Annotated in this window: 54 protein-coding genes and 5 tRNA genes (2 of these 59 only partly in view); 38 read left to right on the forward strand and 21 right to left on the reverse strand. The window is 71.7% G+C overall.

Annotated features, from left to right (window positions below; genetic code table 11):
- Together ABZ192_RS18825 and ABZ192_RS18830 are read right to left on the reverse strand one after the other, a co-directional pair.
- On the reverse strand, positions 1 to 145 hold the 5' portion of the coding sequence (locus tag ABZ192_RS18825; RefSeq protein WP_010045250.1) for a hypothetical protein. The gene continues 113 nt to the left of window position 1, outside the view; 145 of the gene's 258 nt are visible here — the first part of the coding sequence; its start codon is at positions 143 to 145; its stop codon lies off the left edge, out of view.
- A gap of 217 nt (positions 146 to 362) precedes the next feature.
- The gene (locus ABZ192_RS18830; protein WP_150479869.1) at positions 363 to 1,238 is read right to left on the reverse strand and encodes a 3-hydroxybutyryl-CoA dehydrogenase; all 876 of its coding nucleotides are present in this window, start codon (positions 1,236 to 1,238) and stop codon (positions 363 to 365) included.
- A gap of 180 nt (positions 1,239 to 1,418) precedes the next feature.
- On the opposite strand from ABZ192_RS18830, the gene ABZ192_RS18835 reads away from it, so the two are divergent.
- On the forward strand, positions 1,419 to 2,669 hold the full coding sequence (locus ABZ192_RS18835) for a family 10 glycosylhydrolase (protein WP_356925584.1): 1,251 nt from the start codon (positions 1,419 to 1,421) through the stop codon (positions 2,667 to 2,669).
- Position 2,670: 1 nt separating this feature from the next.
- Here ABZ192_RS18835 and ABZ192_RS18840 read toward each other — a convergent pair whose 3' ends face one another.
- Both ABZ192_RS18840 and ABZ192_RS18845 read right to left on the reverse strand, forming a co-directional pair.
- Positions 2,671 to 2,871 (reverse strand): DUF1918 domain-containing protein, encoded by a 201-nt coding sequence (locus ABZ192_RS18840; protein WP_010045242.1) that lies wholly within the window; start codon positions 2,869 to 2,871, stop codon positions 2,671 to 2,673.
- Positions 2,872 to 2,963: 92 nt separating this feature from the next.
- Positions 2,964 to 3,884: a DMT family transporter gene (locus ABZ192_RS18845; protein WP_356925585.1), complete on the reverse strand. Its 921-nt coding sequence runs from the start codon at positions 3,882 to 3,884 to the stop codon at positions 2,964 to 2,966.
- Here ABZ192_RS18845 and ABZ192_RS18850 point away from each other — a divergent pair.
- The 3 genes from ABZ192_RS18850 (at position 3,883) to ABZ192_RS18860 (ending at position 6,465) form a co-directional block, all read left to right on the forward strand.
- On the forward strand, positions 3,883 to 5,319 hold the full coding sequence (locus ABZ192_RS18850; protein ID WP_356925586.1) for a PLP-dependent aminotransferase family protein: 1,437 nt from the start codon (positions 3,883 to 3,885) through the stop codon (positions 5,317 to 5,319). The two genes, ABZ192_RS18845 and ABZ192_RS18850, sit on opposite strands and share 2 nt — an antisense overlap.
- A 39-nt stretch (positions 5,320 to 5,358) precedes the next feature.
- Complete coding sequence (locus ABZ192_RS18855; protein WP_356925587.1) at positions 5,359 to 5,799, forward strand: GNAT family N-acetyltransferase; 441 nt, start codon at positions 5,359 to 5,361, stop codon at positions 5,797 to 5,799.
- A 72-nt stretch (positions 5,800 to 5,871) separates the two neighbouring features.
- Entirely contained in the window at positions 5,872 to 6,465 is a 594-nt protein-coding gene (locus tag ABZ192_RS18860; RefSeq protein ID WP_020272334.1) for a histidine phosphatase family protein, read from the forward strand.
- On the opposite strand, the gene ABZ192_RS18865 is transcribed toward ABZ192_RS18860, so the two are convergent.
- Positions 6,447 to 6,887 (reverse strand): DUF6314 family protein, encoded by a 441-nt coding sequence (locus ABZ192_RS18865; RefSeq protein WP_356925648.1) that lies wholly within the window; start codon positions 6,885 to 6,887, stop codon positions 6,447 to 6,449. The genes ABZ192_RS18860 and ABZ192_RS18865 overlap by 19 nt on opposite strands.
- Before the next feature lie 137 nt (positions 6,888 to 7,024).
- Between ABZ192_RS18865 and ABZ192_RS18870 the strand changes: the two genes are divergently transcribed.
- Entirely contained in the window at positions 7,025 to 9,508 is a 2,484-nt protein-coding gene (locus ABZ192_RS18870) for an alpha-L-arabinofuranosidase C-terminal domain-containing protein (protein ID WP_356925588.1), read from the forward strand.
- Positions 9,509 to 9,583: 75 nt separating this feature from the next.
- Here ABZ192_RS18870 and ABZ192_RS18875 read toward each other — a convergent pair whose 3' ends face one another.
- A complete protein-coding gene (locus ABZ192_RS18875) occupies positions 9,584 to 10,327 on the reverse strand; it encodes a VOC family protein (protein ID WP_356925589.1) in 744 nt (247 codons plus the stop codon).
- A gap of 111 nt (positions 10,328 to 10,438) precedes the next feature.
- Between ABZ192_RS18875 and ABZ192_RS18880 the strand changes: the two genes are divergently transcribed.
- The 8 genes from ABZ192_RS18880 (at position 10,439) to ABZ192_RS18915 (ending at position 17,827) form a co-directional block, all read left to right on the forward strand.
- Entirely contained in the window at positions 10,439 to 11,125 is a 687-nt protein-coding gene (locus tag ABZ192_RS18880; protein WP_356925590.1) for a VanZ family protein, read from the forward strand.
- A gap of 9 nt (positions 11,126 to 11,134) precedes the next feature.
- Positions 11,135 to 11,812 carry a response regulator transcription factor gene (locus ABZ192_RS18885; RefSeq protein ID WP_356925591.1) on the forward strand — a complete coding sequence of 226 codons (678 nt, stop codon included), beginning with the start codon at positions 11,135 to 11,137 and terminating at the stop codon, positions 11,810 to 11,812.
- Entirely contained in the window at positions 11,805 to 12,884 is a 1,080-nt protein-coding gene (locus ABZ192_RS18890; RefSeq protein ID WP_356925592.1) for a HAMP domain-containing sensor histidine kinase, read from the forward strand. Before ABZ192_RS18885 ends, ABZ192_RS18890 begins: the two co-directional genes overlap by 8 nt.
- A 79-nt stretch (positions 12,885 to 12,963) precedes the next feature.
- Complete coding sequence (argC, locus tag ABZ192_RS18895; RefSeq protein ID WP_356925593.1) at positions 12,964 to 13,992, forward strand: N-acetyl-gamma-glutamyl-phosphate reductase; 1,029 nt, start codon at positions 12,964 to 12,966, stop codon at positions 13,990 to 13,992.
- Positions 13,989 to 15,140, forward strand: a complete 1,152-nt coding sequence (gene argJ / locus ABZ192_RS18900) for a bifunctional glutamate N-acetyltransferase/amino-acid acetyltransferase ArgJ (protein WP_356925594.1) — start codon at positions 13,989 to 13,991, stop codon at positions 15,138 to 15,140. The genes argC and argJ overlap by 4 nt, the downstream gene beginning before the upstream one ends.
- Positions 15,137 to 16,063: an acetylglutamate kinase gene (argB, locus tag ABZ192_RS18905; protein ID WP_356925595.1), complete on the forward strand. Its 927-nt coding sequence runs from the start codon at positions 15,137 to 15,139 to the stop codon at positions 16,061 to 16,063. The genes argJ and argB overlap by 4 nt, the downstream gene beginning before the upstream one ends.
- On the forward strand, positions 16,060 to 17,274 hold the full coding sequence (locus ABZ192_RS18910) for an acetylornithine transaminase (protein ID WP_356925596.1): 1,215 nt from the start codon (positions 16,060 to 16,062) through the stop codon (positions 17,272 to 17,274). Before argB ends, ABZ192_RS18910 begins: the two co-directional genes overlap by 4 nt.
- Before the next feature lie 7 nt (positions 17,275 to 17,281).
- Positions 17,282 to 17,827 carry an arginine repressor gene (locus ABZ192_RS18915; protein ID WP_086561825.1) on the forward strand — a complete coding sequence of 182 codons (546 nt, stop codon included), beginning with the start codon at positions 17,282 to 17,284 and terminating at the stop codon, positions 17,825 to 17,827.
- Between the two features lie 167 nt (positions 17,828 to 17,994).
- Here ABZ192_RS18915 and ABZ192_RS18920 read toward each other — a convergent pair whose 3' ends face one another.
- From ABZ192_RS18920 to ABZ192_RS18945, 6 genes are all read right to left on the reverse strand, one after another.
- Entirely contained in the window at positions 17,995 to 18,798 is an 804-nt protein-coding gene (locus tag ABZ192_RS18920) for an FAD:protein FMN transferase (protein WP_356925597.1), read from the reverse strand.
- The gene (locus tag ABZ192_RS18925) at positions 18,791 to 19,879 is read right to left on the reverse strand and encodes an FMN-binding protein (protein WP_356925598.1); all 1,089 of its coding nucleotides are present in this window, start codon (positions 19,877 to 19,879) and stop codon (positions 18,791 to 18,793) included. Before ABZ192_RS18925 ends, ABZ192_RS18920 begins: the two co-directional genes overlap by 8 nt.
- Positions 19,880 to 19,919: 40 nt before the next feature.
- Positions 19,920 to 21,302 (reverse strand): ferredoxin reductase family protein, encoded by a 1,383-nt coding sequence (locus tag ABZ192_RS18930; RefSeq protein WP_356925599.1) that lies wholly within the window; start codon positions 21,300 to 21,302, stop codon positions 19,920 to 19,922.
- Positions 21,303 to 21,463: 161 nt separating this feature from the next.
- A complete protein-coding gene (locus tag ABZ192_RS18935) occupies positions 21,464 to 22,168 on the reverse strand; it encodes a L,D-transpeptidase family protein (RefSeq protein WP_356925600.1) in 705 nt (234 codons plus the stop codon).
- A gap of 3 nt (positions 22,169 to 22,171) precedes the next feature.
- Positions 22,172 to 22,759, reverse strand: coding sequence for a pyridoxamine 5'-phosphate oxidase family protein (locus ABZ192_RS18940; RefSeq protein ID WP_020272320.1), 588 nt, complete (start codon positions 22,757 to 22,759; stop codon positions 22,172 to 22,174).
- A 117-nt stretch (positions 22,760 to 22,876) separates the two neighbouring features.
- Positions 22,877 to 23,773, reverse strand: coding sequence for a hypothetical protein (locus tag ABZ192_RS18945; protein ID WP_356925601.1), 897 nt, complete (start codon positions 23,771 to 23,773; stop codon positions 22,877 to 22,879).
- A gap of 232 nt (positions 23,774 to 24,005) precedes the next feature.
- On the opposite strand from ABZ192_RS18945, the gene ABZ192_RS18950 reads away from it, so the two are divergent.
- The 5 genes from ABZ192_RS18950 (at position 24,006) to ABZ192_RS18970 (ending at position 30,011) form a co-directional block, all read left to right on the forward strand.
- Positions 24,006 to 25,202 carry an argininosuccinate synthase gene (locus ABZ192_RS18950; RefSeq protein WP_356925602.1) on the forward strand — a complete coding sequence of 399 codons (1,197 nt, stop codon included), beginning with the start codon at positions 24,006 to 24,008 and terminating at the stop codon, positions 25,200 to 25,202.
- 70 nt (positions 25,203 to 25,272) lie between these two features.
- Positions 25,273 to 26,706, forward strand: coding sequence for an argininosuccinate lyase (argH, locus tag ABZ192_RS18955; protein WP_356925603.1), 1,434 nt, complete (start codon positions 25,273 to 25,275; stop codon positions 26,704 to 26,706).
- A gap of 177 nt (positions 26,707 to 26,883) precedes the next feature.
- Positions 26,884 to 27,855: an aldo/keto reductase gene (locus tag ABZ192_RS18960; protein WP_356925604.1), complete on the forward strand. Its 972-nt coding sequence runs from the start codon at positions 26,884 to 26,886 to the stop codon at positions 27,853 to 27,855.
- Between the two features lie 84 nt (positions 27,856 to 27,939).
- The gene (locus tag ABZ192_RS18965; protein ID WP_356925605.1) at positions 27,940 to 28,491 is read left to right on the forward strand and encodes a helix-turn-helix domain-containing protein; all 552 of its coding nucleotides are present in this window, start codon (positions 27,940 to 27,942) and stop codon (positions 28,489 to 28,491) included.
- Entirely contained in the window at positions 28,488 to 30,011 is a 1,524-nt protein-coding gene (locus tag ABZ192_RS18970; RefSeq protein ID WP_356925606.1) for an MFS transporter, read from the forward strand. The genes ABZ192_RS18965 and ABZ192_RS18970 overlap by 4 nt, the downstream gene beginning before the upstream one ends.
- A gap of 58 nt (positions 30,012 to 30,069) precedes the next feature.
- Here ABZ192_RS18970 and ABZ192_RS18975 read toward each other — a convergent pair whose 3' ends face one another.
- Positions 30,070 to 30,744, reverse strand: a complete 675-nt coding sequence (locus ABZ192_RS18975; RefSeq protein WP_020269491.1) for a lysophospholipid acyltransferase family protein — start codon at positions 30,742 to 30,744, stop codon at positions 30,070 to 30,072.
- Positions 30,745 to 31,157: 413 nt separating this feature from the next.
- Between ABZ192_RS18975 and ABZ192_RS18980 the strand changes: the two genes are divergently transcribed.
- The 3 genes from ABZ192_RS18980 to ABZ192_RS18990 all read left to right on the forward strand — a co-directional run bounded on the left by ABZ192_RS18980 (position 31,158) and on the right by ABZ192_RS18990 (position 33,477).
- Entirely contained in the window at positions 31,158 to 32,339 is a 1,182-nt protein-coding gene (locus tag ABZ192_RS18980; RefSeq protein ID WP_356925607.1) for a glycerophosphodiester phosphodiesterase, read from the forward strand.
- A gap of 88 nt (positions 32,340 to 32,427) precedes the next feature.
- Positions 32,428 to 32,922: a sigma-70 family RNA polymerase sigma factor gene (locus ABZ192_RS18985; RefSeq protein WP_356925608.1), complete on the forward strand. Its 495-nt coding sequence runs from the start codon at positions 32,428 to 32,430 to the stop codon at positions 32,920 to 32,922.
- 57 nt (positions 32,923 to 32,979) lie between these two features.
- Complete coding sequence (locus ABZ192_RS18990) at positions 32,980 to 33,477, forward strand: GNAT family N-acetyltransferase (protein ID WP_356925649.1); 498 nt, start codon at positions 32,980 to 32,982, stop codon at positions 33,475 to 33,477.
- A gap of 93 nt (positions 33,478 to 33,570) precedes the next feature.
- Here the strand turns inward: ABZ192_RS18990 and ABZ192_RS18995 are convergent, their stop codons facing one another.
- Both ABZ192_RS18995 and ABZ192_RS19000 read right to left on the reverse strand, forming a co-directional pair.
- Positions 33,571 to 34,002: a hypothetical protein gene (locus ABZ192_RS18995; RefSeq protein ID WP_356925609.1), complete on the reverse strand. Its 432-nt coding sequence runs from the start codon at positions 34,000 to 34,002 to the stop codon at positions 33,571 to 33,573.
- The gene (locus ABZ192_RS19000) at positions 33,983 to 34,342 is read right to left on the reverse strand and encodes a hypothetical protein (protein ID WP_356925610.1); all 360 of its coding nucleotides are present in this window, start codon (positions 34,340 to 34,342) and stop codon (positions 33,983 to 33,985) included. The genes ABZ192_RS18995 and ABZ192_RS19000 overlap by 20 nt, the downstream gene beginning before the upstream one ends.
- A gap of 69 nt (positions 34,343 to 34,411) precedes the next feature.
- Here ABZ192_RS19000 and ABZ192_RS19005 point away from each other — a divergent pair, with 69 nt between their 5' ends.
- The 10 genes from ABZ192_RS19005 (at position 34,412) to ABZ192_RS19050 (ending at position 47,491) form a co-directional block, all read left to right on the forward strand.
- On the forward strand, positions 34,412 to 35,062 hold the full coding sequence (locus tag ABZ192_RS19005; protein WP_356925611.1) for an HAD family hydrolase: 651 nt from the start codon (positions 34,412 to 34,414) through the stop codon (positions 35,060 to 35,062).
- A gap of 387 nt (positions 35,063 to 35,449) precedes the next feature.
- The gene (locus tag ABZ192_RS19010) at positions 35,450 to 36,484 is read left to right on the forward strand and encodes an ATP-binding cassette domain-containing protein (protein WP_356925612.1); all 1,035 of its coding nucleotides are present in this window, start codon (positions 35,450 to 35,452) and stop codon (positions 36,482 to 36,484) included.
- A complete protein-coding gene (locus tag ABZ192_RS19015) occupies positions 36,481 to 37,188 on the forward strand; it encodes a methionine ABC transporter permease (RefSeq protein ID WP_356925613.1) in 708 nt (235 codons plus the stop codon). Before ABZ192_RS19010 ends, ABZ192_RS19015 begins: the two co-directional genes overlap by 4 nt.
- 61 nt (positions 37,189 to 37,249) lie before the next feature.
- The gene (locus ABZ192_RS19020) at positions 37,250 to 38,077 is read left to right on the forward strand and encodes a MetQ/NlpA family ABC transporter substrate-binding protein (RefSeq protein ID WP_356925614.1); all 828 of its coding nucleotides are present in this window, start codon (positions 37,250 to 37,252) and stop codon (positions 38,075 to 38,077) included.
- 141 nt (positions 38,078 to 38,218) lie between these two features.
- On the forward strand, positions 38,219 to 38,851 hold the full coding sequence (locus ABZ192_RS19025) for a GNAT family N-acetyltransferase (RefSeq protein ID WP_356925615.1): 633 nt from the start codon (positions 38,219 to 38,221) through the stop codon (positions 38,849 to 38,851).
- A 178-nt stretch (positions 38,852 to 39,029) separates the two neighbouring features.
- A complete protein-coding gene (gene cbiE, locus ABZ192_RS19030) occupies positions 39,030 to 40,250 on the forward strand; it encodes a precorrin-6y C5,15-methyltransferase (decarboxylating) subunit CbiE (RefSeq protein ID WP_356925616.1) in 1,221 nt (406 codons plus the stop codon).
- Positions 40,251 to 40,617: 367 nt separating this feature from the next.
- On the forward strand, positions 40,618 to 44,826 hold the full coding sequence (gene cobT / locus ABZ192_RS19035) for a nicotinate-nucleotide--dimethylbenzimidazole phosphoribosyltransferase (RefSeq protein WP_356925617.1): 4,209 nt from the start codon (positions 40,618 to 40,620) through the stop codon (positions 44,824 to 44,826).
- Positions 44,827 to 44,958: 132 nt separating this feature from the next.
- Entirely contained in the window at positions 44,959 to 46,200 is a 1,242-nt protein-coding gene (cobA, locus tag ABZ192_RS19040; protein ID WP_356925618.1) for a uroporphyrinogen-III C-methyltransferase, read from the forward strand.
- 63 nt (positions 46,201 to 46,263) lie between these two features.
- The gene (locus ABZ192_RS19045) at positions 46,264 to 47,082 is read left to right on the forward strand and encodes an RNA methyltransferase (protein ID WP_307174128.1); all 819 of its coding nucleotides are present in this window, start codon (positions 46,264 to 46,266) and stop codon (positions 47,080 to 47,082) included.
- 16 nt (positions 47,083 to 47,098) lie between these two features.
- Entirely contained in the window at positions 47,099 to 47,491 is a 393-nt protein-coding gene (locus ABZ192_RS19050) for an NUDIX domain-containing protein (protein ID WP_356925619.1), read from the forward strand.
- Between the two features lie 54 nt (positions 47,492 to 47,545).
- On the opposite strand, the gene ABZ192_RS19055 is transcribed toward ABZ192_RS19050, so the two are convergent.
- Positions 47,546 to 48,988 (reverse strand): protein kinase, encoded by a 1,443-nt coding sequence (locus ABZ192_RS19055; RefSeq protein ID WP_356925620.1) that lies wholly within the window; start codon positions 48,986 to 48,988, stop codon positions 47,546 to 47,548.
- A 195-nt stretch (positions 48,989 to 49,183) separates the two neighbouring features.
- On the opposite strand from ABZ192_RS19055, the gene ABZ192_RS19060 reads away from it, so the two are divergent.
- The 4 genes from ABZ192_RS19060 to ABZ192_RS19075 all read left to right on the forward strand — a co-directional run bounded on the left by ABZ192_RS19060 (position 49,184) and on the right by ABZ192_RS19075 (position 51,522).
- Complete coding sequence (locus tag ABZ192_RS19060) at positions 49,184 to 49,423, forward strand: hypothetical protein (RefSeq protein WP_184981801.1); 240 nt, start codon at positions 49,184 to 49,186, stop codon at positions 49,421 to 49,423.
- Positions 49,424 to 49,657: 234 nt separating this feature from the next.
- Complete coding sequence (locus ABZ192_RS19065; RefSeq protein WP_356925621.1) at positions 49,658 to 49,867, forward strand: hypothetical protein; 210 nt, start codon at positions 49,658 to 49,660, stop codon at positions 49,865 to 49,867.
- A gap of 343 nt (positions 49,868 to 50,210) precedes the next feature.
- Positions 50,211 to 51,152: an aminoglycoside phosphotransferase family protein gene (locus ABZ192_RS19070; protein ID WP_356925622.1), complete on the forward strand. Its 942-nt coding sequence runs from the start codon at positions 50,211 to 50,213 to the stop codon at positions 51,150 to 51,152.
- A 79-nt stretch (positions 51,153 to 51,231) separates the two neighbouring features.
- The gene (locus ABZ192_RS19075) at positions 51,232 to 51,522 is read left to right on the forward strand and encodes a zf-TFIIB domain-containing protein (protein ID WP_351416600.1); all 291 of its coding nucleotides are present in this window, start codon (positions 51,232 to 51,234) and stop codon (positions 51,520 to 51,522) included.
- Between the two features lie 64 nt (positions 51,523 to 51,586).
- Here the strand turns inward: ABZ192_RS19075 and ABZ192_RS19080 are convergent.
- The 5 genes from ABZ192_RS19080 to ABZ192_RS19100 all read right to left on the reverse strand — a co-directional run bounded on the left by ABZ192_RS19080 (position 51,587) and on the right by ABZ192_RS19100 (position 52,054).
- Positions 51,587 to 51,658, reverse strand: a tRNA-Val gene (locus ABZ192_RS19080).
- A 43-nt stretch (positions 51,659 to 51,701) separates the two neighbouring features.
- Positions 51,702 to 51,773 (reverse strand) — tRNA-Val (locus tag ABZ192_RS19085).
- Positions 51,774 to 51,797: 24 nt separating this feature from the next.
- Positions 51,798 to 51,869 (reverse strand) — tRNA-Val (locus ABZ192_RS19090).
- 1 nt (position 51,870) lies between these two features.
- A tRNA-Cys gene (locus ABZ192_RS19095) sits at positions 51,871 to 51,944 on the reverse strand.
- 37 nt (positions 51,945 to 51,981) lie between these two features.
- Positions 51,982 to 52,054: transfer RNA gene (locus tag ABZ192_RS19100), tRNA-Gly, on the reverse strand.
- A gap of 178 nt (positions 52,055 to 52,232) precedes the next feature.
- Between ABZ192_RS19100 and ABZ192_RS19105 the strand changes: the two genes are divergently transcribed.
- The 3 genes in view from ABZ192_RS19105 to ABZ192_RS19115 are tightly spaced (at most 54 nt apart) and all read left to right on the forward strand, a layout consistent with a single transcriptional unit that may run on beyond the window.
- The gene (locus ABZ192_RS19105) at positions 52,233 to 53,276 is read left to right on the forward strand and encodes a chorismate-binding protein (protein WP_356925623.1); all 1,044 of its coding nucleotides are present in this window, start codon (positions 52,233 to 52,235) and stop codon (positions 53,274 to 53,276) included.
- Entirely contained in the window at positions 53,273 to 54,094 is an 822-nt protein-coding gene (locus ABZ192_RS19110; protein WP_356925624.1) for an aminodeoxychorismate lyase, read from the forward strand. Before ABZ192_RS19105 ends, ABZ192_RS19110 begins: the two co-directional genes overlap by 4 nt.
- Positions 54,095 to 54,148: 54 nt before the next feature.
- Positions 54,149 to 54,834 carry the 5' portion of a GNAT family N-acetyltransferase gene (locus ABZ192_RS19115; protein WP_356925625.1) on the forward strand. 139 nt of this gene lie beyond the right edge of the window, so only the first 686 of its 825 coding nucleotides appear in the window; it begins with the start codon at positions 54,149 to 54,151; its stop codon lies off the right edge, out of view.

The following is a 54,834-nucleotide window of genomic DNA, read 5'->3' on the forward strand; positions in this document are numbered from 1 at the left end:
GCTCGTCGAGTTCCTTGGCGGTCTCCTCGGTGCGGTGGCTGAGCAGAGCCAGCCCGCCCTCGACACGGGCGTACGCCACGTCGAGGCGGCGTCGTAACTCTGCGAGTTCTCCATGGACGACCGGATGCTCGGGATCGACGGTCACGAGTCCGCTCCTTTCCGTAGTCGTTGCACATCCCTTGCATGCGCACTGGGAGTCAACTCGCCTGGTGGACGCCTGGGGAGAGTGTGCGACGGGCATATGCGAGCCCGGGGCGCACACGGTGTGTGAATGCAGCGGACCCGGCACCAATTCCGGTGCCGGGCCCGTGGGTTGGCCGAATTCTGACCGTCAGTAATCAGCCTCGGGGGGCGTGTACGGGTCAGTCGTACGTGTAGAAGCCCGACCCCGTCTTGCGGCCCAACCGGCCCGCGTCGACCATGCGCTGCAGGAGCGGGGGAGCGGCGTACAGGGGCTCCTTGTACTCCTCGTACATCGACTGGGCCACCGAGGCGACCGTGTCGAGGCCGATGAGGTCGGAGAGCTTCAGCGGGCCCATCGGGTGGGCGCAGCCCATCTCCATGCCGTTGTCGATGTCCTCGCGGCTGGCGATGCCCGTCTCGAACATCCGGATGGCGGAGAGCAGGTACGGGATCAGCAGCGCGTTCACCACGAAGCCGGAGCGGTCCTGGGCGCGGATCGCGTGCTTGCCCAGCATCTTCTCGGTGAACAACTGCGCCCGGCTCAGCGTGCCCTCGGACGTGGTGAGGGCCGGGATCAGCTCGACGAGCTTCTGCACCGGGGCCGGGTTGAAGAAGTGGATGCCGATGACCTGGTCGGGCCGCGAGGTCGCCACCGCCAGCTTCACCAGCGGGATGGAGGAGGTGTTGGAGGCCAGGATGGCGTCGGGCCGGGTCACGACCTGGTCGAGCACCTGGAAGATCTCGGTCTTGACCTGCTCGTTCTCGACGACGGCCTCGATCACCAGGTCGCGGTCGGCGAACTCGCCGAGGTCCGTGGTGAAGCTCAGACGGGCCTGCGTGGCCTCCAGCTCCTCCTCGGTGATCTTGCCGCGCTCGGCTGCCTTGGCCAGGGAGTTGAACAGCCGGGTCCGGCCGATCTCCAGGGCCTCGCCGGTGGTCTCGGCGACCATGACGTCCAGACCGGACCGGGCGCACACCTCGGCGATCCCCGCGCCCATCTGACCGCAGCCCACGACTCCGACGCGTGCAATGTCTCCCGCTGGGGTGTCCGTCACATCGTCCCTTTCGCTGCTGATCCACTTCCGGGCAGGTGCTCCGGGTCCCGGTGCCTGCTCCGTTCGTGCACGTTACTCCCAAGTATCGATGATCGATCGCTGGGGTCGCGTCCGCTTCGGGCATGCTGGGCGCGGAGCGATCCGCGACCGGGCGGATCCGCGGCTTTTTGGGGCATGCGGATGGGACGAGTGTCACGCAGGGCGTTCGCGGTGGCGGCGCTGTCGGCTTTCACGATGACGCCTCCGGCGTCGGCCGCGCCCAAGCCGGCCGGCGGGGGTGACGGCCGGGGCGACGACAGGGCGGCCGCCGAGATGCGGGGCGTGTGGCTGGCCACGGTGGCCAACCGCGACTGGCCGTCGAAGCCGGGCCTGACCGCCACGCAGCAGCGGGCCGAGCTGATCACCCACCTCGACAGGGCGGTCCGCAACCGGCTCAACACGGTGATCTTCCAGGTCCGGCCCACGGCGGACGCCCTGTGGCCCTCGCCGTTCGAGCCGTGGGCGCAGTACCTCACCGGCACCCAGGGCAAGGACCCCGGCTGGGATCCGCTGGGCACGGCCGTGGAGGAGGCCCACGCCCGCGGCCTGAAGCTGCACGCCTGGTTCAACCCGTACCGGGTCGCCGCCCACGCCGACCCGACCCGGCTCGCCCCCGGCCATCCCGCCCGCAGGAACCCGGACTGGGTGGTGACCTACGGCGGGAAGCTCTTCTACAACCCCGGGCTGCCCGAGGTGCGGGGCTTCGTGCAGGACGCGATGCTCGACGCGGTGGAGAAGTACCCCGTGGACGGCGTCCACTTCGACGACTACTTCTACCCGTACCCGGTGGCGGGCCAGAGCTTCGACGACGACGAGGCCTACGAGGAGTACGGCGGCGGCTTCCCGGACCGGGCGGCGTGGCGGCGGGACAACATCGACAAGCTGGTGCGCGAGACGGCGGAGCGCGTCAGGCAGGTCCGGCCCGGCACCCCCTTCGGCGTCAGCCCCTTCGGCGTGTGGCGCAACGCCGCCACCGACCCGTCCGGCTCGGACAGCCGGGCGGGCGTGCAGACCTACGACGACCTGCACGCGGACACCCGCAAGTGGGTGCGCGAGAGCTGGATCGACTACATCGTCCCGCAGCTGTACTGGAACATCGGCTTCGCCGCCGCCGACTACGCGAAACTGCTGCCCTGGTGGGCGGAGGTCGCGCGCGGCAGCTCGACGCAGCTGTATGCGGGGGAGGCGCTGTACAAGGCCGGTGACCCGGCGCAGCCCGCGGCCTGGCAGGACCCGGCCGAGCTGTCCCGGCACCTGACGCTGGCCAGGGAGCACGCGCAGGTGCGCGGGCACGTCTTCTTCGCCGCCAAGGACGTGGCGGCCGATCGGATCGGGGCGATGGCGAGAGTGGTCGCCGACCACTACGGGCAGCCGGCGACGCCGCCGCGCTGAATCACGGCCCGGTGGTGGTCTCCCGGTGCCGGATCTCGGTGTCGGGTCCCGGCGAGCACACGCCCTCGTGCCCGTCCTCGAACCGGACGCGGTACGGGGGGTTGCCCTCCTGGCCCAGCACTTCGACGATCTCGCCGACTTTGTCGTGCTGACCGACCACCCTGCCGTGCTGGACAAGCTGGTCGCCCACGGTTGCGCGCATCTGGGGCCTCCTCACGAGGTGTGGAGCAGCGGTCCGTGGCTTTTGAGTCTACGGCCGGGGGCGCGACTCGGCAGGGGCCGTGCGGGCCCCGCTCAGCCGCGCGCCCGTTGTGTGACGGCGATGCAGACCAGCACCGCCACGGCTGTCAGCGGGGCGGCCACCGGCAGGTGCTCGCCCAGCAGCAGCACCGACCACACCAGTGTGAGCAGGGGCTGGGCGAGCTGCAACTGGCTGGCCTTCGGGATGCCGACGGCCGCCATGCCCCGGTACCAGACGACCAGCCCGAGGAACTGCGAGCCCGCCGCGACCCACAGCAGCCCGGCGACGCTGTGCGCGGTCAGGTGTACGGGCTCCTGCGCCAGGGCGAACGCGGCGACGGGCACGGTCAGCGGCAGGCACAGCACCAGCGCCCAGCCGATGACGTGCCAGCCCGGCATGACCCGGGCGAGCCGGCCGCCCTCGGTGTAGCCGGCCGCGCACACCAGCAGCGCCGCGAAGAGATACACGTCGGCCCTGCTCAGGGCACCGCCGCTCTGCTGCACGGTGAAGGCCAGCACCGCCGCCGCACCGGCGAGGGCCGCCGCCCAGAAGGTGCGCGAGGGGCGGGTGCCGACACGCAGGGCGGAGAAGAGAGCCGTGGTCAGGGGGAGCAGTCCGACCACGACGGCGGCGTGCGCGGTGGTCGAGGTCTCCAGCGCGAGCGTGGTCAGCAGCGGGAAACCGAGCACGACACCGGCCGCGACGACCGCGAGGCCGGACCAGTGGCGGCGGGCGGGCAGCGGGACACGCAGGACGAGCAGAGCACCGCCCGCGATCACCGCTGCCAGGACGCTGCGGACGGCGACCAGCGACCAGGGGCCGAAGCCCTCCAGACCCCAGGCAGTGGCGGGGAAGGTGAGGGAGAAGGCGATGACGCCCAGGGTGGCCTGGAGGGTGCCGAGGCCGGGCCGCTGCTCCCGTTCCTCGGTGACCGCTATCCGGGAAGCGGTGGTAGCGCTACTCTGTACTCTCATGCAAGAGCGTAGCAGCGTCGGTGAACTGGCGGAACAGCTACGGCGGGAGCTCGACCGCTACTCGCCGGATGGAAAGCTGCCGTCGAGCCGGGCCCTGGTCGAGCGGTTCCGGGTGAGCCCCGTGACCGTGTCCCGGGCGCTGGCGCAGCTCGCCGCCGAGGGACTGGTCGTCACCCGGCCCGGCGCGGGCGCGTTCCGCGCGCAGGCCCGGACGGCACCGGCCCCCGCCGGGGACACCTCCTGGCAGGAGGTCGCGCTCAGCGCGGACGGTGCCGCCGACCTCGTGCCGCGCTCGGTGGACGCCTCCGGGGTCCTCGTCACGCTGGCCGCCCCGCCGCCCGGCGTGATCGAGTTCAACGGCGGCTATCTGCACCCTTCGTTGCAGCCGGAGCGCGCGATGGCCGCCGCCCTGTCGCGAGCCGGACGCCGCCCCGGCGCCTGGGGACGCCCACCCGTGGAGGGGCTGCCGGAGCTGCGCGAGTGGTTCGCGCGCGGCATCGGCGGATCCTTCACGGCCGCCGAGGTGCTGGTCACCGCGGGCGGACAGTCCGCGCTCACCACCGCCCTGCGCGCCCTCGCCCCGCCCGGCGCCCCCGTCCTCGTCGAATCCCCGACCTACCCCGGCATGCTCGCCATCGCCCGTGCCGCGGGCCTGCGCCCGGTGCCTGTCCCGGTGGACGCGGACGGCGTGAAACCGGCGCTGCTCGCCGACGCCTTCCGGGCCACCGGTGCCCCGGCCTTCGTCTGCCAGCCGCTCTTCCAGAACCCCACCGGTGCCGTGCTCGCCCCCGAGCGGCGCGGCGAGGTGCTGCGCATCGCCCGGGCAGCGGGCGCGTTCGTCGTCGAGGACGACTTCGTGCGGCGGCTCGTGCACGAGGATGCGGGGCCGCTGCCGCGCCCGCTGGCCGCCGACGACCCCGACGGTGTCGTCGTCCACGTCTGCTCGCTGACCAAGGCGACCTCGCCGAGCTTCCGGGTGAGCGCCCTGGCCGCGCGCGGTCCGGTCCTGGAGCGGCTGCGCGCGATTCAGGTCGTCGACACCTTCTTCGTGCCCCGGCCCCTTCAGGAGGCGGCACTGGAACTCGTCGGCTCGCCCGCCTGGCCGCGCCATCTGCGAGCGGTGTCCGCCGAGTTGAAGGCGCGCCGGGACGCGATGACCGCCGCGCTCGCTCAGCACCTGCCGGAACTGGTCCTGCCGCATGTGCCGTCCGGCGGCTACCACCTGTGGCCGCGTCTGCCGGACGGGACGGACGAGCCGGCCCTCGTGGCGGCCGCCTTGCGCGCGGGCGTCGCGATCACACCCGGCCGCCCCTACTTCAGCGCCGAGCCGCCGGCCGCGCACATCCGGCTGAGCTTCGCGGCGGTCGCGGGGACCGGGGAGATCGCGGAGGGCGTACGGCGGCTGCGCGCGGCCTGCGACGAGGTGCTGGGATAACAGGTCGACGCCCGGCCGCCGACCTGCCAGCATCCCGTCATGACCGACATACCGAGCCTGCCCGAGGGCTACGAGATCTCCACCGACCCCGCCCGCGTCGACGCCGAGCGCGTCCACCACTGGCTGTCCACCGACGCGTACTGGGCGCTGGGCCGCCCTCGCGAGAAGCAGGACCGGGCGATCGAGGGGTCGCTCAACTTCGGCGTGTACGACACGGTGTCGGGGGAGCAGGTGGCGTACGCCCGGGTCATCACGGACCGGGCGACCTTCGGGTGGCTGTGTGACGTGTACGTCGACCCGTCGGTGCGCGGCAAGGGTGTCGGCACCGCGCTCGTGGCGGGCGTACGGGACGAGCTGCGGCAGTACGGGGTGCGCCGGGTCCTGCTCGCCACGCACGACGCGCACGGCGTCTACGAGAAGCTCGGGTTCGCCCCGCTGGAGCGGCCCGAGCACTGGATGGCTCTCCTCTTCGGCCAGTGAGGGTCGGTGCACCCTGGGTAACTCCTGGGTAACCCTCTTGACCTGCGCACTTGCGGCGCTCACCATCACCGCATGCCACTTCGGGTCACGTTCGTCGCCGCCGCGCGCAGCTCCCCGCTGCTCGCCGAGCGCTTCGAGGACGACCGGCCGCTGGACCAGGCCGGCTGGGGTGAGGTGGAGCGCGTCGCACACGAGCTGCTGCCGCTCGCCGCGGCCGAGTTGCGCTACTGCTCGCCGACTCCGCGCAGCCGTGCGACGGGGGAGGGGCTCGGCTACGCGCCGCTGGTGCAACTCGGTCTGCGGGACTGCGACATGGGCCGGTGGCGCGGGCTGACCCTGGGCGAGGCGATGGCCCGGGAGCCGGAGGCGGTGGACGCCTGGCTCGCCGACCCCCGCGCCACACCGCACGGCGGTGAGTCGCTGGTGGACTTCATCACCCGCGTCGGCGGCTGGCTCGACACCCGGCCCGTCGAGGACGGCTGCCGGGTCGTGGCCGTCGCCGAGCCGTCCGTGATCCGCGCCGCTCTGGTGTACGCCCTGAAGGCACCGCCCTCGACGTACTGGAACATCGACGTCCGCCCGCTGTCGACGACCGCCGTGACGGGCCGGGCGGGGCGCTGGAACCTGCGCTTCGACGGGGTGCCGGCTCAGACGTCCCGTGCGTAGTCGGTGCGCAGCACGAGGTCCTTGGCCGGGCCGCGTACGTGCCACACCGTCCGCCAGTGGTCCGCGTCCCGGACGGTGAACTCGCCCCGGTAGAGGTCCGCCGCACAGGGGTGGTCGGTGACGTGCCGCCCGGATGTCAGGTCCAGGTCGTGGAACGGCCGCCCGTCCGCGAACCGCACGTCCGCCGTGCCGCCGGGGACCGGCAGGAACCGCAGCGTCCGTTCCGCGGGCCGGGCGACTCCCTGCCAGACGAACGTGCCGGACTCGTGGTGCAGCAGCCCGCCGTTCTCCTCCTCGGTGAACAGGGTCGTGCCGGAGAACTCCCCCTGCTCGCCGCTCGCGAGATCCCGCACCGACCGGGCCACGCGCCAGCGCCCGGTCAGATACGCCAGTACGTCCGGCACTGGCCAGAACTCGCCCATCCCGTACCGCTCTCCGTCCCGGCCGTTGCTGCGCGACCCATTGACGCGCATCCGCCCCCTCCCTATCTTGCCGTTCGAAGTGCTGATCAATGTCTGATATTTCGAACACTCCTCTACCAGAGAGCCGCGGAGTATCCATGCCACGCACCGCCCGCACCCGATGGAGAGTCGGTCTCACGACCACCGCCCTCCTGACGGCAGCAGCCCTCGTACCGGCCCCCGCGCACGCCGAGGACGTCACCGACTACGCGATCACCGTCGACCCGTCCGCCAAGGGCGCGGCGATCGACGACACGATGTACGGCGTCTTCTTCGAGGACATCAACCGGGCCGCCGACGGCGGTCTGTACGCCGAGCTCGTGCAGAACCGCTCCTTCGAGTACTCCACCGCCGACAACGGCTCCTACACGCCCCTGACCTCGTGGACGGCCGGCGGCACGGCCGAGGTCGTGAACGACTCGGGCCGCCTCAACGAGCGCAACCGCAACTACCTCTCCCTGGGCGCCGGTTCCTCCGTGACGAACGCCGGCTACAACACCGGCATCCGGGTCGAGCAGGGCAAGAAGTACGACTTCTCCGTGTGGGCCCGCGCGGAGAGCGGCAGCACGCTGACCGTCTCCCTCAAGGACGCGGCGGGCACGCTGGCCACCGCCCGGCAGGTGGCCGTCAAGGGCGGCTGGGCCAAGTACAAGGCCACCTTCACCGCGAGCCGCACCAGCAACCGCGGCCGCCTCGCCGTGGTCTCGACGAACGCCGCCGCGCTCGATGAGATATCGCTGTTCCCGCGCGACACCTACAAGAACCAGCCGAACGGCCTGCGCAAGGACCTCGCCGAGAAGATCGCCGCCCTGAAGCCCGGCTTCGTGCGCTTCCCCGGCGGCTGCCTGGTCAACACCGGCTCCATGGAGGACTACAGCGAGGCCTCGAACTGGCAGCGCAAGCGCAGCTACCAGTGGAAGGACACCATCGGCCCCGTAGAGCAGCGCGCGACCAACGCCAACTTCTGGGGCTACAACCAGAGCTACGGCCTCGGCTACTACGAGTACTTCCGCTTCTCCGAGGACATCGGCGCCATGCCGCTGCCCGTCGTCCCCGCCCTGGTGACCGGCTGCGGCCAGAACAAGGCCACCGACGACGACGCCCTGCTCAAGCGGCACATCCAGGACACCCTCGACCTCATCGAGTTCGCCAACGGCCCGGCGACCTCCAAGTGGGGCAAGGTCCGCGCGCAGATGGGCCACCCCAAGCCCTTCCACCTGACCCACGTCGGGGTCGGCAACGAGGAGAACCTCCCGAAGGAGTTCTTCGCCCGCTTCGAGCAGTTCCGGGCCGCCATCAAGGCGAAGTACCCGGACATCACCGTCATCTCCAACTCGGGCCCGGACGACGCCGGCACGACCTTCGACACCGCCTGGCAGCTCAACCGCGAGGGCAAGGTCGACATGGTCGACGAGCACTACTACAACAGCCCGACCTGGTTCCTCCAGAACAACGACCGCTACGACTCCTACGACCGCAAGGGCCCCAAGGTCTTCCTCGGCGAGTACGCCTCCCAGGGCAACGCCTGGAAGAACGGCCTGTCCGAAGCCGCCTACATGACCGGCCTGGAGCGCAACGCGGACATCGTCAAGCTCGCCTCGTACGCCCCGCTGCTCGCCAACGAGGACTACGTGCAGTGGCGGCCGGACATGATCTGGTTCAACAACCACGCCTCCTGGAACTCGGCCAACTACGAGGTCCAGAAGCTGTTCATGACCAACGTCGGCGACCACGTCGTCCCGTCGAAGGCCACGACCACGCCGAACGTCAGCGGCCCGATCACCGGCGCCGTCGGCCTGTCCACATGGGCGACCAGCGCCGCGTACGACGACGTGAAGGTCACCTCGGCGGACGGCTCGACGCTGCTCAGCGACGACTTCTCCGGCGACGCCTCGAAGTGGACCACCAGTGGCCGGGGCAGCTGGAGCATCCAGGACGGGCAGTACGTCCAGACCGACACCGCCGCCGAGAACACCATGGTCACGGCGGGCGACCCGGCCTGGAAGGACTACGACCTGCATGTGAAGGCCACCAAGAAGTCCGGCAAGGAGGGCTTCCTCGTCGCCTTCGGCGTCAAGGACACCGGCAACTACTACTGGTGGAACCTGGGCGGCTGGAACAACACCCAGTCCGCGATCGAGCAGGCCGTCGACGGCGGCAAGGGCACGCTGATGACGAAGGCCGGGTCGATCGAGACGGGCCGCGCCTACGACATCGACATCAAGGTGCGCGGCCGTCAGGTCACCCTGTTCCTGGACGGCAAGGAGTGGGGCAGCTTCAAGGACGACAAGCCGGCCGAGCCGTTCCGCCAGGTCGTCACCAAGGACGCCAGGACCGGTGACCTGATCGTCAAGGTCGTCAACGCCCAGTCCGCCGAGGCCCGTACGGCCGTCGACCTGGGTGGCGCGAAGGTCGCCTCCACGGCCCGCGTGACCACGCTGGCCGCCGACGAGGACGCGGTGAACACCGAGACGGACACGCCGGTGACGCCGGTGACGTCCACGTTCCGGGGGGTGGACCGGAAGTTCACCTACACCTTCCCGGCGAACTCCGTCACCTTCCTGCGGATCAACCAGAGGTAGCAGGCACCTCGCGTGGGCCGCTGCCCCCTGGGGTGGCGGCCCACGCCCGTGCCCGGGTGCCGTCGGGGATCCGCGTCAGCGCGGGCCGAGGACGCAGAACTCATGGCCCTCCGGGTCCGACAGGCACGTCCACGGGACGTCGCCCTGGCCGAGGTCGAGGTCGGTGGCACCGAGGGTTTTCAACCGGGCCACCTCCGCCGCCTTGTCGTCACCGGCGTACGGCAGCAGGTCGACATGGACGCGGTCCGGCACGGTCTTCGCCTCGGACGAGCGGCGGAACTCCAGGTACGGGCCGACGCCCTGGGCGGAGCGCAGCACCGCGTGATCGTCCGTCACCTCGTGCAGCGTCCAGTCCGTCGCCTCGCCCCAGAACCGGGCCATGGCCCGCGGATCGACGCAGTCGACCACCACCCGGGCGATCGGCCCGGTGTCCCGGTAGATCTCCCGGGGCTCCAGCACACAGAACTCGTTGCCCTCCGGGTCGGCGAGGACCGTCCACGGCACGTCGCCCTGGCCCACGTCGGCGGGCTTCGCACCGAGAGCCTTCAGCCGCGCGACCCACTCCGCCTGATGGGCCGCGGAGGTGGTGGCGAGATCGAGGTGCACACGGTTCTTCGTCGCTGTCTTGGGTTCCGGGACGGCGACGACGTCGATGCAGACAGCGGCCGGGTCCGGCCAGACGAAGCCGTCGCCGGGTTCCACGTTGGTCACGCCGGGCCCCTCGCTGGAGACACCCCAGCCGAGCGCCTCCGCCCAGAACCGGCCGACCGCCGCGTCATCGAGGGCCTTGACGTTCACCTGAACAGGTCGCAGTGCCATGCCGGTGATCTTATGTATTCGCTCGGCGACGGCATCCGGATTTTCGCCTGTCGCGGGCGTATCGAAAATCGCATACGCCGTCGCAACGGCCCTTCGCCTCTCCTGGAGGGCATGAACTCCCACACCTCCCTGTCAGCACCGCCTCGCCGTGCGCGCGGGATCGTGCTCCTCGCTCTGGCCGTCCTCGGCCTGGCGAGCGCCGTGTTCGTCGTGCGGCGGCCGCTCATGATGTCCGCTCCGGTGTGCATGGCCGGGCGGTGGCACGGCTGCTTCGACACGTTCAACGGCGTGGTGCTCATGACCTTGGTCGCGCTGCCGCTCGCCGCGCTGGTGGTGTGGGCCCTGGCGTGCCGTCGGCGCGCCGCGGGCGTCACGCCGGCCTGGCGGACGTCGCTGGCCGAGGTGGGCATGGTCCACGGGACGGTGCCGTTCCTGTGGCTGACCATGATGCCGGGCGCCGGTGCCGGCGTCGTCCCCGGCCGGCTGAGCCTGGTGCCGCTGCGGGACCTGGCCACGATGGGGCCGCTCGGGATCGCCGGGAACCTGCTCGTCTTCGCGTCGCTGGGCTGCTTCGCCCCGATGCGGTTCGCGGCGCTTGCGTCCCTGCCGCGGATCCTGGCGCTCGCGGCGGGCTGCTCGGTCCTGGTCGAAACCGCCCAGTACGTGCTGCGGCTGGACCGGGTCTCCTCCGTCGACGACGTCCTGGTCAACACCGCCGGCGCCGTGCTGGCCGCGCTGGCGTCGCGCCGCTGGTGGCACACGTCGTCGCATACGTCCGCGATATGCCGTGCTGCCTAGGCTTCGGGCATGCGCGTACTGATCGTGGAGGACGAGCCCTACCTGGCCGAAGCCGTCCGGGACGGTCTGCGGCTGGAGGCGATCGCCGCCGACATCGCCGGCGACGGCGAGACCGCCCTGGAACTGCTCAGCGTCCACTCCTACGACCTCGCGGTCCTCGACCGCGACATCCCCGGCCCCTCCGGCGACGAGGTCGCCCGGCGCATCGTCGCCTCCGGCAGCGGCATCCCGATCCTCATGCTCACCGCCGCCGACCGGATCGACGACAAGGCTTCCGGGTTCGAGCTCGGCGCCGACGACTACCTCACCAAACCGTTCGAGCTGCGGGAGCTCGTCCTGCGGCTGAGGGCGCTCGACCGCCGGCGCGCCCACGCCCGGCCCCCGGTCCGCGAGATCGCGGGCCTGCGGCTGGACCCCTTCCGCCGGGAGGTCTTCCGCGACGGACGCTACGTCCCGCTCACCCGCAAGCAGTTCGCCGTGCTGGAAGTCCTCGTCGCCGCCGAGGGCGGTGTCGTCAGCGCCGAAGAGCTGCTGGAACGGGCCTGGGACGAGAACGCCGACCCCCTCACCAACGCCGTGCGCATCACCGTCTCCGCACTGCGCAAACGGCTCGGCGAGCCAGGGATCATCGCCACGGTGCCGGGTGTCGGCTACCGCATCGACGCCGGACACCGTGGCGATGAGTAGACGCCCAGGGCTCAGCGCTCGCCTGAAACTCACCCTCAGCTATGCCGGACTCGTCCTCGTCACCGGCGCTGTCCTGCTGGCCGTGGTGTGGGTGTTCCTGCTGCGCTACGTACCCGACAACTCCCAGGGTCTGCTCGGCATCTCACCCAACCGGTACCTCCTCTCGCGCATCTTCGGTCGCGCCGCGGCCGTGGCACTGGCCTTCCTGCTCGTGTTCGGCCTCGTCGGGGGATGGATCCTCGCCGGCCGGATGCTCGCACCGCTCGACCGGATCACGGCCGCGGCACGGCTGGCCGGGACCGGATCGCTGTCCCACCGCGTCCGCATGGAGGGCCGCCGGGACGAATTCCGCGAACTCGCCGACACCTTCGACACCATGCTCGAACAACTCGAGTCGCACGTCGCCGAGCAGCAGAGGTTCGCCGCGAACGCCTCCCACGAACTGCGCACCCCGCTGGCGATCTCGCAGACGCTGCTCGACGTCGCCCGCAAGGACCCCACGCGGGACCGAGACGAACTCATCGAACGCCTGCACGCCGTCAACACGCGCGCGATCGGCCTCACCGAGGCCCTCCTGCTGCTCAGCCGCAGCGACCGCGGCACCTTCACCCGCGAGAGCGTCGACCTCTCCCTCATCGCGGAAGAGGCCGCCGAAACCCTGCTCCCCCTCGCCGAACAGCGCGGGATCACGCTCGACGTCACCGGCGGGGCGGCCCGGGCCGTCGGCTCGGCGGAACTCCTGCTGCGGATGGTGACGAACCTCGTCCAGAACGCCCTCGTCCACAACCTCCCCGCCGGTGGCACCGTGACGGTCCACACCGAGGCGCGCGGCGGCACGAGCGTGCTGCGGGTCGAGAACACGGGCGGCCGGCTCCCGCCGGACCTGGTACCGACCCTCACCGAGCCCTTCCAGCGCGGAACGGAACGCGCACGCACCGACGAGCACGCCGGTGCCGGCCTCGGCCTGGCCATCGTGGACAGCGTCGTCCGCGCCCACGCCGGCACCCTCCACCTCACCCCCCGGCCCGCCGGCGGCCTCCTCGTCACGGTCCGGCTTCCGGGCACGCCGTAGGCAGCCGTTCCCGAGCCGAGCGGGCGATTGCATAAAACTGCAGAGAAACGTATAGTCATGCCCTCTAGGAGGAGGTTCCATGGCGGTACGTGCGGCAGTGGCCGGAGCGAGTGGATACGCGGGCGGGGAACTGCTGCGTCTGCTCCTGGCGCACCCCGAGGTCGAGATCGGCGCCCTGACCGGCAACTCCAACGCGGGGCAGACGCTCGGTGCGCTCCAGCCGCACCTGCTGCCCCTGGCCGGCCGAGTACTCCAGGAGACCACGCCGGAGGTGCTCGACGGCCACGACGTCGTGTTCCTCGCGCTGCCCCACGGGCAGTCCGCCGCCGTCGCCGAGAAGCTCGGGCCGGACGTGCTGGTGATCGACATGGGCGCCGACTTCCGGCTGACGGACGCCACCGCCTGGGAGCGCTTCTACGGCTCGTCGCACGCCGGAACCTGGCCCTACGGCCTTCCCGAACTGCCGGGCGCCCGCGCCGCGCTGGAGGGGTCCAAGCGCGTCGCGGTGCCCGGCTGCTACCCCACGGCCGTGTCGCTGGCGCTCTTCCCGGCGTACGCCGCCGGGCTCGCCGAGGCCGAGGCCGTGATCGTCGCCGCGTCCGGCACCTCCGGCGCGGGCAAGGCACCCAAGCCGCACCTGCTGGGCAGCGAGGTCATGGGCTCGATGTCCCCGTACGGCGTCGGCGGCGGGCACCGGCACACCCCAGAGATCACCCAGAACCTCAGCGCGGCCGCCGGTGAGCCGGTCTCCGTCTCCTTCACACCGACCCTCGCGCCGATGCCCCGCGGCATCCTCGCCACGTGCAGCGCGAAGGCGAAGGACGGGGTCACCGCGGAGTCCCTGCGCGCGGCCTACGAGAAGGCGTTCGCCGACGAGCCCTTCGTGCACCTGCTGCCCGAGGGCCAGTGGCCCGCCACGGCGTCCGTCTACGGTTCGAACGCCGTTCAGGTGCAGGTCGCGCACGACACGGCCGCCGGACGGATCATCGTGATCAGCGCCATCGACAACCTCACCAAGGGCACCGCCGGCGGTGCCGTCCAGAGCATGAACATCGCCTTGGGGCTCGACGAGACCACCGGACTGACGACGATCGGAGTTGCGCCGTGAGTGTGACGGCAGCGAAGGGATTCACGGCGGCGGGCATCGCCGCCGGGATCAAGGAAAACGGCAACCCCGACCTGGCCCTCGTGGTCAACACCGGGCCCCGCCGCGCCGCCGCCGGCGTCTTCACCTCCAACCGCGTGAAGGCCGCCCCGGTGCTGTGGTCCGAGCAGGTCATGAAGAGCGGCCAGGTCTCCGCCGTCGTCCTCAACTCCGGCGGCGCCAACGCCTGCACGGGCCCGAAGGGCTTCCAGGACGCGCACGCGACGGCCGAGAAGGTCGCCGAGGTCCTCGGGCGGGGCGCCATCGAGGTCGCCGTCTGCTCGACCGGCCTGATCGGCATCCTCCTGCCGATGGACAAGCTGCTGCCGGGCGTGGAGAAGGCAGCCGAGTCGCTGAGTGAGCACGGCGGTGAGAAGGCCGCCATCGCCATCAAGACCACCGACACCGTCCACAAGACGTCCGTCGTCACCAAGGACGGCTGGACCGTGGGCGGCATGGCCAAGGGCGCGGGCATGCTCGCCCCCGGCCTCGCCACCATGCTCGTCGTCCTCACCACCGACGCCGACCTGGACGACGACGTACTCGACAAGGCGCTGCGGGCGGCCACCCGGACGACCTTCGACCGGGTCGACTCCGACGGTTGCATGTCCACCAACGACACCGTGCTGCTGCTCGCCTCCGGCGCGGCCGACGTCACCCCGGCGTACGAGGAGTTCGCCGAGGCCGTCCGGCAGGTCTGCGACGACCTCGGGCAGCAGCTCATCCGGGACGCCGAGGGCGCCAGCAAGGACATCAAGGTCGAGGTGATCAACGCCGCGACCGAGGACGACGCCGTCGAGGTGGGCCGCTCCATCGCCCGCAACAACCTCCTCAAGTGCGCGATCCACGGCGAGGACCCCAACTGGGGCCGGGTGCTGTCGGCGATCGGCACGACGAGCGCGGCCTTCGAGCCCGACCGGCTCAACGTCGCCATCAACGGCGTCTGGGTGTGCAAGAACGGCGGTGTCGGCGAGGACCGCGACAAGGTCGACATGCGCTTCCGCGAGGTGCACATCGTCGCCGACCTCGCCGCCGGGTCCGAGACCGCCACCATCTGGACCAACGACCTCACCGCGGACTACGTCCACGAGAACAGCGCGTACTCGTCATGAGCAGCCCGACGCGGAAACACACCGCGCTCCCCAAGGCCCAGATCCTCATCGAGGCGCTGCCCTGGCTGGTCCGGCACAACGGCAAGACGGTCGTCATCAAGTTCGGCGGCAACGCCATGATCGACGAGGACCTGAAGGCTGCCTTCGCCCAGGACGTGGTGTTCCTGCACCACGCCGGCCTCAAGCCCGTGGTCGTGCACGGCGGCGGCCCGCAGATCAGCGCCGCCCTGGACCAGCACGGCATCGTCAGCGAGTTCAAGGCGGGCCTCAGGGTGACCACCGAGGACGCCATGGACGTCGTACGGATGGTGCTGGCCGGTCAGGTGCAGCGCGAGCTGGTCGGGCTGCTCAACCAGCACGGCCCGCTCGCCGTCGGCCTCACCGGCGAGGACGCGCACACCATCACCGCCACCAAGCACCAGCCCGAGATCGACGGCGAACTGGTCGACATCGGCCGGGTCGGCGAGATCACCGCGATCGACACCGGCGCGATCGAGGCCCTGCTCGCCGACGGCCGCATCCCGGTCGTCTCCTCGATCGCCCGCTCCCAGGACGACGGACATGTCTACAACGTCAATGCTGATACGGCGGCTGCGGCACTCGCTGCTGCACTGGGCGCCGAAACCCTCATGGTCCTCACGGACGTCGAGGGACTCTACGAGGACTGGCCGAACAGCGACGAGGTGATCAGCCGCCTCACCGCCTCCGAGCTGGAGCGGCTGCTGCCGGACCTCTCCTCCGGCATGGTGCCGAAGATGGAGGGCTGCCTGCACGCCGTACGGGGCGGCGTCACCACCGCCCGGGTCATCGACGGCCGGGTCCAGCACTCGATCCTGCTGGAGATCTTCACCGACGAGGGGATCGGCACGATGGTCGTGGCCGACGAGAAGCCCGAGGGACCGGGCGGGCAGGGGGAGTCGTGAACAACGTCGCGGGCAATCAGGAACTGACCGCGCGGTGGCAGAACGCGCTCATGAACAACTACGGCACCCCGAGGCTCCCGCTCGTCCGCGGCGAGGGCACCAAGCTGTGGGACGCCGACGGCAAGCAGTACCTGGACTTCGTCGGCGGCATCGCGGTCAACGCGCTCGGCCACGCCCACCCGGCCGTCGTCGAGGCAGTGAGCCGGCAGATCGCCTCCCTCGGCCATGTCTCCAACCTGTTCGTCGCCGAGCCGCCGGTCGCGCTCGCCGAACGGCTGATCCAGCTCTTCGGCCGCGACGGCAAGGTCTACTTCTGCAACTCCGGCGCCGAGGCCAACGAGGGCGCCTTCAAGATCGGCCGGCTCACCGGGCGGACCCACATGGTCGCGACCCAGGGCGGCTTCCACGGCCGCACCATGGGCGCCCTCGCGCTCACCGGCCAGCCCGGCAAGCGGGAACCCTTCCTGCCCATGCCGGGCGACGTCACCCACGTCCCGTACGGCGACGCGCAGGCGCTGGCCGCCGCGGTGACGGACGAGACGGCCCTCGTCGTCATCGAGCCGGTCCAGGGCGAGAACGGGGTCGTGGTCCCGCCCGCCGGCTACCTCAAGGCCGCCCGGGCCATCACCGCCGCCACCGGCGCGCTGCTCGTCCTCGACGAGGTGCAGACCGGCGTCGGCCGGACCGGCCACTGGTTCGAGTACCAGGCCCACGAGGGCGTGCTGCCCGACGTCGTCACCCTCGCCAAGGGCCTCGGCGGCGGACTGCCCCTCGGCGCGACCGTCGCCTTCGGACGCGCCGCCGAACTGCTCCAGCCCGGCCACCACGGCACGACCTTCGGCGGCAATCCCGTCGCCTGCGCCGCCGGGCTCGCCGTCCTCGACACCATCGAGAACGAGGGGTTGCTGCAGAACGTCAAGCGGCAGAGCGAGAAGTTGCGGGAGGGGATCGAGGGCCTCGGTCACGAGTTGATCGATTTCGTCAGGGGCGCGGGTCTCCTCCTGGGTATCGTGCTCACCGAGCCGCTCGCGCCCCAGGTGCAGCAGGCGGCTCAGGACGCCGGCCTCCTGGTGAACGCGCCCGCCCCCGACGTCGTACGGCTCATGCCGCCGCTGAACATCGGTGACGACGAGGTGGACGCCTTCCTCCGGGCACTGCCCGGCGTCCTCGACGCAAGCGCAGCCGACGGGGACGGACGATCCGGGGAATGAGACGACGATGAGCCAGGCGCAGGACCACGAGCAGCCGGGGGCGAACGGGCCCGCCGTGCCGCAGACCCGCACCGCACGTCACCGCCGGATCGTGGACATCCTCAACCGGCAGCCCGTGCGGTCGCAGAGCCAGCTCGCGAAGCTGCTCGCCGACGACGGGCTGAGCGTCACGCAGGCGACGCTCTCCCGGGACCTGGACGAGCTGAACGCGGTGAAGATCCGCAACGCCGACGGCGACCTGATCTACGCGGTGCCGAGCGAGGGCGGTTTCCGCACGCCGCGCGCTCCGCTGGGCGGGTCGGCGAAGGAGGAGCGGATGCGGCGGCTCTCGCAGGAGCTGCTGATCTCCGCGGAGGCTTCGGCGAACCTCGTGGTCCTGCGGACTCCTCCGGGGGCCGCGCAGTTCCTGGCCTCGGCCATTGACCAGGCCGAGCTGCACGACATTCTGGGGACGATCGCCGGTGACGACACGTTGCTGTTGATCAGCCGGAATCCTGACGGGGGGCAGGCGCTGGCCGACCATTTGCTGAGGCTGGCGCAGAACGGGCATTGAGCGCCGTGGGGGTGTCTGCGGGCGGTGTGCGCGGGGTGTGTGTGGCCGTTCGCGCAGTTCCCCGCGCCCCTACATAGCTGCGGGCATTCGTGCCGCTAAGGGCGGCACGGGTGGGCGCAGCGGCACCCCGCAGCGCCGGGCTGCGCAACGCCCCGCCCTCAGCCCGCTCACCCCAGCCGTGCAGCCAACCCCCCGGTACAGCGCACCTCATCGCCCGCCGTAATCAACAGCGCCTCAACCCCCGGCAGCGACTCCAGCCAAGCCAGCCCCTCCCGCGACCCCATCGCGAACGCCGCCGTGGCCCAGCAGTCCGCCCACGTCAGCCGGGGCCCCACCACCGTCACGGCGACCAGGTCGGTCACGGCCGAACGCCCGGTCCGTGGGTCGACGATGTGCGCCCCCCGCTCCGCGGTCCCGGACGTGGCCACGGCCAGTTCATCCACCCCCGCCGCGGAGATCACCGCCGCGAGACCCCCCGGCCGCAGGGGATCCGAGATCCCGACCCGCCACGGCCGCTGCGCCCCCGGCACCCCGAGCAACTGCACATCACCGCCGCCGTTGACGCTCACCCCGCTCACCCCGGGCACCGCCACCAGCCGCCGCGCCGCCCGCTCGACCGCCCAGCCCTTCACGATGCCGGTCGGATCCAGCCGGCCCCCGTACGACGTGCTGAACCAGCCGTCGCTCAGCCGCTCCGCCTCGGCCGCCAGTTCCAGAACCTCCGCGACCTCGGGATCGCACTCCTCGACCGTCAGCCGGCCGCGTTGCAGCCGGGAGATCTGGCTGTCCTCGCGGTAGGTGCTGAACACCTCGTCGACCCGGTGCAGCCCGGCGACGGCCTCGTCCACCGCCGCGCGCACGACGCCGGGTTCCCCGCCGCGGACGTCGAAGGAGAAGACGGTCCCCATCGTCTCCTCCGCATGACGTACCGCGGCGGGAGCCTGTGCGGAGTCGGCCACCGTGTCAGCCACCGGCCTGGTCCAGCGCCGACTGGAGGGACTGCTTGTAGCCCGCGCTGGTGTAGGTGGCTCCGGAGACGGCGTCGATCTGCGCGTTCCCGGCCGCGACGGCCGCCTGGTTGAGGCGGGGGACGGAGGAGGAGGTGATCTGGTCGCTGCGTCCGCCCTTGGGGGCCTGGACGGCTTCGGCCTTGGTGATCTTGCCGCCGGCGACGGTGATCCGGACCTGGACCGGGCCGTACTGCGTCTGCGCCACGCTGCCGGTGAGGGTCTGCGTCTGGGCCTGACCGCCCCCGGAGCCGCCGCCCTGGGAGGAGCCGCCCCCGGAGCCGGCGGCCTGAGAGGAGCCGCCCCCTGCCGGAGCCTTGTCCAGGGCGGACTGGAGGGACTTCTTGTAGCCCGCGCTGGTGTAGGTGGCGCCCGAGACCGCGTCGATCTCCGCGCTCCCCGTCGCGACGGCCGCCTGGTTGAGGCGGGGGACGGAGCTGGCGGTGATCTGGTCGCTGCGTCCGCCCTTGGGGGCCTGGACGGCTTCGGCCTTGGTGATCTTGCCGCCGGCGACGGTGATCCGGACCTGCACCGGGCCGTACTGCGTCTGCGCCACATCACCCGTCAGCCTCTGGGCGCTGCCCGAGCCCTGCGCACCGCCGGCCGAGGCCTTGGCCTTGTCCAGGGCGGACTGGAGGGACTTCTTGTAGCCGGCGCTGGTGTACGTCGCCCCGGACACGGCGTCGATGTCCGCGCTCTGGGCGGCGACCGCAGCCTGGTTGAGACGGGGGACGGAGCTGGCGGTGATCTGGTCGCTGCGGCCACCCTTGGGGGCCTGCACCGCCTCGGCCTGGGTGACCTTGCCGCCGTTCATGGTCAGGCGTACCTGCACCGGGCCGTACTGCGTCTGCACCGCGTCACCGGTGACCGCGCCGTTCACGCCGCCCTGCGGGGCCTGCCCGGCGGCCGCGGGCGGCAGCTGACCGCCCGCGGCCTGGGCGGAGCCCGGGTCGGAGGCCGGCTTCAGTGACAGCAGCAGCACGATCCCGGAGACGGTTGCTGCGCCGGCGAGCACGGCACGCCGGACGGGGTGAGACTTCCTCATCGTTTCTCAAGCTCCTGAAGGGCCGTTGATGTCCCGTCGCTCACATCTCGAACGACTCGTGATGGATACGGCGTGCGGGGACTCCCGCGCCGCGCAGTGCCTCGTACACCGACTGCGCGAAGCCGGGCGGCCCGCACATGAAGACGTCGTGGTCGCCGATGTCCGGGATCTTCCGCTGGAGTGACTCAGCGGAGATGTCGGGGCGTTCCCCGTCGGGGCTGTTGACCGCGTACATCAGCCGTGCCCCGCGTTCGTCGGCGATCTTGGCGAGTTCGCCCCACAGGGCCAGGTCCTGGGTGCTGTTGGCCCGGTAGAGCAGCGTGATGTCCCCGGACGCGCCCGGCAGGGTCTCGAACAGGGCCCGCATCGGGGTGATGCCGACACCGCCCGCGACCAGCAGCACCTTGCCGCGGCTGCGGCGCTGCGCGGTCATCGCGCCGTACGGGCCCTCCGCCCACACCTTGGTGCCGGGCTTGAGCTCGCGCAGCCGGGAGGTGTGGTCGCCGATCGCCTTGACGGTGATCCGCAGCATGTCGGGGCGGGGCGCCGCCGACAGCGAGTACGGGTGCGAACTGAAGCGCATGCCGGGCGCCTTGAACCGCCAGCGGAAGAACTGGCCCGCCTCCGCGCCCATCCGGTGCAGCTTGCGCCCGCCGATCAGCACGGACACGATGCCCGGGGTCTCCTCGATGACCGCCTCGACCCGCATGCGGTGCCGCAGGTTCAGCCGGATCGGAGTGAGGATCCGGAACCAGAGGACGAGCGCCGTCACCGCGCCGTACAGCCCGTACCAGAAGGTCTTCGCGGCGGGCTCGACGGCGAACTCGTTGCCGGTCGTGATCTGGTGCCAGAACGTCAGGTACACGGCCGCGTAGGTGAGCAGGTGCACGTGGTACCAGGTGTCGTACCCGATCAGACGGCGGACACCGCCGATCGAGAGGATCCCGATGACGAACAGTAGACCCGTGCCGATGGCGGCCTTGCCCATGTCCGGCAGCTGGTTGACGGAGTCGATCGTCTGCTGGACGACGTCGCCGAGCCCCTTGCCGGCCTGGAGGGCGTAGCCCCACATGGTGAGGAAGACGTGTGCGAGGACCAAGCAGAGCGTGTACCGGCCGGTCATCGCGTGCCAGCGGGCGACCCGGTCGGTGCCCACCCGCCGCTCCAGCGCGGGCACCCGTGCCATCTGGAGCACCACCAGCGCCATGAGGTAGCCGGCGAGCAGGCCGGTGATCCGGCCCGCGGCCAGGATCTTGGCCGAGGTGTCCGCGAGCGACGCCGTGTTGTCCCACCACAGCCACAGCACGGCCGCCGCACCCGCCCACAGGGCGATCAGCAGCGGTACGGCCGGGGAGCGGCGCGGGCGGATGCGGCGCATCGTCTGGCGGCGGGCGGCACGGCCGCCTGCGAGCGTGGTGGTCACGGTTCCTCCGTGGGGACTTGACCCTTGGCCCACAGATACGTGCCGGGACACGGGAGTGTTCAGCCGTGCCCCGAGTCGTGTGCATAGGGGAGTGACCGGCGGTAACCCGAACCGGTTCCCGGGCGGCCTCACGCGCCAAGGGCCTGTCTGACATACAGGCCCTAGTAGCGGGTGACGGCGGTGGTCCCGCTCGCCGTCCCGACGGCGATGTGCGGGCGCTGCGCCGGGTCGGCCCAGCGCAGGATCGTCCGCATGGCGCGCTTCGGCACGGACACGCAACCGGCCGTCGCTCCGCGCCCGTTGACATGGAGGAAGATGCCCGCGCCGCGTCCCCGCACGGGACGCCCGTAGTTGAAGCCGATGACGAGCGCGTGCGCGTACCGCTCCCCGTAGGTGATCAGATGCTCGGACTCGGAGGCCCGGCAGTCGGCCGCGCGGGGCTCGGTCCAGCGGTTGTAGGAGCGGGAGTCGTTGTCCTGGCACCACCAGGAGTCCCGGTGCACCCGGCGGTAGGTGTACGCCGTCCCGCGCGGCGCCGCCTCGATGCCGAAGGCGTACGGCAGGCCGTACAGCCCCGTGGGTGTCGTGTTCGTGCCCTGTGTGCGGGAGGCGCCCTCCACCAGCCCGTTCGCTCCGAAGCGCGCGGGCGCCGAACCCGCCCGCACCCACCGCCCGCCCTCGCGGTCCCACCAGGTGACCGTGCCCGTCGTCGAGGCCGTCCGCGGGGCCACCGCGGTGATCAGCTGGGTGCCGCCGCCCGTGTCGGCCATCCGGGCCGGCAGCGGGGGCGGGGGAGCGGGCGGCCCGGCGCCGAGCGCGACGAGACAGGAGACGGCGAGGGCGAGGGCGACGGCACCGGGGCGCATGCCTCAGACGGTAGAGGGCGGCAGCGGCAACGGCAGCCCGGGCAGTCCGTCCAGGCTGGTCGCGATGTGCTCCTTCTTGGTGAAGTAGGCGCTGAGCGAGGCGTCGTCCTCACGGGCGAAACGCTTGCCGTGCAGGTCGCGCTCAGCCTCGTACGCCATGAAGGGCACGGCGTAGCCGCAGGTGTCGCGGACGAGTTCGGCCGTGACGACGATGATCGCGCGCAGGCCGTGCTGGGCCGGGTCGATGTCCGGGAAGTGGCCGAGCAGCTCCCCGAAACGGGGATCGTCCCGGAAGACCGGCTCCCCGCGGCCGTGCACCCGGACGATGTTCGGCGGGCCCTGGAAGGCGCACCACATCAGGGTGATCCGCCCGTTCTCCCGCAGATGGGCGATGGTCTCGGCGTTGGAGCCGGCGAAGTCGAGGTAGGCGACGGTGTGGTCGTCGAGCACCACGAAGGAGCCCTTGAGGCCCTTGGGGGAGAGATTGACCGTGCCGTCGGCGGACAGGGGAGCGGTGGCGGTGAAGAAGACCGGCTGCGCCTCGATGAACGAGCGGAGCCGGCCTTCTATGCGCTCATGAGTTTTTCCCATGCCGCCGATTATGGCGCAGGTCTTTCGACTGCCTAAAAAATGGCGTGCCCAAGGAATTGCGGGCCCCGTGGCCGCCCCGGCCGGCGCTCACGCGGGGCGGCCACAGCGCCTGTCACCTCACTTGGTGAGCGTGCAGGCGGCCAGGGAGTCCAGACCGGCCGGCTTCTCGGCCGTGCGGCCGATGGCCGTGGCGATGCGGTTGACGGTGGAGATCCGCTTGTCCTCAAGCGGGCCGAGGATGGCGTTCTGGACGAAGTTCGGTCCGCCCTGGCCGACGGTGTCGACGAGGCGCTTGTTGGCCTCCGCGACCTGCGTGTCCAGCAGCGCCAGGTTGCGGTCGACCTCGGCCTTGGCGGAGGCCGGGACCGCCGGCAGCTGGGAGGCGACGTCCGGGCAGCTGATCGTGCCGGCACCGGCGTTGCCCGCCTCGCCGGCACCCGCGTCATCGCCGGCGCCCGCACCGGCCTCAGCGCCCGACTCGGCACCGGCTCCTGCCTCGGCGCCCGCACCGGCCTCAGCACCGGCGCCCGCCTCGCCACCCGCCGCCTCGCCCGCTCCGGCGCCGCCGTCGGCGTTGAGCTGGCAGGCGGCGAAGGCCTCCAGCCCCTCCGGCTTCTCGGCGGCACGCCCGATGGCGGTCTCGATGCGGTTCAGGGCGGCGACGCGCTTGTCCTCCAGCGGGCCGAGGATGGCGTTCTGGACGAAGTTGGGCCCGCCCTGGCCGACGGTGTCGACGAGGCGCTTGTTGGCCTCCTCGATCTGAGTGGCCAGATCGCCGAGATTGCGGTCGACCTCCGCCTGCGCGGAGGCGGGGATGTCCGGCAGCTGGCCGGTGACGTCCGGGCACGTGATGGTGCCGGGACCCGCCAGCGTCCGGGCGTTCGTCGCGCCGCTGTCCGGCGTCTCCCCGGCGAGGGCGAAGCCGGCGATCACCGTGCCGGACAGTGCCACCGCGGCGGCGCCGCCGATGAAGCCGACGCGACGCTTGTTGTACTTCGGAAGAGCCCTGGACATGCGGATGCCTCACTAGGGGTCGGGGGTGTCGTCGGTGTCAAACGCGGCGCCTGCGTTCGGCGAGAGGTACGAGTAAGCGGTTTCGCGCGTTCAAAGGATCTTCAAAGTCATCTCGGCATGGCCGGAAACAGGCCCTGGAGCCCAGATGCATTGACGAATCATGCGAAGGTCTGCATAATCATGCAGGTCAGTGATCGCAGCATGAGTGATCGCAGGATGAGGGGAAGAACCCGTGACCGAGCGCGTCGTACTCGCCTACTCCGGCGGTCTTGACACCTCCGTCGCCATCGGCTGGATCGCAGAGGAGACGGGCGCCGAGGTCATCGCGGTCGCGGTGGACGTAGGCCAGGGCGGCGAGGACCTGGACGTCATCCGCAAACGCGCCCTCGCGTGCGGCGCGGTGGAGGCCGAAGTGGCCGACGCCCGGGACGAGTTCGCCGAGGAGTACTGCCTCCCCGCGATCAAGGCCAACGCCCTCTACATGGACCGCTACCCGCTGGTCTCCGCCCTGTCCCGGCCGGTGATCGTCCAGCACCTCGTCGCCGCCGCCCGCAAGCACGGCGCCACGACCGTCGCCCACGGCTGCACGGGCAAGGGCAACGACCAGGTCCGCTTCGAGGCGGGCATCGCCGCCCTCGCCCCCGACCTGACGTGCATCGCCCCGGTCCGCGACTACGCCATGACCCGCGACAAGGCCATCGCCTTCTGCGAGGACAAGGGCCTGCCGATCGCGACCTCCAAGAAGTCGCCGTACTCCATCGACCAGAACGTTTTCGGCCGCGCCATCGAGACCGGCTTCCTCGAGGACATCTGGAACGCGCCGATCGAGGACATCTACGCGTACACGCAGAACCCGGCCGTCGCCCGTGAGCCCGACGAGGTGGTCATCTCCTTCAAGGAGGGCGCCCCCGTCGCCGTCGACGGCAGGCCCGTCACCGTGCTCCAGGCCGTCCAGCAGCTCAACGAGCGCGCCGGTGCCCAGGGCATCGGCCGGATCGACATGGTCGAGGACCGCCTCGTCGGCATCAAGTCGCGTGAGGTGTACGAGGCTCCGGGCGCGATCGCCCTGATCACCGCCCACCAGGAGCTGGAGAACGTCACCGTCGAGCGTGAACTCGCCCGCTACAAGCGGGGCGTCGAGCAGCGCTGGAGCGAGCTGGTCTACGACGGCCTGTGGTTCTCCCCGCTCAAGCGCGCCCTCGACGGCTTCGTCAACGAGGCGAACCAGTACGTCACCGGCGACATCCGGATGACCCTCCACGGCGGCCGCGCGGTCGTCACCGGCCGGCGCTCCGAGCAGTCGCTGTACGACTTCGACCTCGCCACCTACGACACGGGCGACACCTTCGACCAGTCCGCCGCCAAGGGCTTCATCGACATCTACAGCTTGTCGTCGAAGATCGCGGCACAGCGTCAGCAGCGGGCGTAGCAGGACGGGAACCCGGCGTGGGCATATAAAGGTCCGCGTCACATCCAAAACCTCTCTAGGAGCAACGCAAGTGAGCAGCAACAGCGGTGACGTACGGCTCTGGGGCGGCCGTTTCGCCGACGGTCCCGCCGAGGCCCTGGCCAAGCTGTCCGCGTCCGTCCACTTCGACTGGCGGCTCGCGCCGTACGACATCGCCGGTTCGCGTGCGCACGCGCGCGTGCTCCACAAGGCGGGCCTGCTCACCGAGGACGAGCTGACCCGGATGATCGCCGGGCTCGACCGGCTGGAGGCGGACGTCGCCGACGGCTCCTTCGTGGGCACCATCGCCGACGAGGACGTGCACACCGCCCTGGAGCGCGGCCTGCTGGAGCGGCTCGGCCCCGACCTCGGTGGCAAGCTGCGCGCGGGCCGCTCCCGCAACGACCAGGTCGCCACCCTGTTCCGCATGTACCTGCGCGACCACGCCCGCGTCATCGGCGGCCTGATCGCCGAGCTCCAGGACGCGCTGATCGGGCTCGCCGAGGCCCACCCGGACGTGGCGATGCCCGGCCGCACCCACCTCCAGCACGCCCAGCCGGTGCTCTTCGCGCACCACGTCCTCGCCCACGTCCAGTCGCTGTCCCGGGACGCGGAGCGGCTGCGCCAGTGGGACGCGCGCACGGCGGTGTCGCCCTACGGCTCGGGCGCGCTGGCGGGCTCCTCCCTGGGCCTGGACCCGGAGGCGGTGGCGAAGGACCTCGGCTTTGAGCACGGCAGCTCGGGCAACTCCATCGACGGCACGGCGTCGCGGGACTTCGTCGCCGAGTTCGCGTTCATCACGGCGATGATCGGCGTCAACCTCTCCCGGATCGCCGAGGAGGTCATCCTCTGGAACACGAAGGAGTTCTCCTTCGTGACCCTGCACGACGCGTTCTCGACGGGTTCGTCGATCATGCCGCAGAAGAAGAACCCGGACATCGCGGAGCTGGCCCGCGGCAAGTCCGGCCGCCTGATCGGCAACCTGACGGGCCTGCTGGCCACGCTCAAGGCCCTCCCGCTCGCGTACAACCGCGACCTCCAGGAGGACAAGGAGCCCGTATTTGACTCCATCGACCAGCTGGAGATCCTGCTCCCGGCCTTCACCGGCATGATGGCCACGCTCACGGTCCACCGCGAGCGCATGGAGGAACTGGCCCCGGCCGGCTTCTCCCTCGCCACGGACATCGCCGAGTGGCTGGTCAAGCAGGGCGTCCCGTTCCGAGTCGCCCACGAGGTGGCGGGCGAGTGCGTGAAGGTCGCCGAGGCGGAGGGCAAGGAACTGAACGACCTCACGGACGAGCAGTTCGCCAAGATCTCCTCCCACCTCACCCCCGAGGTCCGCTCGGTCCTCAACGTCCCGGGCGCCCTGGCCTCCCGCAACGGCCGGGGCGGCACGGCCCCGAGCGCGGTCGCGATCCAGCTGGCAGAGGTCAAGGCGGACGTGGCGGCCCAGCACGAGTGGGCCCTGGCCAAGAAGAAGGGCTGAGGGGAACGTACCCAAGGGGCGCGGGGCTGTATCGATGTGCGGCTCCGCCGCGTGGGCGCGAGCAACCACGCACGACCCGCACCCGCAAAGCACACAGCAAGCCCCGAGCTCTGAGGCGAAGGTCATCCCGAGGGTTACGTTGGTCGAAAGCCACAGCCGACCGAACGGAGCCCCCGGATGCCCTTCGCCCGCCTGGCCCATGCGACAACCCCCACCTGCCACATCGGCCTCGGCCTCGCCGCCGTCGGACGCCCCGGCTACATCAACCTCGGCCGGGACGAAGACCTCGGTGACGACCGCAGCGTCGAGACGCTGCGCACCCGCACACACGAACTCCTCGACGCCGCCTACGCACAGGGCGTCCGCTACTTCGACGCCGCCCGCTCCTACGGCCGCTCGGAAGAGTTCCTCGCCGACTGGCTGAACACAAGGCCCGGCCTCGACGACATCGTCGTCGGCAGCAAGTGGGGCTACACCTACACCGCCGACTGGTCCACCGACGCCGAGACGCACGAGGTCAAGGACCACACCCTCGCCGCCTACGAACGGCAGCGCGCCGAGACCGACGCGCTGCTCGGCGACCGGCTCGACCTCTACCAGATCCACTCGGTGACGCCGGAGAGCCCGGCCCTCACCGACAAGGAACTGCACGCGAAGCTCGCGGAAGCCGCCGCCCGGGGACTCACCATCGGCTTCTCCACCAGCGGCCCCGCCCAGGCGGAGGCCATCCGTGCCGCCCTCGCCGTGACGGTCGACGGCGAACCCCTCTTCCGTACCGTCCAGTCGACGTACAACGCGCTGGAGACCTCCGCCGCGCCCGCCCTCGCCGAGGCCCACGACGCCGGGCTCACCGTGATCGTCAAGGAGGGCATGGCCAACGGCCGGCTCGCCGGGCCGCACGCGCCGGACGTCCTCAAGCAGATCGCCGAGGAGACCGGGCTGGGCTGCGACGCCGTCGCCCTGGCGGTGGTCCTGCGGCAGCCCTGGGCCGGAGTCGTCCTCTCCGGGGCGGCCACCACCAACCAGCTCGCCTCCAACCTGCACGCGGCGGTCGTCGACCTCGACGACGACCAGCTGACCCGCCTGGCCACGCTGGCCGAGGCGCCGCAGGCGTACTGGGAGCGGCGCGGGCAGCTGCCCTGGCACTGATACCCCGCACTGCCGACCCGACAGCCATGAGTCACGCATGCCCAACATGAGACATTGATGTCTCATATGGGGTACGGTTGTCTCATGGCTGTCGATCCTGACCACGTGCTGCGCACCGCCGCGGCCCTGCTGACCCACAAAGCCACCGCGACCATGGACGAGGTCGCCAAGGCCGCCGGGATCAGCCGCGCCACGCTGCACCGCCACTTCGCCGGGCGGGACGCCCTGGTCCGCGCGCTGGAGTCGCTGGGCATCGCCGAATGCGAGGCCGCGCTGGACGCCGCCCGCCTCGACGAGGGCACGGCGAGCGAGGCCGTGCGCCGGCTGGTCGGGGCCATCGAGCCCGCCGCCGGACTGCTCGGGTTCCTCTACACCGAGAACCAGCTCTTCGAGGGCGAGGAGCAGAACCCCGGCTGGACCCTGATCGACGACCGGATCTCCGCCCTGTTCCGGCGCGGCCAGCTCAGCGGCGAGTTCCGCATCGACCTCACGCCGGCCTGGCTCACCGAGGCGCTCTACGGCCTGCTGGCCTCCGGCGCCTGGATGGTGCAGAGCGGCAAGGGCGCCCCCAAGGACTTCCAGCACATGATCGTCGAGTTGCTGCTCGGCGGCGCACTCCGGAGAGAGGAATCATGACCAGCACCCTGCAGCCGGCCGAGTCCGCCGAGGCGGTGAAGCGCCCGGGCCGCTGGCTCGCGCTCGGCGTACTCGTCCTCGCCGTGCTGCTGGTGGCCGTCGACGCGACCGTCCTCGGTCTCGCGACCCCCTACATCAGCGAGGACCTGGAGCCCTCCGGCACGCAGCTGCTGTGGATCGGCGACGTGTACTCGTTCGTCATCGCCGGTCTGCTCGTCTCCATGGGCAGCCTCGGCGACCGTATCGGCCGCAAGCGGATCCTGCTGGTCGGGGCCACGGCGTTCGGCGCGATATCCGTGCTCAACGCCTACGCCACGACACCCGAGATGATGATCGTGGCGCGGGCGCTGCTCGGCGTCGCCGGCGCGACCCTGATGCCGGCCACGCTCGCCCTGATCCGCAACCTCTTCCACGACCCGCGCGAACGCAGTCTCGCCGTCGGCATCTGGGGCGCCACCGCCTCCGCCGGTACGGCCGTCGGGCCGATCGTCGGCGGGTTCCTGCTGGAGCACTTCTGGTGGGGCTCGGTCTTCCTGATCAACCTGCCCGTGATGGTCGTCCTGGTCCTCGTCGGCATCAAGCTGCTGCCCGAGTCGCGCACGGCGAACCCCGGCCCCTGGGACCTGGTCAGTGTCGTGCTGTCGCTGGTCGGCATGGTCGGTGTGGTGTACGCGGTCAAGGAGGCCGCCGCACACGGCTTCGCGTGGGGCACCCTGGCCGCGGGTCTGCTGGGCGCGGCCGCCCTCTACGGCTTCGTACGCCGCCAGCTCACGCTTCCGGCCCCGCTGCTGGACATGCGGCTGTTCCGCAACCGCGGCTTCAGCGGTGCGGTGCTGGCCGACCTGCTGACCATCCTGGGCCTGTCCGGGCTGGTGTTCTTCCTCTCCCAGTACCTGCAACTCGTCCAGGGCAGGCGCCCGTTCGAGGCGGGCCTGGCAGAGCTGCCCGCCGCGATCGGCGCCGTGGTGGCCGGTCTGCTCGCGGGGCGTGCGGCCCGGCGCTTCTCGGTGCGGGCCGTCGTCTCCGGGGGGCTCGCGGCCATCGGTCTGGCCCTGGCCGCGCTCACGGTGATCGACCAGTCCACCGGCTACCCGCTGCTCGGGGTCGCGCTGCTGGTGGTCGGTGTCGGAGCCGGTTTCTCGTTCACCGTGACCGCCGACGTGATCCTCTCCAGCGTGCCCAAGGAGCAGGCGGGTTCGGCGTCCGCCGTGTCCGAGACGGCGTACGAACTCGGCGCGGCCCTCGGCATCGCCGTGCTCGGCTCGATCGTGACCGGCGTCTACAGCGACTTCACCGGCCCGGCGGGCACCCCGGCCGCGGCCCACGAGTCACTGGGGGGCGCCGTCGAGGCGGCCGGGAGCATGCCCGCCCACACCTCCGCCGTGATGCTGGACGCGGCCCGCACATCCTTCGTGGACGGCCTGGCGCTGGCGGCGGGGGCAGGCGCGGCGGTGCTGCTCGCCGCGGCCGTGGCGGCATGGTTCATGCTGCGCGGCCAACGGCTCGACAGCCGGCCTTGAGGGGCGCGGGGCTGTACCTGTGAGGCCTGCGGGGCCGTACCTGAGAAGCCGAACGGCGCTACGCGGCCTCTTTGGCCTTGCTCGCGTACATGTCCACGTACTCCTGCCCGGACAACCGCATGACCTCGCTCATCACCGAGTCGGTCACAGCACGGAGCACGTACCGGTCACGATCCATCCCCTCGTAGCGGGAGAACTCCATCGCCTCACCGAACCGGACCGTGACCTTCCCCGGCCGCGGCAGCCCTGCCCCGCCCGGCTGAAGCCTGTCCGTACCGATCATCGCGAAGGGCACCACCGGCGCCCCGGTCATCAGCGTGAGCCGGGCGATCCCGGTACGCCCCCGGTACAGCCGGCCGTCGGGCGAGCGCGTGCCCTCCGGGTAGATGCCGAAGACCTTGCCCTCCTCCAGCACCCGGCGCCCGGTCATCAGCGCGGCGACCCCGCCCCGGCCGCCGTCGCGGTCCACGGGGATCATGCCGACGCCGGTGAAGAACCAGGCCATCAGCCGGCCCTTGAAGCCCTTCCCGGTCACGTACTCGTCCTTGCCGATGAAGAAGACCTGACGGTCGCAGACCAGCGGCAGGATCATCGAGTCGATGAACGTCAGGTGGTTGCCGGCCAGGATGACCGGACCGTCGCCGGGAATGTGCTCCGCACCTTCCACCTGAGGGCGGAACATCAGGCGCATGATCGGGCCGAGCACTGCCTTGATGAGCGCGAAGCGGGACAACGGACCCTCCGGTGTCAAGGATTCTGTATGAGTCTGTGCAGGTGAGGACGATACTCGCGGCGCGGGGCAGCGCGCACATCGGGCACGGCGACTTAACCGAGGCCTTACGTCCTGTTGACGCGTGTTTACCTGCGGTGACGCGCCGTGGACCGTGCGTGACCCGGCCGTCCCGTGTGACGGACGTCGCTCCGCGGGCGTATCGGACGCGTTCCCAGAACCGCCGTACCGAATCGCCGGGACGCGCCGAACCCGACGTGCCGCCCGCGTGCGGCCGACGAGCCGTCAGTTCGCGCCCCCACCAGCCACTACGACATCCTTCGTCACCCGCGTGTTCCGCCCGGCGTCTCCCACTCGTCATGTACGCGCCCGTACGATCGGCCGGCACGGACGAGTTCACGGCAGGGAGGGCGCTCATGGGAACGCAGAGGCCGAACGAGGAAGCGAGCGGGACCGGACGGCGGGCCCTGCTCGGCGCGGCGGTCCTCGGCGCCGGGGGAGCGATCCTCGGCGTGACCGGCACGGCGAGAGCCGACGGCGCTCGGACCGGCGGCGGACAGGGCGGGAACGGCGGGCTGAAGAGCCTGCCCAAGCCGACGATCGTCGGCCACCGAGGGGCCAGTGGCTACCGCCCGGAGCACACCTTCGGCTCGTACCAGCTGGCCCTCGACCTGGGCGCCGACATCGTCGAGGCGGGCGACCTGGTGCCGACCAAGGACGGTCACCTCGTCTGCCGTCACGAGCCGGAGATCGGCGGCACCACGGACGTCGCCGACCACCCGGAGTTCGCCGACCGCAAGAAGACCAAGCTCCTCGACGGCGTGTCCACCACCGGCTGGTTCACCGAGGACTTCACGCTCGCCGAGCTGAAGACCCTGCGGGCGATCGAGCGCATCCCGGCCAACCGCCCGCACAACACCCTCTACAACGGCCGCTGGGAGATCCCCACCTTCGAAGAGGTCCTGAAGTGGCAGGACGAGCAGACCCGCGCACGCGGCAAGCAGGTGTGGATCTACCCCGAGCTCAAGCACCCCACCTACTTCCGCAAGCAGGGCCTGCCCCTGGAGGAGCGGGTCGCCAAGCTGCTGCGCAAGCACCGCAAGGACCGGCGCACCTCCCCGGTCATCGTCCAGTCCTTCGAGCCGACCAGCATCGAGCGCCTCAACAAGCTCGTCGACAACCCCCTGGTCGTCCTGCTGTCCTCGGCGGACAGCCGTCCCTGGGACTTCGTCGAGACGGGTGACCCGCGCACCGTCGCCGACCTGGTCAAGCCGGCCGGCCTGCGGGAGATCGCCTCCTACGCGCAGGGCATCGGCCCGACCCTGGACCTGGTCATCCCGCGCGACGCCAAGGGCAACCTCGCCCAGCCCACAGCACTCGTCCGGGACGCCCACAAGGTGGGTCTGATCCTGCACCCCTGGACGCTGCGCAACGAGAACCCCTTCCTGCCCGCGAACTTCCGCAAGGGCACGGACGCGGACGCCTACGGTGACGTCTTCGGCGCGTACAAGGCGTACTTCGCGACCGGCATCGACGGCGTCTTCACCGACCAGCCCGACACGGGCGTACTGGCCCGCGAGGACTTCGTCGGCGACTGAGCGTCAACCTCTGAGTTCTCCCCCCTCGGTCGGGTGAGCTTCGGCCGCCTGGGCAACCCATGGCCCGGGCGGTCGCGTCGCTCCGCATATGACGCCCGACCTGGTCTCCGCCCTGCGCCCGCTGCTCACCGCCGAGGCCTCCGCGGAGGCATATGCCGCCGGAGTCGACGCGGGCGATCTGGAGCAGGCGGTCTGGCTCCGTCTGCTGGAGCGCCTCGACGCCGAGGGCCCGCCGCGCGACCCGCAGGAGTGGCTCCGCCGAGCCGTCCGCTCCGAAGCGCGCCGCACCCGCCGTACCAGCCGCCTCGAACGGCCGTACGCCATCGAACCGGTCGACGACGGCGACGGCGGACCCGAACAGCTCGCCCTCGCCGCGGCCCGCGGCCGTGCCCTGCGCGCGGCCGTGCGCCGTCTCCCGGGCCGCTGCCCCCGCCTGATGGAGGCCCTGCTCTCTCCCGAAGACCTGACATACCGGGAAATCGCAGGGGAGTTGGGTATCTCACAGGGGAGTCTTGGCCCGGAACGTTCCAGATGCCTGGGATGTCTGCGGAGATTACTCACGCCGGAGGTTGCGGCCCGCTGAGGACGGGGATAGGAGTGAGGAACGACAGGTGATCAGATGAGCGGGAGGCGTGCGCACATGGGCATGAGCGTGACCATCTCTGCGGCGGCCGAGCAGGACGCGGAGCAGATCTTCAGGCTGCAGTACCTGTGTTTCCAGTCGGAGGCGGCGCTGTACGGCAACTACCGCATCGACCCGCTCGTCCAAACCCTCGACTCGGTCCGCGAGGAGGTCACCCGCGACTGCGTCTTCGTGGCCCGGCTCGGCGACGAGGTCGTCGGCTCGGTGCGCGGCTCGGTCACCGAGGACGGCGCCGCCGCGATCGGTAAGCTCTGCGTCCACCCCCGCCTCCAGGGGCACGGCATCGGCGCCCGCCTGCTCCGAGCGGCCGAGGCGGCCCTCGCCGACCAGCACGGCGCCACCCGCTTCCGCCTCCACACCGGCCACCGCAGCGAGGGCAACCTCCGCCTCTACCGCAAGGTGGGCTACGAAACGGTGGGCACGTCCCAGGGCGCTGACGGCGTACCCATGATCGTCCTGGAGAAGCCGGCCAGCACTTACGCGGCGACGGCTTGATGGCTTGCTTTTAGGGGCGCAGGGCTGTATCGATTTGCGGCTCCGCCGCGTGGGCGCGAGCAACCACACATGGCCCGCGGCCGCCTGATCACCTCAGGCGGCATCCTCCTGCCGCGCACGCGACTTCCGCAGCCAGTAGATCGCCGATACCGGCAACAGAACCGGGATGAACACATAACCCATCCCGAAGTCCGACCACACGGTCGCGTCCGGAAACGCCGACGGCTCGACCAGCGTCCACGTCCCCACCGTCAGCACGCCCACCAACTCCGCGACACAACACACAAGCGCAACCCGCCGGGCCGTCTCCCCACCCCGCACCAGCGAGTACGTGATGAACCCGTACACCACACCGGCCACCGCCGACAGCGAGTACGCCAGCGGCGCCCGGTCGAACTCCGTCGCGATCTGAAACGCGGACCGCGACACCGCGCCCACCACCATCACGCCGTACAGCCACACCAGCAGCGTGCCGGGCCCGCTGGTCAGCCGCCGCCGGCTCACCTCAGCCTCCCCAGATGTCATAGAGCCGCACCTCCAGCACAGCCAGCACCACACCGCCGGCGGCCACCGTCACCGAACCCCACCGGGTGCGCTCCGCCAGCGACATGAACCCCGCCGCCGGGACACAGGCGAACGCCCCGAGCAGATACGCCACGAAGATCGTCGTGCCCTGCTCCGGCTTCTCGCCCTGCGCCAGCAGCACGATCCCCACCACCAGCTGGACCAGCGTCAGCAGGGTGACCACGGCCATCCCGATGAAGTGCCAGTCCTTCGTCGGCTGGTCACGGTAGGCGGCCCAGCCGCACCAGGCGGCGAGCAGCAGCGCGGCGACGCCGGTCACCAGCGTCAGGGCATCAAGCATGCTGTGACCTTATTACGGCCGAAAAGGCCCTGTGCCTGCGGCCCTGGCCTGCACCGTAGGGTCGAGGGCATGAAGATCCACGCGCATGCCCTGCTGTTCGACAACGACGGAACCCTGGTCTCCTCCCTCGCCTCGGTGGACCGCTGCTGGACACGGTGGGCCACGGAGTACGGGATCACGGCCGAGGAGTTCGCCCGGGTCGAGCTGCACGGCCGGCCGGCCGCCGAGATAGCCGCCGACCTCCTGCCCGCCGACGTGGTGCCGCAGGCCGTCGCGCGGATCGAGGACCTCGAGGTGGAGGACGTGCCGAACGGCGGAGTGCACCTGCTGCCGGGGACCCGCTCCTTCCTCGACGCCCTGCCCGCCGAGCGCTGGGCCGTCGTCACCTCCGCCACCCGGCGGCTGGCCGAGGCCCGGCTCGACGCCGTCGGCATCCTGCCCAAGACGCTCGTCGCCGCCGACGACGTCACCCACGGCAAGCCCGACCCCGAGCCCTATCTGCTCGCCGCCCGCACCCTCGGCGTCGACCCCGCCCGGTGTGTCGTCTTCGAGGACGCCCCCGCGGGCCTGACGGCCGGCCGCGCCGCCGGCATGACCACCGTGGCGTTGACCACAACCCACCAGGCCCACGAGCTCCAGGCCGACCTGGTGGTCGAGAACCTGTCGGCCCTGTCCGCACTGGTCACCGAGCAGGGTGTCGAGATCTCCCTGCGCGGCTGACGGAAGACGGCGGATCCCGGCACCTGTCCACCGCTGTCCAGCATCCGGACAGCGGCGGCCGGTCAGGACCGTACGCATGTTTTACTGACGGCATGACCACGACGAGCGACCGCATCCCCGCGACCGAGGCGACCATGACGCCCGGTGCTCGTTGTATGTGTCGAATGTGCGCCTTCTAGAGGGCCCCCGCACCACCCCCTGAGCTCGCGCCCCGAAGCGAGACCGCGGCATGTCCGCACGCCCTGAGCAGTGCGTGACACCAAGCCGCCCGCGCACATGTTCTCCCCCGGTTCCCCGCCTCAGCGAGAACCGTGTCGCGTCCCTGAACGAATGCCTCTGTGCCCGGGCACACCCACGCCCGCGCACTCGACAGTGACGGAAACCCACGTGATCACCACAACGGACCTGACCAAGGTCTACCGTTCGCGCGGCCGCGAGGTCACCGCCCTGGACGGCGTCGACCTGCACGTCCGCGAAGGCGAGGTGTACGGCGTCATCGGCCAGTCCGGCGCCGGCAAGTCCTCGCTCATCCGCTGCGTCAACCTCCTGGAACGGCCCACCTCCGGCACCGTGGCGGTCGCCGGGCAGGACCTCACCGCCCTGGCCGGCCGCGGCCCGCGCGCCGGAAGGGAACTGCGGCAGGCACGCAGCCGGATCGGCATGGTCTTCCAGCACTTCAACCTGCTGTCCTCCCGGACCGTCCAGGACAACGTCGAACTGCCGCTGGAGATCCTCGGGAAGTCCGGGCAGGAACGCTCCCGCAAGGCGCTGGAACTGCTCGACCTGGTCGGCCTCGCCGGCAAGGCGAAGGCCTACCCGGCGCAGCTCTCCGGTGGCCAGAAGCAGCGCGTCGGCATCGCCCGCGCCCTGGCCGGCGACCCGAAGGTGCTGCTGTCCGACGAGGCCACCAGCGCCCTCGACCCGGAGACCACCCGTTCGATCCTGGCGCTGCTGCGCGACCTGAACCGGCAGCTCGGCCTGACCGTCCTGCTCATCACGCACGAGATGGACGTCGTGAAGTCGGTCTGCGACTCGGCCGCGCTCATGGAGAACGGGCGGATCGTCGAGTCGGGCACCGTCAGCGAACTGCTCGCCACCCCCGGCTCCGAACTCGCCGCCGCGCTGTTCCCGCTCGACGGCGACGCCTCCGGCGAGGACCGCACCGTCGTCGACGTCACCTTCCAGGGCGAGAGCGCGACCCAGCCGGTCATCTCGCAGCTCGCCCGGACCTACAACATCGACATATCGATCCTCGGCGCCGCCATCGACACCGTCGGCGGTCTCCAGGTCGGCCGGATGCGCATCGAACTGCCCGGCCGCTTCGAGGACAACGTCGTGCCGATCGGCTTCCTGCGCGAAAAGGGTCTCCAGGTCGACGTCCCGGGCCGCGAGTCCGTACTGGTGAAGGAGGGTGTCAAGTGACCTGGTCCGAGATGCAGCCTCTGCTGGAGCAAGCGTGTTGGGACACGCTCTACATGGTCGGCTGGTCCACGCTCATCGCCGTCGTCGGCGGACTGCCGCTCGGGATCCTGCTGGTTCTGACCGACCGCGGCGGACTGCTCCAGAACGTCGTCGCCAACAAGGTCATCGGGCAGATCGTGAACATCGCTCGCTCGCTGCCCTTCATCATCCTGATGGTCGCGCTGATGACCTTCACCCGCTGGATCACCGGCACGACCATCGGCCGCGAGGCCGCGATCGTGCCGCTCGCGGTCGGTGCCATCCCGTTCTTCGCGCGCCTGGTCGAGACGGCCGTCCGCGAAGTGGACCACGGACTCGTCGAGGCCGTGCAGGCCATGGGCGGCAACACCTGGACCGTCGTCCGCAAGGTCCTCGTCCCCGAGTCCCTGCCGTCGCTGATCTCCAGCACCACGACCACGGTCGTCGCCCTCATCGGCTACTCGGCCATGGCGGGCACGGTCGGCGCCGGGGGCCTCGGAGACATCGCCATCCGCTACGGCTACCAGCGCTTCGAGACCCAGCTGATGTGGATCACCGTCGCGATCCTCGCCGTCGTCATCTCGGTCATCCAGTTCGCCGGCGACTACGCGGCCCGCTCCCTGCACCGCCGCGGCGCCCACTCGGGCCCCGCCCCCAAACTGCGGCTGCTCAAAGCCGCCTCCTGACCCCCCGTACACCCACAACGGGGTCGCACCACCCGCAAGGTCATAAGGAAAGGCACTTTTCGTGCGTAACACCGCCAAGATCACCACCGCCGTCCTCGCCGCCGGAGCCCTCACCCTCGGGCTCAGCGCCTGCGGCGCGGGCAAGGACGCCTCCGACACCTCCGGCCCGCTGGTCGTCGCCGCGAGCCCTGTCCCGCACGGCGAGATCCTCAACTTCGTCAAGGACAACCTGGCGAAGAAGGAGGGCCTCGACCTGGAGGTCAAGGAGTTCACGGACTACACGTCGCAGAACCCCGCGACGCAGGACGGCTCCGTCGACGCCAACTACTTCCAGAACAAGCCGTACCTCGACGACTACAACAAGAAGAACGGCACCGACATCGTGCCCGTCGTCACGGTCCACCTGGAGCCCCTCGGCCTCTACTCCCACAAGGCCGAGAAGGCCGGCGACCTGAAGAGCGGTGCGACCGTCGCCGTCCCCAACGACACGGTCAACGAGGCCCGCGCGCTCAAGCTCCTCGCCGCCCACAAGCTCATCACCCTCAAGGACGGCGTCGGCAACGAGGCGACCCCGTCCGACATCACCAAGAACCCCAAGAACCTCAAGTTCAAGGAGCTGGAGGCGGCCCAGACGCCGCGCTCCCTCGACGACGTGGACGCCGCCGTCGTCAACGGCAACTACGCCATCGAGTCCGACCTCAAGCCGTCGAAGGACGCCCTCGTCCTGGAGTCCCCCAAGAACAACCCGTACGGCAACTTCCTCGCCGTGAAGAAGGGCCAGGAGGACGACCCGCGGGTGAAGAAGCTCGCGAAGCTCCTCACCTCGCCCGAGGTGAAGAAGTTCATCGAGGACAAGTACGCCGACGGCTCCGTGCTCGCCTCCTTCTGAGCCCACGCCCGGCACCCGCCCCGCACGGGGTCCTCCCTCACCCGGTGGGGGAGGGCCCCGTGGTGCGGATCAGTGCTTTCATGCTGCATGCTGGGCAGTTCAGCAGGCCCTGAAGGTTCACCGAAGGTTACGGAGCGGCGCATGACGAGCACCTTTCCCAACGTCTCCATCAGCACGGAGCGGTTGGTCCTGCGCCCCTTCGAGGAGCCGGACATCCCCTCGTTCGCCGACATGATGAACGACGAGCTCGTCACCGCCTGGACCACCGTCCCGCACCCCTACACCGAGGCCCACGCGCGCTCCTGGATCACCGAACAGGCCCCCGCCGAACGGGCCGAGGGCCGCGGCATCGTCTTCGCCGTCACCGAGTTCCTCACCCAGCGCCTCGTCGGCATCGTTCACCTGCGGAACACCGACTGGCGGATCCGCTCCAGCGAGATCTCCTACGTCATCGCCCCTTGGGCCCGCGGCGAGGGCTACGCCTGCGAGGCGGCGCTCATCACCGCGCAGTGGCTCTTCAACGACCAGAAGTTCGAGCGCCTGGAACTGCGCACCCCGGCCGACAACACCGCCTCCCAGCAGGTGGCCCAGAAGATCGGCTGCATCAGCGAGGGAGTGCTGCGCGGCGCCTGGATAGCCCGGGCACGCAGGGACGACGGCGCGTGGACCGAGGTACGCACCGACCTGATCGTCTGGAGCCTGCTCCCCGAGGACCTCGACGGCGTGGGCGACCAGCTGCCCGGCGGTTTCACGTCCTTCGGCGACTGGAACTGACGCCGGCGACCGGAAACCGACCGGAACCGACCGGAACGGACACCGCGCGCGACGGCACCGCCGCCCCCTCCACCGGCTTCACCGGGTACTCTCACGGAGCCCGCCCGCGGGCAGCTCATCACACGGCACAGCCGACCTGACACAGACGACCTGCGCAAACCTCTGGAGACTGACGACGATGGCCGACCGGGTCACGGTGATCGGCTGGGACGGTTCGCCGCTGACCGCCGCGGCACGCGCCGCCCTCGGTGCCGCCACGCTCGTTGCGGGCGCCGCCCACCACCTGGCGCTCCCCGAGGTGCCCGCCGGCGCCGAGCGGATCCGCCTCGGCAGCGTCGCACTCGCCGCCCGCCGCATCGCCGCCCACCGCGGCACGGCCGTCGTGCTCGCCGACGGCGACCCCGGCTTCTTCGGCGTCGTACGCACCCTGCGCGCCCCCGAGTTCGGCCTCGAAGTGGAGGTCGTCCCCGCCGTCTCCTCGGTCGCCGCCGCCTTCGCCCGCGCCGGCATGCCCTGGGACGACGCACAGGTGGTCGTCGCACACCGACGCACCCTGCGCCGTGCGGTGAACGTGTGCCGAGCCCACACCAAGGTGGCGGTTCTCACCTCACCCGGCGCCGGACCCGCCGAACTCGGCCTGCTCCTCGAAGGAGTCCACCGCTCCTTCGTCATCTGCGAGGAACTCGGCACCGCGCACGAGCGGGTCAGCGTCGTCACCTCCGAGAAGGCCGCCGACTTCACCTGGCGCGACCCCAACGTCGTCATCGTCCTCGGAGGCCCGGCCGGACCCGGCACCACGGGGGAGAGCGGCGGCTGGATCGCCGGCCGCGACCCGTCCGCCGGACCGCGCGGCTGGTCCCTGCCCGCCGAGGCGTACGGCGGTGACCTCGGCGAGGGCGAGACCCAGCTGCTGCGCGCCTCCCAACTCGCCCGTCTCGGACCGCGTGTCGGCGACCTCGTGTGGGACATCGGCTGCGGCAGCGGCGCCTTCGCGGTCGAGGCCGCGCGCGCCGGCGCAGCCGTCCTCGCCGTCGACAGCGACCGGGCGGCCTGCGCCCGCACCGACGCGGCCGCCCGCCGCCTCGGCGTCCAGCTCCAGATCGTGCACGGCACCGCCCCGCACGTCCTGGAGAACCTCCCCGAACCCGACGTCGTCCGCGTCGGCGGCGGGGGAGCGGCCGTCGTCTCGGCCGTCGCCGACCGCCGCCCGCAGCGCATCGTCACGCACGCCGCCACCCGGGACGCCGCCGAACTCATCGGCCGGGACCTGACGGAGCACGGCTACGGCGTCGAGTGCGCCCTCCTCCAGTCCGTCGAACTCGACACCCGGGCCTGGACGGAGAAGGAACGGAGCGTCGCGTTCCTGCTCAGCGGGGTGCTGCCCCGCCGCAGCGGCTGACCCCGCCGCCGTCCCCGTGATCGGGTTGTCGTACTGCGCGCGGTAGGCTGGCCGATCGCTGCACCGCACGCGGACGTCCGGCAGTTCGTCGGCCAATGTCCGGAAAACCCGCCCGTTTTGGGGGGTGTGTGGTACGGCAGAACCGGAGGACGCGCAACGTGGCGCAGTCCACAGCGGAACCGTCGCGGATCGAGGTGCCGTGACGGTGCTTCGGCCGCAACAATGCCAGTGAGTGGCTTTGTCGCCTTTTCAGGGCGGGCCGTTCGTGCCGCTGGGGACGCACGCTCGTTCTTCACTGTGGGGCGGTCGGTGCGCCGTTCCGGGTGAGCTGGTCGTAGGAGCACTAACCGATGGGCGAGGGGTACGCATGACCGACACCGGCCAGGTCCCGGGCGAGGGACTGCCGGAGAACGCAGGCATGGTGGAACAGCCGGGCGCCTCCGCGCACGGTGCGTACGCCTACCTCTCCGAAAACACCGCCGAGGACGAAGACCTGCTGCTGCCGGGCTCGCACGGCGCCTGGGGCAACGAGGTCGCCCCGCCCGCGCCGGAGCCGGTCGTCGAGGCGGTGCACCAGCCGGGCCCGCACGAGATCTCCGGCCGCGACAGCGGCTCGGTCGACCTCGGTGGCGTCCGCCTGCCCGACCCGCCGCCGATCCCGCCCATCACCCCGCGCCGGCCGCTGCACCTCGGCCCGCCCCTGCCCGACAGCTCCGCCAGCCCGGTCCGCTCGCTCGCCGACCGCGGCCCGGCGGAAGCGCCGGCACGACAGCCCGCGGGCGCGGCGCCCGGCCCCGAGTACCTCGACGCCCCGCGCGCCCCTGAGGCGCCCGCGCCGGCTGCCGCGCCCTGGGGCGCGCAGGTTCCGGCCCAGGCCCCGGTGAGCGCCGGGGCGGCGCCTGCGGAAACGGTTGTTCCGGCAGCGGAGCAGGCGGGCACGGCCCAGGCCGTCGCCACCCGCGTCGCCCCGGAGCCGGCGCCTGCGGCAGCGGCGGCCCCGACCGGGTCGGCGCAGGGTGCTTACGCGGAACAGCCTGTGCAGCAGGGTGCCTACGCCGAGCAGCCCGCGCAGGGTGCGACGGCGCCGGGCGAGGCCGCCGGTGCGCCGGTGGCTGCCGGAGAGCCGGAGCAGCCTGGCACCAGTGCCTCCGGGGAACAGGTGGCCGCGGCTGAGCCCGGGGGCGCTGGTGAGCCGGCTGGTGTGAGCGGTGGCCCGGATGGTGAGCCGGTGGCCGAGCCCATGCAGGGCGCGGCGGTTGAGGCCGAGCCGACTGGTGCGGGCGACGGTCCGGTGGGTGAGCCGGTGGTCGCCGCGGAGCCGGAGCAGGGCGAACCTGGGCAGGGCGCGGGCGTGGCGGGCGACCCCGCCGGCGCGGGCGTCGCACCCGACGCCGGCCAGGAGGCCGCCGTGGCCGACGCCGCTTCGCGGCCGGTTCCGCAGGAGGCGCCGGGGCCGGTCGTGGACGGTTCCGGCCAGGACGGCGAACCGGCGCTCGCCGAGGGTGCTCCCGGCGTACCCGGGCCGGGTGCCGCCGACGCACCCGCCGACGGTGTTGAGCAGGCCCCGGCGTCCGCCCCTGTTCCGGAGGCCGCACCGGCGCCCGAGGTGGTCCCGGCCCCGGAGGCCGCTGCCACACCCGAGCCTGCTGTCGTCACGCCGCCCGAGGCGGACGCGGGGGAGACCGTCGCTGCCCAGGCGCCGGACGCGGTGGGCGCCCCCGAGGCCGCCGCGCCGGAGCCGGAGGCCGGCGGTGACGAGGCCGCCGCGCAAGCTGCTGAGCCGATCGCGCCGCAAGCTGCCCCCCAAGCTCCCCAGGCGACTGACGGCGAGGCAGCCGCGCAGGAACCCGAGATGACGGCACCGCAGACCGCAGCCGCCGCCCCCGAGGCGCCTGCCCCGGCCCCCGATGCATCCGCCCCGGCGGCCGAAGCGCCCGCCCCGGCGGCCGAAGTATCCGCCCCGGCGACCGAAGCGCCCGCCCCGGCGGCCGAAGTATCCGCCCCGGCGGCCGAAGCGCCCGCCCCGGCGACCGAAGCGCCCGCCCCGGCGACTGAAGCGCCCGCCCCGGCAGCCGGAGCTCCGGCTGCCGAGGCCCCCGCGCCCGCAGACGCGCCCACTCCGGACGCACCCGCCGCCGCACCGGACACCACCGAACCGACCCAGCCCCCTGCCGCAACGGCGCCTCCTCAGCCCACCGAGACGGCCACCCCGGACTCCGGAGCAGAGGCCCCCGCGCCTGCCCAGGCGGTCCCCGCCGCGACCGCCGAGGCAGCGGCGGCGGTACCGGATCAGTCCCCCGAAACGCCCGCGCCCGACCCCACCGCCGAGGCGGCGGCGACGGCACCGGAGCCGGTAGCCGCCGCGCCCGAGCCGACGGCCACTGCGCCCGAGCCGACGGCCACTGCGCCCGAGCCGACGCCCGCCGCGCCCGAGCCGGCAGTCGCCGCGCCCGAGCCCGCCGAAGCCACCCCGGCCCCCACGGCAGCGGAAACCTCCTCAGCCCCCCAGCCCTCCCCGTCCCCCCAAACCCCACCCCAGCCCCCGCAGACCCCCTCGGCATCCGCCGAGGACGTTACCGTCGTACTCCCCGGCCCGGCCCCGGACGAGCAGGCCGGACAGCATGTCCAGGGCCCGCAGCAGTCCCAGGCCGCCGTCCCCCAGCCGGCCCAGCCCGAGGCGGAACCCGTGGTCATCGTCCCCGCACCCCGCGAAGGCGAAGCCGAACTCGCACAGAACGCCGACGACCTGGACACCCGGGGCGCCGAACAAGAAGACCTGGCGGACCAGGAACGCCACGAAGCAGAGAGTGCGGCCGCAGTGGGAGAAGCACGGCAGTCCACCGGTCCCGCCGCCCCCGGCTACGACCCCGCCGAGCGCGAGGCCGTGCTGAAGGTCATGCGCGAACGCCGCGACATCCGCAACGGCTTCCGCAGCGACCCCATCCCGCACGAGGTGCTGCTCCGTGTCCTGGAGGCCGCCCACCACGCGCCCTCCGTAGGCCACTCGCAGCCGTGGGACTTCGTCGTCATCCGCTCCGCCGACACTCGGCGCGCGATGCACGAACTGGCCATGCGCCAGCGCGACGCCTACGCGAAGTCCCTCCCCAAGGGCCGGGCCAAGCAGTTCAAGGAACTGAAGATCGAGGCCATCCTCGACACGCCGGTGAACATCGTCGTCACCGCCGACCCGACCCGCGGCGGCCGCCACACCCTCGGCCGCCACACCCAGCCCCAGATGGCCCCGTACTCGGCCGCCCTGGCCGTGGAGAACCTCTGGCTCGCCGCCCGCGCCGAAGGCCTCGGCGTCGGCTGGGTCAGCTTCTTCGACGAGCGCGAGATGGTCCGCGCCCTCGGCCTGCCCGAGCACCTCGAGGTCATCGCCTATCTGTGCGTCGGTTACGTCGACGAGTTCCCGGACGAGCCCGAGCTGCTGCAGGCGGGCTGGTCCAAGCGCCGCCCGCTGTCCTGGGTGGTACACGAGGAGACGTACGGCCGACGCGCACTGCCCGGAGAGGAACCGCACGACCTGCTCGCCGAGACCGTCGCGCAGATCCGCCCGCTCGACGCCAAGGCGCTCGGCGAGGCGTGGGAGCGCCAGAAGCGTATGACCAAGCCGGCCGGTGCGCTGGGCATGCTGGAGATCATCTCCGCGCAGCTGTCCGGCCTGTCCCGCCAGTGCCCGCCGCCCATCCCGGAGCCCGCCGCCGTCGCGATCTTCGCCGGTGACCACGGCGTGCACGCGCAGGGGGTCACCCCCTGGCCGCAGGAGGTCACGGCCCAGATGGTGGCCAACTTCCTCGGCGGCGGAGCCGTCTGCAACGCCTTCGCCACCCAGGTGGGCGCCGAGGTCTGCATCATCGATGTGGGCGTCGCCGCCGATCTCCCGGCCACGCCGGGCCTGCTGCCCCGCAAGGTCCGGGCCGGCACGTCCGACATGACCACCGGCCCCGCGATGACCCGCGAGGAGGCCAAGCAGGCCATCGAGGTGGGCATCGACACGGCCCGTGATCTGGTCGCCGCCGGCAACAAGGCACTCCTCACCGGTGAGATGGGCATCGCGAACACGACCGCGTCCGCCGCCCTGATCTCCGTCTTCACGGGGGTGGACCCGGCCGAGGTGACGGGCCGGGGCACCGGGATCAACGACGAGACCCTCGCCCGCAAGACCGAGGTCGTCCGCCGTGCCCTCGAACTCCACCAGCCGGACCCGGCCGACCCGATCGGCGTGCTCGCCGCGATCGGCGGCTTCGAACACGCCGCCATCGTCGGCCTGCTCCTCGGCGGCGCGTCGCTGCGCACGCCGGTGATCCTGGACGGCGTCAGCGCGGGCGCCGCCGCCCTGGTGGCGCGCGCCATCGCCCCGGAGGTCCTGGCGGCCTGCATCGCCGGGCACCGCAGTGCCGAGCCCGGCCATGTGGCCGCCCTGAACAAGCTCGGCCTGCGCCCCCTGGTCGACCTCGACCTCCGCCTCGGCGAGGGCACGGGCGCCCTCCTGGCCCTCCCCCTGGTCCAGAGCACGGCCAGGGCGATGCACGAGGTGGCGACATTCGATTCGGCGGGAGTGACCGAGAAGTAAGGCACCTGTGGCTCCGGTGGTCCGCGTCCGGCAAGGACGCCCAGCCACCGGACACGTGTGCCCCCACAACGACTCGCACCTTAAAATCCGCACGTCAGGGCATCGAACCCGCCGCAACAGGAGCCGCACCCCATGGCCGAACACCCCGCCTACCCCGTAGGCCTCCGCCTCACCGGCCGCCGCGTGGTCGTCCTCGGCGGCGGCCAGGTCGCCCAGCGTCGCCTCCCGGCGCTCATCGCCGCGGGCGCGGACATCCTCCTCGTCTCCCCCGAGGTCACCCCCTCCGTCGAAGCCATGGCGGACGCCGGCGAAATCACCTGGCACCGGCGCCCCTACGAGGAGGGCGACCTCGCGGACGCCTGGTACGCCCTGATCGCCACCGGCGACACGGAAGCGAACGCGAGGGCCTCCGCCGAGGCGGAACGCCGCCGCGTCTGGTGCGTCCGCTCCGACGACGCCGACGAGGCGACGGCCTGGACCCCGGCCACCGGCCACAGCGAGGGCGTCACGGTCGCCGTGCTGACCACGGACGCCCGCGGCCGCGACCCCCGCCACACCGCCGCCATCCGCGACGCGGTCGTCGAGGGCCTGCGCGACGGCACCCTCGTCGCCCCGCACCACCGCACCCGCACACCCGGAGTCGCCCTGGTCGGCGGCGGCCCCGGCGACCCGGACCTGATCACCGTGCGCGGCCGCCGCCTCCTGGCCGAGGCGGACGTCGTCATCGCGGATCGCCTCGGCCCGCGCGACCTCCTCGCCGAACTCCCGCCCCACGTCGAGGTGATCGACGCGGCGAAGATCCCTTACGGTCGCTTCATGGCCCAGGAGGCCATCAACAACGCGCTGATCGAGCACGCGAAGCAGGGCAAGTCGGTGGTCCGCCTGAAGGGCGGCGACCCGTACGTCTTCGGCCGCGGCATGGAGGAACTCCAGGCGCTCGCCGAGGCCGGCATCACCTGCACGGTCGTCCCCGGGATCTCCAGCTCGATCTCGGTCCCGAGCGCGGCCGGTATCCCGGTCACCCACCGCGGCGTCGCCCACGAGTTCACCGTGGTCAGCGGCCATGTCGCGCCGGACGACGAGCGCTCCCTGGTCGACTGGCCGTCCCTGGCCCGGCTGACCGGCACGCTGGTGATCCTCATGGGCGTCGACAAGATCGGAAAGATCGCGGAGACGCTCGTCGCGCACGGAAAGCCGGCCGACACCCCCGTCGCCCTCGTCCAGGAAGGGACGACGGCGGCTCAGCGCCGAGTCGACGCGACCCTCGCGACGGTCGCGGAGACGGTCCGCGCCGAGGACGTGAAGCCCCCGGCGGTCATCGTCATCGGCGAGGTCGTGAAGGTCGGCCCCACGGCCGCCGCGCCCCGTGAGTAACCCGGGGTAACACAACCGTCCCAAGCCGTTGGCACCGCACCCAGGACAAGGCAGTATCACCCTGTGGCCGATCTCATCACCGTCGAGGATCCCGACGACCCGCGCCTGCGCGACTACACCGGCCTGACCGACGTGGAGCTGCGCCGTAAGCGCGAACCCGCCGAGGGCCTGTTCATCGCGGAGGGCGAGAAGGTCATCCGCAGGGCCAAGGAAGCGGGCTACGAGATGCGGTCCATGCTGCTCTCGGCCAAGTGGGTCGACGTCATGCGCGACGTCATCGACGAACTCCCCGCCCCGGTCTACGCGGTCAGCCCGGAGCTCGCCGAGCAGGTCACCGGCTACCACGTGCACCGCGGCGCGCTCGCCTCCATGCAGCGCAAGCCCCTGCCCACGGCCGCCGACCTCCTCCAGACCGCCCGCCGTGTGGTGATCATGGAGTCGGTCAACGACCACACCAACATCGGCGCGATCTTCCGCTCCGCCGCGGCCCTGGGCATGGACGCGGTCCTGCTCTCCCCGGACTGCGCCGACCCCCTGTACCGCCGCAGCGTGAAGGTCTCCATGGGCGCGGTCTTCTCCGTGCCGTACGCTCGTCTGGACACCTGGCCCAAGGGCCTGGAGTCGGTCCGCGAGGCCGGCTTCACGCTGCTCGCCCTCACCCCCGACGAGAAGGCCCGGCCCCTCGACGAGGCCGCCCCGCACACCATGGACCGCGTCGCCCTCATGCTCGGTGCCGAGGGCGACGGCCTGTCCACCCAGGCCCTGGTCGCCGCCGACGAGTGGGTGCGCATCCCCATGTCCCACGGCGTCGACTCCCTCAACGTGGGCGCGGCGGCGGCCGTCGCCTTCTACGCCGTGGCCACCGGCCGCCCCCAGTCCTAGGTCCTGGGGGCCGTACGTGGAACAGCGCCAGGCGATCGTCGCCGTACTGCGGCGCGGGGACCGCGTCCTCGCGATCCGGCGCGGCCCGCGGGTCGCCCGTCCCGGCTACTGGCAGCCGCTGAGCGGCAAGCTCGAACCGGGCGAGACCCAGGAGCAGGCGGTCGTCCGGGAGGTCCGCGAGGAGGTCGGCCTCACCGTCGTCCCGCTGGCGAAGGTATGGGAGTCGGAGACCGACGACCGCCTCTTCCGTCTCCACTGGTGGACCGCCCGCGCGGACACGGGGGAGGTCGTCCCCGACCCCGGCGAGGTCGCCGAGACCCGCTGGGTCACACCGGAGGAGTTCCTGACCCTGGACCCGGTCTTCGACGGCGACCGCGAGTTCTTCGAACGGATCCTTCCGGAACTGTGACGGCGGACCTCAAGTGATCAGGCCCTACGACTCGAACACCGACGACTCGAGCCCCTACGGCTCCAACCCCTGCGGCTCGTAGCCCCGTTGGACATGCTCCTGCCGGGCCCCGCCCCCGTCGTCGCCGAGTCCCCGCGCCGAGCCCTGACAGCCCTGCACCAGGGCGATGCCGACGGCCACCAGCAGCGTGACCACGACGAACACGAACAGCCGCTGCCGCAGCAGCCGGGGATTGGCGGGCCGCAGACCGGTCCCCGTGTTCCTGGACGCCGGACGCCCGGTACCGCTGTGGGGCGTGGGGCGGCTGCCGCTGCCCGGCCGGGTCCCGTTGCGCCCGGTGGGCGTCGGCCGAGCCCCGGACCGCGACGGGGTGCCGCCGCGCGAGGCGCCGGAGCCGCGCACCGGGGTCCGGCCGCGGCTCCCCCCGCCCGTCGACCGGGATCCGCCCCGCGGACCGGCTCCGCTCTGGGAAGCCGGGCCGTCCGGCGACGGAGCGCCGTCCCCGGGCCCGGGGGAGCGCCGTGGCGGGGGAGTGCCCCGGCCCCGCTGCGCCCCGGCAGTCCCCGCGCCCTGCTGTCCCTGCGGACGCCGGCCGCGCTCGGGGTAGGTGTCGGTGGGCCGGTCGGTTTCGGCACCGCGCGGCGCGGGCGGCCGTACGCCGGCCAGGTCCTGAGATTCCCGGGCCGCGATCTCCTTGAGCCGCATGGACAGTTGGAGCGTGCTGGGCCGCTCCTCGGGGTCCTTCGCCAGGCACGCCCGGACGAGCGGAGCCAACGCGTCGGGTACGCCGTGCAGCTGCGGTTCCTCGTGCACGACGCGGTACAGCATCACCTCGGAACTGCCGTGCCCGAAGGGCGAGTCGCCCATCGAGGCGTACGCGAGCGTGGCACCGAGCGAGAACACATCCGTGGCCGGCGTGACGGCGGCCCCGCGCACCTGCTCAGGGGCGAGGAAGCCAGGCGAGCCGACTGCCGTGCCCACGTGGGTGAGCGTCGAGGCGCCGGTCGCCCAGGCGATGCCGAAGTCGATGATCCGCGGCCCCTTCGGGGACAGCAGGATGTTGGACGGTTTCAGGTCCCGGTGTACGACGCCGGCCTCGTGCACGGCGACCAGGCCCTCCGACAGGGCGGCACCGACGGCGGCGACGTCGGCAGCGCCGAGCGGTCCCTCGGCGGCGACCTTGTCGTGCAGGGAGGGGCCGGGTACGTACTGCGTGGCGAACCAGGGCCGGTCCGCGTCGAGGTCGGCGGCCACGAGCCGTGCCGTGCACCCGCCGCGGATTCGTCTGGCCGCCGAGACCTCACGGGCGAACCGCGAGCGGAACTCCTGGTCCTCCGCCAGATCAGGCCGGATGACCTTGAGCGCGACCCGCTGCCCCTTCTTGTCGGAGCCCAGGTAGACCACGCCCATCCCGCCCGCGCCGAGCCGTCTGTGAAGCCTGAACGAGCCGACGACGCGCGGGTCCTCGCGCCTCAGGCGCATCATCGCCATGTTCATCCCCGCTGCCCGGTCCTGTGACGAGCCACAGCTTACGTTTCCACGGCCGCCCGCGCGCAGAGGCCGCGCCCTCTCGGGGCGATGGATTGTCAGTGGTGGGTGGGAGACTTGAAGGGTGGTCAGAGGGCGCGCGAACAGGCCGTGTTCGCGCGGGGGTCGACCCCAACCGCCTGGCCCGGAAGGGGGATTGGACCCGTGAAGGGTGACCGTGTGGAGATAGTCGTGGACGCCGGCGACACGACGCGCACGTACGAGGTGGTGGCGAGCAGGGCGGGCCGCAGGGTGGAGACGGCGGTACGGCGAGGTGTCGTGGAAGTGAGCGAAGTCACCAGGAGCGGAACGGTCGTGCGTACGGCCCGTTTCATGGCGAACCGGGTGCTGGCCCTGGTCGAACAGCCGATTCCGAGGGAGGAAAGCTCGGACAAAGCGGGGTGAGCCGGGCGCCCCTTCGGGGAAGACCCTGAGGCCCCGGCCTCCGTCTCCACCCAGGGGAGTACATCGCAGGTGACGGCTCATCCTCCGGGAGGCCCGGCAATCGGTACGAGGGCATGACGCCCGGGACGGGCCGGACACCTAGATTTGAGGTCAAGCGGCGGGTGCAGCACTCGTCCCCCGAGGTCAGACACCCGCCGCTGCCAACGACAACGGAGAACGGTCAGGAGAGGGACCATGGCCCATACGGCACCGCGGGCACTGATCCGCGAGGAGGGACGCAGGGTGTACGCCGCAGCGTTCCGTTCCCGCCGTCAGGGCCGTCGCCACCCCGTGGTGGCGACGCTGATGGCCCTTCCCCTGGCGGTACTGCTCCTCCTCGTCTTCGACGGGTGGGAGACAGTGGCCACACAGGCGTCGTCCGTGGGAGAGATGCTGGGGCGCTGAGCGGCGACCCCAGGCCCGGAAGAGCGGTCCGGGCGGGGACATCCCACCCATGAAACCCCGTGGGGACGGGGGTGCGGCGGACGGCACAAATGCCGGCGCAGCTGGGGAGCTGCGCCGGCATTACCCTTTCCGCGCACCTGCGCGGGCGCCGCTTAGCTGCGGGCAGTCGTGCCTCCCCCAGTGCCTTAAGGGCCTGGGAGGTACCCCCCCAGGCGGCACGGGTGGGCGCAGCGGTACCCCGCTACGCCGGGCTGCGGACCCACCCGGCACCGGCACCGACGCCGAGCACCTGAAGCCAACAGTGCCTTACACCCAGGCCCCACCTGCGCGTACGCTCGCCCCGGTGAAACCCGCCCCCGCCCCGCTCATACAACAACTCACCGCCAAGGCCCGAGCCACCGCTCACGCACGCTCCCCGGCCTGCCCCTGCGGCGCAGCCACCCTCGCGGACCGCCTCGACGGCATCGTCGTACGGCACGCGGACACCGTCGCGAAGGCCCATCCCGAGGACACCGACCCGACCGAACTGACCACCCGCCTCACCCTCGCCGCCCACCGCCCCGGCATCCTCCTGCCCCCGCTCACCCCGGCCCCGGTCACCCTGCACGACCGTCTCGTGACGTTCTGGCCGTACGGGACCCCGGTCGACCCGGAGACCCCCGACGCCGCCCCCTGGGAAGCCGCCGCCACCCTCCTCGCCCGACTGCACCGCACCCCGGCCCCGCCGGGAATGCCCACCATGCGGGGCCCCGCCAAGGCGGCCCTGGCCATCGCGCGGCTCCGGGACGCCGGCCCGCACCCCGCCGCCCTCCCCGTCCTGCGCGCCTGGGACACCCTCCCCGCCTGGGCCCGGGCCGAGGCCCCGACGCCGCGCACCGGCACCCTGTGCCACGGCGACCTCCACCTCGGCCAGCTCGTACGCCACCCCGCTCCCGATGGCCCCTGGCTGCTGATCGACGTGGACGACCTCGGTGTCGGCGTCCCGGCCTGGGATCTCGCCCGCCCCGCCGCCTGGTACGCCTGCGGACTGCTCCCGCCCGGCGAATGGGCCCGGTTCCTCGCCGCCTACCGCGCCGAGGGCGGCCCCGCCGTCCCGGCCGACGGCGACCCCTGGCCCGCCCTGGACGTCCCCGCCCGCGCCCTCACCGTGCAGACCGCGGCCCGGGCCGTGGCCAAGGCCGTCGCGGGAGGTCGTGCGCTGGACGAGGTGGAGCAGTCGGTCGTGGACGCCTGTGACCGAATGGCTACCGTCCCGCCGCAGTTGGCGCAGGAGCACGCGAAGTAGGGTGCAACCGACCACAGCCGGACAGAGTCTGTCCTGGCGACACACGAAGCAGGACCGACCGGCGAGGAGTTGAACCACCATGCAGTGTCCGAAGTGCCGTGCCCCCATGCACACCTACAACCGCAACGGTGTCCAGATCGAGCAGTGCAGCGGCTGCCGCGGCATCTTTCTCGACTACGGCGAGCTGGAGTCGCTGACGCGTCTGGAGGCCCAATGGTCCCAGTCGGCCCCGCCGCCCCCGCCCGCTCCGCAGGCCTACCCCGCGCCACCGGCCCCCGCCTGGGGCGCCCCGCACGGCGGCCACGGCCACCATGGCCACCACGGTCACCACCGGCAGAAGAGCTTCGGCCGCATGCTGTTCTCGTCCTGACGCGGCGATCACCACACGACGAAGCCCCCGGCCGCTGCATACGGCCGGGGGCTCCGGTGTGATGTGGACGATACTGGGATTGAACCAGTGACCTCTTCCGTGTCAGGGAAGCGCTCTCCCGCTGAGCTAATCGTCCTCGGGGCCATGACCACTGACTGCAGCGGATCATGGGCACTGCGTGCGCGATACTGGGATTGAACCAGTGACCTCTTCCGTGTCAGGGAAGCGCTCTCCCGCTGAGCTAATCGCGCGGGTGGATCTTGGAGCAGATCCAGTGGACGATACTGGGATTGAACCAGTGACCTCTTCCGTGTCAGGGAAGCGCTCTCCCGCTGAGCTAATCGTCCTTGGAGGTGGAGACGGGATTTGAACCCGTGTAGACGGCTTTGCAGGCCGTTGCCTCGCCTCTCGGCCACTCCACCAGGAGTGCAAGGGGCCGGGAAGCCCCCTGTTCCTTCGAGCGGACGACGAGGTTCGAACTCGCGACCTCAACCTTGGCAAGGTTGCGCTCTACCAACTGAGCTACGTCCGCTTGTCGTTTCGGTCCGCTCTCGCGGCCCGGCGACGAGTTGAACTCTAGCGGATTCCGGGGCCAGCACAAAAACGCGTTTGTGCAGCGTGCTGCGCTTCCCCTGCTCAGGACGGTCGCAGGGTCTCACGAAGGGGCATCCCCCGGTCACCCGCGGGGCACCCGCCATAGACTCGACTGCGTGCTCGACCTCCCTCCTCTCGCCCGTTTCGGCGACCGTGTCGCCACCGGGCTCCTCGACGTCACCGACGATCCCGCAGCCCTGGAGTCCAGCGGTTTCTGGGCGGTCTGCGCCGACTTCGAGGGCCGTCTGACCTGCGCACGCTTCCGGGATGTGCGGCACGCGGCCGTTCCCGTCCCCGTGCCCGGCGCGTGGCGGGGACCGGCGGCGGGTGACTGGACGTCGTCGCTCGACCGCACCGCGTACACGGCGGCGGTGCGGCGGATCCGCGAGCACATCGCGGCCGGCGAGGTCTACCAGGCGAACCTGTGCCGGGTACTGTCGGCGCCCGTCGCGCCCGGCGCCGACGTGGACGCCCTCACGTCGCTGCTGTCCCTCGGCAACCCGGCGCCGTATGCAGGAACGATCCGCCTGCCCGGTCACGGCGTGGAGATCGCCACCGCGTCCCCCGAACTGTTCCTGCGGCGCGAGGGACGCGTCGTCGAGTCGGGGCCGATCAAGGGCACCGGCCGCACCGAGTCGGACCTGCTGGAGAAGGACTACGCCGAGAACGTCATGATCGTGGACCTCGTCCGCAACGACATCGGACGGGTGTGCGCCACGGGTACGGTCACCGTGCCCGAACTGTGTGCCGTCGAGAAACATCCCGGACTGGTCCATCTCGTGTCGACGGTCCGCGGTGAGCTGCGGGAGGGGGCCGGCTGGGCCGAGCTGCTCACCGCCGCCTTCCCGCCCGGCTCGGTCACCGGCGCGCCCAAGTCGAGCGCTCTGCGGATCATCGACGCGCTGGAGACCGCGCCCAGAGGGCCGTACTGCGGAGGGATCGGCTGGGTCGACGCCGACCGGCGGGCCGGTGAGCTGGCCGTCGGCATCCGTACCTTCTGGATCGACCGGTCCGACGGCATGCTGCGCTTCGGCACCGGCGCCGGCATCACATGGGGCTCGGATCCCGAGGGGGAGTGGCGGGAGACCGAGCTGAAGGCGGCCCGGCTGCTCGCGATAGCGTCGGAAGTGTATGAGGTGAGTGGAGAGGACCTGACGTGAAAATCTGGCTCGACGGCGGGCTGCAGGACATCGAGTCCGCCCGCGTCTCCGTCTTCGATCACGGGCTGACCGTGGGCGACGGCATCTTCGAGACGGTGAAGGCCGTGGACGGCCGGCCGTTCGCGCTCACGCGGCACCTCGACCGGCTGACCCGGTCGGCGCGCGGCCTCGGACTGCCCGACCCGGACCACGACGAGGTGCGCCGCGCCTGTGCCGCCGTCCTGGAGGCCAACCCCATGCCGCTCGGCCGCCTGCGCATCACCTACACCGGCGGCCACGGCCCGCTCGGCTCCGACCGCGGCGAGCACGGCCCGACCCTCGTCGTCGCCCTCGGCGAGACGACCCGCCGCCCCGACTCCACCGCCGTGATCACGGTTCCCTGGACGCGCAACGAGCGCGGCGCGCTCACCGGCCTGAAGACCACCTCGTACGCCGAGAACGTCGTCGCACTCGCCCGCGCCCGCGAACAGGGCGCCTCCGAGGCCCTGTTCGGCAACACCGTGGGACAGCTCTGCGAGGGCACGGGGTCCAACGTCTTCCTCGTCCTCGACGGCGAGATCCACACCCCGCCGCTCGCCTCGGGCTGCCTCGCGGGCATCACGCGCGCGCTCGCGATCGAATGGACCGGCGCCGAGGAGACCGACCTGCCGCTGGACGTCCTGCAACGGGCCGACGAGATCTTCCTGACGTCCACCCTGCGGGACGTGCAGGCCGTGCACCGGGTCGACGACCGCGAGCTGCCCGGCGCGCCCGGCCCGGTGACCGCCAAGGCCATGCGGATCTTCGAGGAGCGGTCCGGGGACGACCTCGACCCCTGACAGCTCCCGCTTATTCGGCTGACCAGGGCCGTGGTTGCGGGTAGAACACCCCTGATGACCACGACCCTGCGGCCGACCGAGCCGCTTCAGCAGAACGCCGACGGGACGCGCTCACGCCGCTATCAGGTGTGCGTGAACAGCCGTCCCGTAGGGGCGATACACCTCGGCACGCATCCCGTGTTCGGTGACGCCGTGGCCCGGATCATGAAGCTGCGCATCGAGGAACCGGACCGCAGGCGCGGCCGGGGCACGGTGGCCGCGCTGGCCGCCGAGGAGGTGGCGCGCGGCTGGGGGTGCCGCCGCATCGAGGCGACCGTGCCCGCGGACTCCGAGGCGGCGTTCCGGCTCGCCACGGCCCTCGGCTACGTCGTCCGCAACCGCGGCATGGAGAAACCCCTCGGCGACACCCCGCCACAGCTGCCGCAGGGCAGCCGCGCCCGGCCCATGACCGAGGCGGAGTTCGGCCCCTGGCTGGAGAAGAGCAAGGAGGACTACGCGCAGAGCCGGATCGAGCGGGGCGTCCCGGAGGCCGAGGCCCGCGCCAAGTCGGAGCGCGACAACGCCACCCTGCTGCCCGAGGGCCTCGCTACCCCCGGCATGTTCATCAGCGTCCTGGAACACGAGGGGACGCCGGTGGGCGTGCTGTGGCTCGCGGTGCGCGAGGACAGCGCCTTCGTCTTCGACGTCGAGGCCCACGCCGCCCACCGCGGCAAGGGACACGGCCGCACCCTCATGCTGCT

Origin of the sequence: Streptomyces sp. NPDC006235 (genome assembly GCF_040613735.1) — a bacterium.
Taxonomy (GTDB): Bacteria; Actinomycetota; Actinomycetes; order Streptomycetales; family Streptomycetaceae; genus Streptomyces.

What these genes read in the sequence shown, in the direction of transcription:
- ABZ192_RS18835 (WP_356925584.1), top strand. Translation starts at nt 1,419, where the DNA reads ATGGGACGAGTGTCACGCAGGGCGTTCGCGGTGGCGGCGCTGTCGGCT.
- ABZ192_RS18840 (WP_010045242.1), bottom strand. Translation starts at nt 2,871, where the DNA reads ATGCGCGCAACCGTGGGCGACCAGCTTGTCCAGCACGGCAGGGTGGTC.
- ABZ192_RS18850 (WP_356925586.1), top strand. Translation starts at nt 3,883, where the DNA reads ATGCAAGAGCGTAGCAGCGTCGGTGAACTGGCGGAACAGCTACGGCGG.
- ABZ192_RS18845 (WP_356925585.1), bottom strand. Translation starts at nt 3,884, where the DNA reads ATGAGAGTACAGAGTAGCGCTACCACCGCTTCCCGGATAGCGGTCACC.
- ABZ192_RS18855 (WP_356925587.1), top strand. Translation starts at nt 5,359, where the DNA reads ATGACCGACATACCGAGCCTGCCCGAGGGCTACGAGATCTCCACCGAC.
- ABZ192_RS18860 (WP_020272334.1), top strand. Translation starts at nt 5,872, where the DNA reads ATGCCACTTCGGGTCACGTTCGTCGCCGCCGCGCGCAGCTCCCCGCTG.
- ABZ192_RS18865 (WP_356925648.1), bottom strand. Translation starts at nt 6,887, where the DNA reads ATGGGCGAGTTCTGGCCAGTGCCGGACGTACTGGCGTATCTGACCGGG.
- ABZ192_RS18870 (WP_356925588.1), top strand. Translation starts at nt 7,025, where the DNA reads ATGCCACGCACCGCCCGCACCCGATGGAGAGTCGGTCTCACGACCACC.
- ABZ192_RS18875 (WP_356925589.1), bottom strand. Translation starts at nt 10,327, where the DNA reads ATGGCACTGCGACCTGTTCAGGTGAACGTCAAGGCCCTCGATGACGCG.
- ABZ192_RS18880 (WP_356925590.1), top strand. Translation starts at nt 10,439, where the DNA reads ATGAACTCCCACACCTCCCTGTCAGCACCGCCTCGCCGTGCGCGCGGG.
- ABZ192_RS18885 (WP_356925591.1), top strand. Translation starts at nt 11,135, where the DNA reads ATGCGCGTACTGATCGTGGAGGACGAGCCCTACCTGGCCGAAGCCGTC.
- ABZ192_RS18890 (WP_356925592.1), top strand. Translation starts at nt 11,805, where the DNA reads ATGAGTAGACGCCCAGGGCTCAGCGCTCGCCTGAAACTCACCCTCAGC.
- argC (WP_356925593.1), top strand. Translation starts at nt 12,964, where the DNA reads ATGGCGGTACGTGCGGCAGTGGCCGGAGCGAGTGGATACGCGGGCGGG.
- argB (WP_356925595.1), top strand. Translation starts at nt 15,137, where the DNA reads ATGAGCAGCCCGACGCGGAAACACACCGCGCTCCCCAAGGCCCAGATC.
- ABZ192_RS18915 (WP_086561825.1), top strand. Translation starts at nt 17,282, where the DNA reads ATGAGCCAGGCGCAGGACCACGAGCAGCCGGGGGCGAACGGGCCCGCC.
- ABZ192_RS18925 (WP_356925598.1), bottom strand. Translation starts at nt 19,879, where the DNA reads ATGAGGAAGTCTCACCCCGTCCGGCGTGCCGTGCTCGCCGGCGCAGCA.
- ABZ192_RS18935 (WP_356925600.1), bottom strand. Translation starts at nt 22,168, where the DNA reads ATGCGCCCCGGTGCCGTCGCCCTCGCCCTCGCCGTCTCCTGTCTCGTC.
- ABZ192_RS18940 (WP_020272320.1), bottom strand. Translation starts at nt 22,759, where the DNA reads ATGGGAAAAACTCATGAGCGCATAGAAGGCCGGCTCCGCTCGTTCATC.
- ABZ192_RS18945 (WP_356925601.1), bottom strand. Translation starts at nt 23,773, where the DNA reads ATGTCCAGGGCTCTTCCGAAGTACAACAAGCGTCGCGTCGGCTTCATC.
- ABZ192_RS18960 (WP_356925604.1), top strand. Translation starts at nt 26,884, where the DNA reads ATGCCCTTCGCCCGCCTGGCCCATGCGACAACCCCCACCTGCCACATC.
- ABZ192_RS18965 (WP_356925605.1), top strand. Translation starts at nt 27,940, where the DNA reads ATGGCTGTCGATCCTGACCACGTGCTGCGCACCGCCGCGGCCCTGCTG.
- ABZ192_RS18970 (WP_356925606.1), top strand. Translation starts at nt 28,488, where the DNA reads ATGACCAGCACCCTGCAGCCGGCCGAGTCCGCCGAGGCGGTGAAGCGC.
- ABZ192_RS18980 (WP_356925607.1), top strand. Translation starts at nt 31,158, where the DNA reads ATGGGAACGCAGAGGCCGAACGAGGAAGCGAGCGGGACCGGACGGCGG.
- ABZ192_RS18985 (WP_356925608.1), top strand. Translation starts at nt 32,428, where the DNA reads ATGACGCCCGACCTGGTCTCCGCCCTGCGCCCGCTGCTCACCGCCGAG.
- ABZ192_RS18990 (WP_356925649.1), top strand. Translation starts at nt 32,980, where the DNA reads ATGGGCATGAGCGTGACCATCTCTGCGGCGGCCGAGCAGGACGCGGAG.
- ABZ192_RS18995 (WP_356925609.1), bottom strand. Translation starts at nt 34,002, where the DNA reads ATGACATCTGGGGAGGCTGAGGTGAGCCGGCGGCGGCTGACCAGCGGG.
- ABZ192_RS19000 (WP_356925610.1), bottom strand. Translation starts at nt 34,342, where the DNA reads ATGCTTGATGCCCTGACGCTGGTGACCGGCGTCGCCGCGCTGCTGCTC.
- ABZ192_RS19005 (WP_356925611.1), top strand. Translation starts at nt 34,412, where the DNA reads ATGAAGATCCACGCGCATGCCCTGCTGTTCGACAACGACGGAACCCTG.
- ABZ192_RS19025 (WP_356925615.1), top strand. Translation starts at nt 38,219, where the DNA reads ATGACGAGCACCTTTCCCAACGTCTCCATCAGCACGGAGCGGTTGGTC.
- cbiE (WP_356925616.1), top strand. Translation starts at nt 39,030, where the DNA reads ATGGCCGACCGGGTCACGGTGATCGGCTGGGACGGTTCGCCGCTGACC.
- cobT (WP_356925617.1), top strand. Translation starts at nt 40,618, where the DNA reads ATGACCGACACCGGCCAGGTCCCGGGCGAGGGACTGCCGGAGAACGCA.
- cobA (WP_356925618.1), top strand. Translation starts at nt 44,959, where the DNA reads ATGGCCGAACACCCCGCCTACCCCGTAGGCCTCCGCCTCACCGGCCGC.
- ABZ192_RS19055 (WP_356925620.1), bottom strand. Translation starts at nt 48,988, where the DNA reads ATGAACATGGCGATGATGCGCCTGAGGCGCGAGGACCCGCGCGTCGTC.
- ABZ192_RS19065 (WP_356925621.1), top strand. Translation starts at nt 49,658, where the DNA reads ATGGCCCATACGGCACCGCGGGCACTGATCCGCGAGGAGGGACGCAGG.
- ABZ192_RS19075 (WP_351416600.1), top strand. Translation starts at nt 51,232, where the DNA reads ATGCAGTGTCCGAAGTGCCGTGCCCCCATGCACACCTACAACCGCAAC.